Below are 47909 nucleotides of genomic sequence, written 5' to 3' on the forward strand. Positions count from 1 at the left end.
CGGATAACCCGGATCCAACGGCACATACACACCACCGGCCTTATGCACCGCCAACATCGCCACAACCTGCTCCACCGAACGATGCAGACACACACCCACCAACACCTCGGCACCCACACCCACCGACCGCAAATACCGAGCCAACCTGTTCGCCGCCGCATTCAACTCCGAATACGACAACGACACCCCACCATCACCAATCGCAACCGCCCCACCAGCAGAAGCAGCCCTCGCCTCGAACGCCGAGAACGCCACCCCCGAGACCGGCACCACCGGCCCCACACCCACCCGCGACAACCACTGCGCCTCATCGGATGGCACACACACCACCCGCGAATCCCCACCCGGATCCGCCAGCATCGACTCCAACACCACCCGGAACATCCCCGCCAACCGCACCAACCCCGCCCAGCCAAACACCCGTCCATCGGCGACGAGGTCGAGGAATCCGCTGGCCGCGGTGACCTGGAGGGCGAACTCGGTGCCACCCTCACCGGCGACGGCTTCGAAGCCGACCTGCTCCTCGCTGTCGGTGTTGGCACGCCGGAATTCGGTGTAGTCAAAGACGACGTCGATCGGGTGCGTGTCGGCACCCGTCAGCCTGCGCACCGCCGGCAACGGAAAACGCCGATGCGGCCACAACCGCACCTCACCGTCGAACACCGACCGCACCAAATCACCCCACGAACCCCCACCCCGCTCATGACCGAACGGCAACACATTGATGTACATCCCATGCACACGCTCCGCACCCCGCACCTCCGGCCGCGCATCACACACCAACCCCGTGTAAAAACGCCGCTCATCAGTCAACTGACTCATCACCTTCAAATGAGCCGCGTGCAGAACAGCCTTGGGTGACACCTCGAGCGTCGAGGCCAGGGCGCGGATCCGTGGGTCGAGGTCCTGGTAGCTGATCCGGCGCCGCAATACCGTCCCGGGAGTCGCGGACGCCTCGCCCCAGCCCGGGGGCGGAACGAACCTGGCGTACTCGGAAGTGATCTCCCGCCAGTACGCCTCGTCGCCCTCCGAGGCGAGCGCCGCCCGCTCGCCGGCAACGAAGTCGGCGTACCGGACCGCGGTCGGTTCCGGCGCCTCCGGCGCCATGCCCACGCACCGCCGCTCGTAGCAGCTGAGCAGCTCGGCCAGCAGGGTGTTGAGGTCCCAGCCACCTGTTACCAGGTGGCTGACCGCCACGGTGAGCCACCATCCGCCGTCGGTGCCGACGTGAGCGCTGACCCGCAGCAGCGGGGCGGGGTGCTCGGCGTCGAACGGTCGGGCCCGCTCGGCCTCGACGTAGCCGCGCAGGTGCGCCTCGGCCCGCTCCTCGTCCAGACGCAGGATCCGTACGTCGACGGGGGCCTGGGCGTGCACGAGTTGCAGCGGCACCGAGTAGGTGTGCGGGTCGAACGACGTACGCAGGGTTTCGTGCCGGTCGACGATGTCGTGCACCGCCGACGTGAGCGCTTCGGCCGAGAAGGGCTGGCGGCTGTGCACCCGGAAGCAGCGGACGATGTGGTACAGCGACCGCGTCGGGTCCTTCTGGATCTCCACCAGCATGCCGAGTTGCACCTGGGCGATGGGGTACGCGTCGGTGAAGCCGGCGGGCAGGGCTGCCCGGTCGGCGTCGTCGAGCAGCGCGAACGGGGCGACCGGCTGGAACTCCGGTGCAACCTCGGCGGCGTCCTTGGCCGTCAGGTGCGCGGCGAGCGCGGCAACGGTGCGGTGCACGAAGACGTCTCGGACGCCAACGGGGAAGCCGGCTCCCCGGAGGGCGCCGACCAGGGCCACCGCGCGTAGTGAATCGCCGCCGAGGTCGAAGAAGCTGTCCACGACGCTGACCGTGTCGAGGGTCAGCACGCGTGCCCAGATCTCCGCGAACTGCTGCTCGAGTTCGGTGCGGGGAGCCACGTGCACCCGGCCGGATGCTCCGACCGACGCGGCGAGGGCGGCCCGGTCGACCTTGCCGTTGGCGTTCAGCGGGATCGACTTCACCGCCACGAGGTCCGCCGGGATCATGTACTCCGGCAGTCGACTGGCGCATTCCTGCCGCACCCGGGCGGCCAGATCGGCGTCCGGTCCTTCGGGGACGTAGAAGGCGAGCAGCCGCGCCTCTTCCGGATCGATCAGGGCCACCGTCTCGCGGACGCCGGCCACAGCGCCGATCACCGACTCGATCTCGCCCAACTCGATGCGGTAACCACGGACCTTCACCTGGTGATCGACCCGGCCGACGAACTCCACCGCACCATCGGCCAACCGACGAACCAGATCCCCGGTCTTGTACAACCGCGACCCATCCGAGGCGAACGGATCCGGCACAAACCGATCCGCCGTCAACCCCGACTGACCCACATACCCCCGAGCAACCCCCACACCACCAACAAACAACTCACCAACCACACCCACCGGCACCAAATTCATGAACGAATCAAGCACGAACATCCGCATACCCGGCAACGCCCGACCAATCGGCACCACCGGCATCGTCTGCTCCACCCGCACCGGGAAAACACACGTACCCACCGACGCCTCCGTCGGCCAGTACTCATTGATCAGATTCCCCGCACCCTCAATGCCCAACCACCGGTTCGCCAACGCCGCAGGCAAACCCTCACCCGCAACCACCACCACCGGCGCCAAACCCGCCAACCGCTCATCCGACAACTGCCGACCCAGAATCTCCAAATGACCCGGCGTCAACTTCAAGAAACTAAACGGAGCAGCCGCCGACAACGACTCCCCCAACTCCGCCAAATCCAAATCCTGATCCACCATGAACACCCGCTGACCCACCACCAACGGAGCCCACACATTCGGCACCTGCAAATCAAAAGCCACCGACGAAAACACCGCCGACCCACCAGCACCACGACCGGCCAACTCCACCGACGCCCAACGAACATGATTCGCCAAACCCCGATGCGAAACCTGCACACCCTTCGGCCGACCCGTCGAACCCGACGTGAAAATCACATACGCCACATCATCCAGATCCACCACACCCGGCAACACCACCGACTCCACCTGCGGAGCGTGCTCCACCACCAGAACCTCGACGCCAGGCGCGAACCGATCCGCATAACGCGTCGACGTCACCACACAGGACACACCGGCATCGGCCAGCATCGAGGCGATGCGACCGGCCGGATACGACGGATCCAGCGGCACGAACGCCGCCCCCGCCTTCCACACCCCCAGCAGCGCCGCCACCAGATCAACACCCCGATCCAACAACACCCCCACCACCGAACCCCGACCCACACCCCCCGAGGCCAACCACGACCCCACCACCACGGCCCGCGCATCCAGCTCCGCGAAGGTCCCACCGTTGACGGCCTCACCCGACGGCACCGCCGTGACCTGGCGCTCAACAGCCGCCAGCACCGACTCCGACACGGGCTCCACCGCGCCGTCACCATCGGCCAACACCACCGACACCTCACCGGCCGGCAGACACACCACCCGCGCGTCCCCACCCGAATCCGCCACCATCGCCTCCAGCACCACGCGATACATGGCGCCCAGGCGCAGCACGTTGGGGTAGCTGACGACGTGGGGGTCGCTGAGGATGCTGAGCGTGCCGTCCAGCGTGGAGACGTGCAGGTCGAACTCACTGGACGCCTCGTAGACGGCCTCGTCGAAGCCGACCCGCTCGGTGTCGACCTGCGCGAAGTCGAGGTAGTTGAAGAGGATCTCGATGGGTCGGGCGCCGTCGGTGAACCGCTGCACCGACGGCAGCGGGTAGTGCCGGTGCGGCCACAGCTCCAGCTCGGCGTCGAAGGTCTGCCGGATCAGCTCCGCCCAGGTGGCAGCCGGGCCACGGTGCACGATCGGCAACGTGTTCAGGTGCATGCCGTACACCCGGTCCGCGCCGGTCACCTCGGGCCGCCCGTGGCAGACCAGGCCGCTGGTGAAGACGAGTTCGCCGGTGAGCTGGCTCATCACCTTCAGGTGCGCGGCCAGCAGCACGCTCTTCAGCGCGGTGCCGGTGCTGCTGGCCAGGTCTCGGAGCCCGTCGATCAGGTCGTGCAGCGGCACCCGGGTGCCGCACTGGAACTGGGGGTCGGAGTCGGGGGCGCCCCACCCGGCAGGCAACGCGAAGCGCGGGTGCTCGACGACACCTCGCCAGTACGCCTCGTCCTCGGCGGAGGTCAGCGCGGCCAGTTCCGCGGCGACGAAGTCGGCGTAGCGCACCGGCAACGCGTCGACGGGCACCGGAGCACCGGTGTCCCGCAGCCGCCGGTAGTTGTCGAGGATCTCCATGAGCAGGGAGTGGTGGCTCCAGCCTTCGAGGATGCCGTGCGACATGGTCAGGACGAACCACCAGGCGTTGCCCTCGCCGATCGCACCGGCGACGCGTATCTGCGGGACCTCATCCGGCGCGAACGGGTTGGCCCGTTCGGCGGCCATGAAGGCGCTCATCCGGGCCTCGGTGTCCGGGCCACGCAGGTCCAGCTCGGTGACCTCGATCGGCACCTCGGCGTGCACGAGTTGCAGCGGCACCGAGTAGCCGTTCAGGTCGAACGACGTACGCAGGATCTCGTGCCGGTCGACGACCGTCTGCACGGCGCGGCGCAGCGCGTCAAGGACCAGCGGCTGCTCGTCGTGGATCGGGAAGGCCGAGACGTTGTGGTACGTGTGCCGCTCGGTGTCGGTCATCGTCTTGACGAGCATGCCGAGCTGGACCTGAGCGATGGGGTACGCGTCGGCGAGGCCGGCGGGCAGGGCCGCCCGGTCGGCGTCGTCGAGTAGCGCGAACGGGACCACCGGCTGGAACGCCGGCTCGACGGGGGTCTGCTCCGCTTCGAGGTTCGCGGCGAGCGCGGCGACGGTCCGGTGCAGGAAGATGTCGCGCACCGAGGCGGGGATCCCGGCCGTACGCAGTGCGCCGACGAGAGCGATGGCGCTGATCGAGTGACCGCCGAGGTCGAAGAAGCTGTCGTCGACGCTCACCGTCTCCAGGTTCAGCACCTGCGCCCAGATGTCCGCGAGCCGCCGCTCCAGGTGGGTACGCGGGGCCACGTGCACCCGCCCACCACCGGTCACCGAGGCGGCCAGGGCGGCCCGGTCGACCTTGCCATTGGCGTTCAGGGGGATCGACTTCACCGCCACGAGGTCCGCCGGGATCATGTACTCCGGCAGTCGACTGGCGCACTCCTGCCGCACCCGGGCCGCCAGTTCGACGTCCGGGCTGGCCGGCACGTAGAACGCCAGCAGCCGGGACTCGTCGCCGTGCACCAGCGCCACCACCTCACGCACCCCGGCCACCGCGCCGATCACCGACTCGATCTCGCCCAACTCGATGCGGTAACCACGGACCTTCACCTGGTGATCAACCCGGCCGACGAACTCCACCGCACCATCGGCCAACCGACGAACCAGATCCCCGGTCTTGTACAACCGCGACCCATCCGAGGCGAACGGATCCGGCACAAACCGATCCGCCGTCAACCCCGACTGACCCACATACCCCCGAGCAACCCCCACACCACCAACAAACAACTCACCAACCACACCCACCGGCACCAAATTCATGAACGAATCAAGCACGAACATCCGCATACCCGGCAACGCCCGACCAATCGGCACCACCGGCAACGTCTGCTCCACCCGCACCGGGAAAACACACGTACCCACCGACGCCTCCGTCGGCCCGTACTCATTGATCAGATTCCCCGCACCCACAATGCCCAACCACCGGTTCGCCAACGCCGCAGGCAAACCCTCACCCGCAACCACCACCACCGGCGCCAAACCCGCCAACCGCTCATCCGACAACTGCCGACCCAGAATCTCCAAATGACCCGGCGTCAACTTCAAGAAACTAAACGGAGCAGCCGCCGACAACGACTCCCCCAACTCCGCCAAATCCAAATCCTGATCCACCATGAACACCCGCTGACCCACCACCAACGGAGCCCACACATTCGGCACCTGCAAATCAAAAGCCACCGACGAAAACACCGCCGACCCACCAGCACCACGACCGGCCAACTCCACCGACGCCCAACGAACATGATTCGCCAAACCCCGATGCGAAACCTGCACACCCTTCGGCCGACCCGTCGAACCCGACGTGAAAATCACATACGCCACATCATCCAGATCCACCACACCCGGCAACACCACCGACTCCACCTGCGGAGCGTGCTCCACCACCAGAACCTCGACGCCAGGCGCGAACCGATCCGCATAACGCGTCGACGTCACCACACAGGACACACCGGCATCGGCCAGCATCGAGGCGATGCGACCGGCCGGATACGACGGATCCAGCGGCACGAACGCCGCCCCCGCCTTCCACACCCCCAGCAGCGCCGCCACCAGATCAACACCCCGATCCAACAACACCCCCACCACCGAACCCCGACGGACACCCCGCGAGGCCAACCACGACCCCAGCACCACGGCCCGCGCATCCAGCTCCGCGAAGGTCCCACCGTTGACGGCCTCACCCGACGGCACCGCCGTGACCTGGCGCTCAACAGCCGCCAGCACCGACTCCGACACGGGCTCCACCGCGCCGTCACCATCGGCCAACACCACCGACACCTCACCGGCCGGCAGACACACCACCCGCGCGTCCCCACCCGAATCCGCCACCATCGCCTCCAGCACCACGCGATACATGGCGCCCAGGCGGCGCAGGGCGTCGTGGCCGACGTGCCGCTGGCTGGCCTGCAGGGTGAGGAAGCCGAGCCGGCTGAACACGCCGAGCGGGAACTCGGTGGGGCTGTCGTCAATGGACTCGGCGTAGTCGATGTCGTCGGTGTCGATCTGGTGGAAGTCGTGGAAGCTGAACCGCACGTCGAGCATGCGGGCGTCCTCGCCGACCTCCCGCTGCAGGGTGGACAGCGGGTAGCGCCGGTGCGGCCACAGCTCCACCTCGGCGTCGAAGGTCCGCTGGATCAGCTCGTCCCAGGTGGCGGCCGGACCGTCGTAGCCGACCGGAACGGTGTTGAGGTGCATGCCGTACACCCGGTCCGCGCCGGCCGCCTCGGGCCGGATGTTGCAGACCAGGCCGGTGTAGAACCGCTCCGCGCCGGTGAGCTGGCTCATCACCTTGAGGTGCGCAGCCAGCATGATCGACTTGAACGGCACGCCGAGGCGCCGGCCCAGGTCGCGCAGCGCGGATTCGAGGTCCTGCACCGGCACCCAGTGCTCGTGCTTGGCGCCCTCCGGTGCCTCGGGGTCACCCCAGCCGGTGGGCAGGTCGTGACGGGCCCGACCGGTCAGGACACCACGCCAGTACGCCCGGTCGGCGTCACCGGCGACCGACCGCCGTTCGGCAGCGACGGCGTCGGCGAAGCGCACCGACGGGATGGGCCGATGCGACAGCGGCTCTCCGGCCCGGATCTGCTGGTACGCGCGGACCAGCTCCATGATCAGCGAGTGGTAGCTCCACCCGTCCAGGATCGGGTGGCACTCGGTGATGGTGAGCCACCAACTGCCGTCGGCGCAGGTCCTGGCGTGCAGCCGCAGCAGCGACGGGCGATCGAGGTCGAACAGACGGGCCCGCTCGACCGCGATGTGCTCGCGCAGCTCCCGGTCCAGCTCGGCCCGCTCTGCGGCAGGGCTGTGGTCGTGCGTGACGGCCAGCTCGGCGGTGGCGTGCACCAGCTGCATGGGCACCGAATAGCTGGTCAGGTCGAACGAGGTACGCAGCACCTCGTGGCGGCGCACCAGCAGTGCCGCGGCGGCACGCAGCGCGTCCAGGGAGAACTCCCCTTCGCCACGGACCCGGTAGCTGGTCACGTTGTGGTACGGGTTCTGCTCGGTGTCGGACAGCAGCTCGACAAGCATGCCGAGCTGACCCTGGGTGCACGGGTAGGCGTCCACCAGGCCGGCGGGCAGCGCGGCCCGGTCCGCCTCGCCGACCAGCTCGAACGGGGCGACCGCAGGCTCCGGCTCGGCGGCCGGCCGTGCGGTGAGCAGTTCGGCCAGCTCGGCGACGGTACGCCGCTCGAAGATGTCCCGGACCTCGACGTCGAAGGACGCCTCACGCAACGCGCCGGCCAGTGCCACCGCGCGGATGGAGTCGCCGCCGAGATCGAAGAAGCCGTCCTGCACACCGACCCGGTCCAGCCCGAGGGTGGCGGTCCAGATGTCAACGAGCTGCTGCTCCACAGTGGTGCGCGGGGCCACGTACGGGCGGTCGACGGCGGCCACCGAACGGCCCGGGGCGGGCAGCGCGGCCTGGTTGAGCTTGCCGTTGACGGTCAGCGGGATCCGGGGCAGCGGCATGAACGCCACCGGGATCATGTAGTCCGGCAGCGTCCGGCCGAGCGCCGTACGCAGCTGTGAGGGGCGCAGCAGCGTCGAGGTGTCGTCGGCCACCAGATAGGCGGTCAGCCGCTGGTCGCCCGGGTTGTCCTCGCGCAGCACCACGACCGCGTCCCGAACGCCGGGCAGGACGGTCAGGGCCGCCTCGATCTCGCCCAGCTCCACCCGGTAGCCACGGATCTTGACCTGGTGGTCGATGCGTCCGACGAACTCCAGCCGTCCGTCGGCGTACCGGCGGGCGAGGTCGCCGCTGCGGTAGAGCCGCGAACCGGGCGGCCCCCACGGGTCCGGCACGAACCGCTGCGCGGTGAGGTCGGCGCGACCGAGGTAGCCGCGGGCGACACCCGGGCCACCCACGTGGATCTCGCCGGGCACACCGATCGGCACCGATCGACCGTCGGCGTCGAGCAGGTGGACGGTGAGGTCCGACAGCGGTACGCCGATCAGGCTGGCCGTGCCGCCCACCTCGTCGGCGGTGACCCGGTGGTACGTGGTGTGCACGGTGGTCTCGGTGATCCCGTACATGTTGATCAGGTGCGGTGCGTCCACGCCACGGCTGGCCACCCACGGTGCCAAATCGGCGAAGTCCAGTTTCTCGCCGCCGAAGGTCACCACCCGCAGGGCGAGCCGGTCGATCCGGGCGTCGCCGTCGGCCGCGAGCCGGACCAGCGCGCGGAACGCCGTGGGCGTCTGGCAGAGCACCGTGACCCGCTGTGCGATCAGCTCGTCGAGCAGGTCCTGCGGAGATCGGGCCAGCTCGCGGGGCACCACGAGCAGCCGACCGCCGTGCAGCAGGCAGCCCCAGATCTCCCAGACGGAGAAGTCGAAGGCGTACGAGTGCAGCAGGGTCCACACGTCGTCCGGGCCGAACCGGTAGTCGGCGGCGGTGACGGTCAGCAGCCGCAGCACCTGCCGGTGGGCCACCGCGACACCCTTGGGGCGGCCGGTGGAGCCCGAGGTGTAGATGACGTAGCAGAGGTTGTCGACGTCCATGGGCACGGCCGGGTCGGCGACCGGCTGGGCGGCCAGCTCGGCGACGAGGTCCGGGGCGTCCAGCAGGACTACTGTCCCACCGAAGCCGGCGAACCGGTCGCGGTGGACGGTCGTGGTCAGCACGATCTCCGCCCCGGCGTCGTTGATCATGAAGTCGAGGCGCTCGTCCGGCGAGGCCGGGTCGAGGGGCAGGTACGCCGCGCCGGACTTGAGCACGCCGAGCAGGGCCGGCACCAGTTCGGGGGCGTGGTCGAGATGCACACCGACCAGCCGCTCCGGGCCGGCACCGTGGCCACGTAGCCAGTGGGCGAGCCGGTTGGCGTCGGCGTTCAGCTCGGCGTAGCTGCGGGTGGTGTCGCCCGCCGTCACCGCAGGAGCGTGGGGGTGGGTGGCCGCCATCGCCTCGAAGACGCCGTGCACGGTGCCGGTGACCGGGTCTGCGGTGACCGGCCCCCGGGTCACCACGGCCAGCTCGGCGGCACCGAGGATGGCCAGGTCGGACAGTCGGGCCGTCGGGTCGGCCGTCACCTGCTCCAGGAGCCGCACCAGGTGGTCGGCGGCGCGCTCGACGGTGGCCGGGTCGAACAGGGCGGTGGCGTACTCGATCCGGCCGCGCAGCCCGCCGTCGACGCCCTCCATCATGTGCAGCGTGAAGTCCACCTTGGACGTACGCAGGGGCAGCTCGACCGGCTCCACGCGCAGGTCGCCGGGCCAGTCGGTGGTGGGCGGCTCGCTCTGGAGGGTGATCGCTACCTGGTAGAGCGGGGTACGGGACGGATCCCGCTCCGGCTCCAGCTCGTCGGCCAGCAGCGCGAACGGGGCGTCGGTGTGGTCGAACGCGCCCAGCACGGTGTCCCGAGTCTGCGCCAGCAGAGCGGCGAACGAGGGGTCGCCGCTCCACCGTGCCCGCAGCACCAGGTTGTCGATGCCGTACCCGACGAGGTTGTGCAGCTCCGCTCGGCTGCGCGCGGACGACACCGTGCCCACGGCGAGGTCGGTCCGGCCGGTGTAGCGCGACAGCAGCACCTGGTAGGCGCTGAGCAGGGTGACGAAGACGGTGGTGCCGGCGTCGCGGGCGACGGTGCGCAGCGCGGCGGACAGATCGGCGCTCAGGGTGAACGGCACCGACGAACCGCGCCAGTCCCGGTTCCTCGGCCGGGTCCGGTCGGCCGGTAGCTCCACCGGCGTCAGCCCGGCGAGTTGGTCGCGCCAGTAGGCGAGCGACCGGGCCACCGGCTCGGCGCGCGACCGGCCGCGCTGCCAGGCGGCGAAGTCGGCGTACTGCACGGTGGGCGCCGGCAGCCAGGGCTCGACGCCGACCCGGAGGGCGGCGTACAACTCGGCCAGTTCGCCGGTGAGCACCGCGACCGACGGCGCGTCGCAGGCGATGTGGTGCAGCACCAGGGCGAGGACGTGCTCATCGGTGTCCAGTCGGACCAGCACCGCTCGCAACGGCCACTCCCGGGCCAGGTCGAACCCGTTGCGCGCGCTGTCGGCGAGCGCAGCGTCGAGCGCCGCCTCCCGCTCGGCGCGGGGCCTGTCGGTCAGGTCCACCACCGGCAGGTCGCGGTGCGCCGGCGGGTCGATCACCTGGACCGGAGAGGTGCCGGCGAGGGCGTAGCGGGTGCGAAGGATCTCGTGCCGGGCGACCAGGGCGTCGAGTGCACGGCCCAGCGCGTCGGCGTCCAGCGGGCCGTGCAGCCGCAGCGCGGAGGAGACGAGGTATTCCGCGCTGGTGGGGTCCATCCGGTTGAGGAACCACATCTGCTGCTGGCCGTACGACAGCGGCAGCTCCCCCGACCGGTCGACGGTCGGGATCCGGTCCCGGCGGCCGGTACGACGGCCGGCCAGGCGACGCTGGACGAGTTCTTCACGCAGGTTCGGCTCGTTGGCGATGCTGGTCATGCCGGGGACTCCTCGGATCGCGAAAGGTCGTGGGTGAGGTCGGCGGCGTCCAGCGCGTCGATTTCCGCTCGGATCAGGTCTTCGATGGCGATCGCCTGGGCACGCACCGTCGGGTGCTCGAACACCAGCCGGATCGGCAGGTCGAGGTCGAACTCCTCCTGCAGCCCGGCGATCAGCCGGGCGGCGAGCACCGAGTGGCCGCCCAGGAGGAAGAAGTCGGTGGTGGCGCCGATCCGCCCGTCGAGCAGTTCCGCCCAGATCGCGGCGACCCGCTTCTCGACCACGCTCTGCGGCGCGACGAACTCGGTGGGATCGGCGGCGCCGTCGGCGAGTGCCGCGTCGAGCCGGCCGCGCAGCCCGTCCCGGTCGACCTTGCCGTTGGCGTTGAGGGGTATGCGCTCCACGGGTACGAACAGGCTCGGCACCATGAAGTCGGGCAACGGCCGGGCGCAGTACGCGGCCAGGTCGGTGGCCTCGCCGACGTAGAAGGCGACCAGGCGGTCCTGGTGGGCGAGGACCACGCAGTCGCGTACCCGGGGATGTTGGGCGACGACAGCGCTGATCTCGCCGGGTTCGATCCGGTAGCCGCGGACCTTGACCTGGTCGTCCACCCGACCGACGAAGGCCATCGTGCCGTCGGGTCGCCAGTGGCCCAGGTCGCCGCTGCGGTAGAGGCGGGCGCCCGGCGGGCCGAAGGGGTCGGGCACGAAGCGGTCGGCGGTCAGCCCGGGCCGCCCGACGTAGCCGGTGGCCAGGCACTCGCCGCCGATGTACAGCTCGCCGACGGCGCCGACCGGCAGCAGCCGCATCGCGTCGTCCAGGATCCGCACCACGGTGTTCGCCATCGGCCGGCCGATCGACACGATCTCGCTGGTCTGTGGTGCGACGACCGGGTACGCCGACATGATCACGGTGGTCTCGGTCGGACCATAGGAGTTGATCAGGCCGCCGGGGCCAAGCCTGTCGAGCCACTGGTTCGCCACCGACCCGCGCAGCACCCCACCGGCCACCCAGAGCTGACCGGCCAGCCGCTGCGCCTGCGCGGCGTCGACCTGCGCCGCCAGCAACTCCAGGTGCGGGGGCGTCATGATGAAACGGTCGTACGGGCCGGCGGTCAGCAGCAGCGCGCCGAGTTGGGTGAGGTCGAAATCCTGCGGAAGCAGGGTCACCGGCTGGCCGGCCACCAGCGGCCCCCACAGGTTGGAGATCGACAGGTCGAAGGCGATGGTGGAGAACAGCGGAGCCCCTCCGCCGGCCGGGCGGCCTCCCCGGTCGCCGAGCGCCTCGGTCTCGGTGGCGCAGGCCAGGAAGTTCGTCACCGCCGCGTGGGAGAGCAGCACCCCCTTGGGGCGGCCGGTCGATCCGGAGGTGAACAGCACGTACGCCGTCTGCGCCGGGTCGAGATCGCGGGCCGGCGCGGTGTGCGGTTCGGCGCTGACCATCAGCCGGTGGGTGTCCACCTGGAGGGTGGGCACCCCGAACCGGTCGGCGTATCGCGAGTCGGTGATGGCGAGGCCGACGCCGGCGGTGTCGAGCAGGTAGCCGATCCGCTCAGCCGGGTACGACGGATCCAGCGGAAGGCATGCCGCACCCGCCTTCCAGCAGCCGAGAATCGCGGCGACCAGGTCCGGTCCCCGCGCCAGCAGTACGGCGATTGTCGCGCCCGATCCGGTGTCGGAGCGGCGCAGATGGTTGGCGAACTGGTTGGCCCGGTCGTCCAACTCGGCGTAGCTGGTGCGCGCGTCGCCGTGGCGCAACGCCACGGCCTGCGGTGTCGCCGCGCGGCGCGCCTCGAACAGGTCGACCACTGTGGTGGCCGGCCGGGGCACCGTCGGCCCGTTCCACTCGTGCAGCAGGCGCTGCCGCTCCTCGGCCGAGAACGGGTCGAGCTGGTCCAGGCGGGCGTCCGGCTCGTCGGCGGCGGCGCGCAGCAGCCGGACGAAGTGGTCGGCCAGTCGTCGCACGGTCGCGTCGTCGAACAGCGCGGTGGCGTACTCCACGGCGCCGGCGAGGGAACCGTCCGGTTGCGGCCACAGGTGCACGGTCAGGTCGGTCTTGGCCACTGTGGACGCTTGCCGCAGCGCCTCGATCGTGATCGGGTCGTCGGCCACCCGGCCGGTGATCCCGCCCGCCTGGTAGTTCAGCGCCACCTGGTAGAGGGGGGTGCGGGACAGGTCCCGCTCGCCGACCAGGTCGTACACCACGCGGTCGAAGGGCAGGTCCTGGTGGGCCAGGGCAGCGACGGTACGGTCGCGGACTCGCCTGACCGCCTGAGTGAAGCCGGACGCCGGGTCCAGGGTGCAGCGCAGCACCACCGGGTTGAGGAAGATCCCGGCCGCCTGGTCCAGCTCGGTGGGCCGGTGCCCGGAGGTGGGGGTGCCGATCGGCACGTCCCACTGCCCGGTACAGCGGGCGAGTAGCGTGGCGAAGCCGGTGAGCAGGGTCATGAACGGGCTGGCAGCGCAGCGCCGGCCCACCTCGGTCAGGGCGCCCGCGACCTCCGCGTCGACGGTGAAGCCGAGCATCCTGCCCTGCGCGTCCCGCCGGGCCGGACGCGGACGGTCCAGCGGCAACTCCAGCTGGGGCATCCCGGCCAGCGTCTCCCGCCAGTACGCCAGCTCCCGCCCGACGACCTCGTCGGTGAGGTGCCGCTGCTGCCAGACCGCGTAGTCGGCGTACTGCACCCGCAGCTTTGCCAGGTCGGCCGGCCGTCCCTGCGCGGCGGCGTCGCACAGCTCCCGCAGGTCCCGTTCGAGGACGTCGGCGCTGCCGGCGTCGGATGCGATGTGGTGCACGGCCAGCACCAGCAGGTGATCCCGGCCGGCGGCGACGGCGAGCCCGGCCCGCCACAGCGGACCGGTGTGCAGGTCGAAACCCCGGCCGAGCTGGTCGGTGATCAGTTCGGCCAACCCGCCGTGGCTGACGTCGCGCACCTCCAGGTCGACATCTCCCGGCGGTACGACCTGCTGGCGGGCCACGCCGTCGACGACCAGGTAGCGGGTGCGCAACGGCTCGTGCCGTGCCTCGAGCGCGTGCAGGGCCACCCGGACGTGGTCGGGGTGGATGGCGGCGGGCAGCCGTACGTGCACGGGGACGACCCACTCCTTGCTGCGCGGGTCGAGCTGGTCGAGCATCCAGAGCCGGTGCTGGGCGGCGGAGAGCGGCAGCGGCCGGTCACGTCCCACGGGCAGCACCGGTGGAGCCGCCGGGGTGGCCGCCTCCACCAGCCGGGCCTGTGCGGCCACGGTGGTGTGGGTGAGCAGGTCGCGCAGCGTCACCGCGCCGCCCGCCCCGCTGAGCCGGCTCTCCAGCGCCAGCGTCACCAGTGAGGAGCCGCCGAGCTGGTAGAAGTCGTCGTCGACGCCGACCTCGTCGACGCCGAGCAGGTCCCGCCAGATGGCCGCGACAGTCTGTTCGGCGGCGGTCCGCGGCGACCGGAGCGCCGGGCGGTCGAGAGGGTCGATCGCCGGCAGGGCGGACCGGTCGATCTTGCCGCTGGCGGTGAGCGGGAACTCCGCCACCGGCTGGAACACGGCCGGCACGAGCGCCTCGGGCAGTCGACCGACGCAGAACGCGCGCAGGGCCGCCGGGTCTAGTGACCGGCGACCGGCGACGTACGCGGCGAGCTGCCGGCGACCGGCCGGGTCGGTGTGCCCCACCACCACCGCCGACTGGACGTCCGGGTGCGCGGCGAGCACCGCCTCCACCTCGGCCGGCTCAATCCGTACCCCGTTGACCTTGAGTTGGTGATCGGTCCGACCGACGAACTCCAGGCTCCGGTCGGCGCGCCACCGGACCTGGTCGCCGGTGCGGTAGAGGCGCTCGCCGGGCGGCCCGTACTCGTCGGGCACGAACCGTTCGGCGGTCAGGTCCGGCCGGTGCAGATAGCCCCGGCCCAGGTTGGCCCCACCGATGTAGAGCTCGCCGACCACACCCACCGGCACCGGCCGACGGTCGGCGTCGAGGACCTGGACGCGGACGCCGGGCAGCGGGCGCCCGATCGGCACCGGCCCGGCCGGCTGGGCCGGGTCCACCGGGTGGGCGGTCACGTCGATGGCGCACTCGGTGGGGCCGTAGGTGTTCCACACCCGCACCTCGGGCGTGACCATCAGCCGCCGGCACAGGTCGGCGTACAACGGCTCACCCGCCGAGAAGATCAGCCGCAGGCTGGTGCAGTCGGCCCAACCGGGCTGGTCGACCAGCCGACCGAATACCGACGGCACTCCCTGCAGGACGGTGATCCCGTGCCGGACGACCGCCGCGACGAGGGCGGCGGGATCCCGGTGTGCCCCATCCGGGGCGAGCACCACGGTGCCGCCACTGGCCAGCGGGGCGAAGAACTCCCAGCCCGCCGCGTCGAAACTGACCGAGGTCTTCTGCAACACCCGGTCGCCGGGGCCCAGGCCGTGCTCCCGGATCGTCCAGGTCACCCGGTTGCCGATACCGCGATGGGTGATCAGCACTCCCTTGGGTTCGCCGGTGGACCCGGAGGTGTAGATGGCGTACGCTAGCGAGTCCGGGTCGGGTGACGGCACCGCCGGGGTGTCCGGGCAGGCCGCGATCCGCGCCCGGTCGGCGTCCAGGCAGACGACCTGGCCGGGCGTCGCCTCGTCGCGCAACGCGTCGCGGGTGAGCAGCACTCCGGCCCCGCTGTCGGCGAGAAGCCACCGCCGCCGCTCGGCGGGGTGGGTCGGGTCCAGCGGCAGGTACGCGGCACCGGCGCGCCACACTCCCAGCAGCGCGACCACGAGGTCGACGCCGCGGTCCAGGTTGACCGCGACAAGCGATTCCGGGCCGACGCCCAGCTCGGCCAGGTACCGACCGAGTTGATTGGCCCGCCGGTCCAGTCCGGCGTAGTCCAACCGCTCGGACTCGCCGCTTACCGCGATGGCGCTGGGGGTCAGCGCGGCCTGCCGGGCGATCAACTCGGCCAGGGTGCCTGCCCCCTGGGTGGCGGCTGCGGCTGCGGGCGCCGCTGGCGGAACGATACTCATGGTGCTCCTCCGGGGGACCGGGCGCGGGCGTGGGATCGGATCAGTTGGTCAGGCCGTGGTCTGGGACTCCATGCGCTGGCGCAGGCTCAGCGGCCGCATGTCGGTCCAGATCTCGTCGATCCGGGCCAGGCATTCGTCGCGGCTGCCCTCGGTGCCCTCGGCACGCCAGCCGGCGGGCAGGTCCCGGTCGGTCCACCAGACTGAGTACTGCTCCTCGTCGTTGAGCACCACGCGGTAGCTGCGGTTGTCGGTCATTGCCACTCCTTCAGAGAGACCCGGCGAACGCCCCGGTGGCGTCCCCCACGGGTAGGAAGTCGTCAACGCGTACGCCCAGGCGTCGCTGGTCGGCGGTGGCGCGGACGTGCTCGGCGAGCACGAGGTCCAGCACGCCCAAGCCGAACGGGGACACCACCACTGGCACGTCGTCGGCGGGCAGTCGCACCTCGCCGCCGGCCAGCGCGCCGATGGTGGCGTGAATGAAGTCCCGGCCACCGGTGAGCTGCTCGGCCAACTGCAACGAGGTGCCCTCACGGCAGGCGTGATCGGCGTCGTCGACCACGTTGCGCGCGGCCAGCAGCCCTTCGGGGAGCAGGTCGCGCAGGGACAGGTGCAGCACCACCGCGCCGGGCCGGCAGGCGGCCAGGTCGAGGTGGGGCTCGGTGGCGGTGGTGGCGATCGAGACCAGCCGGTGCGCGGCCATCGCCTCCTCGGCGGTCCCGGCCAGCGTCGTCGGCATTCCCGGCAGCAGGGTTCGGGCGGTCTCGGCGAACGCCTCGGCCCGGCGCCGGTCGGTGTCGAATACCGTCAGCGCCGGCGGCGCGGCGAGAGTGCCCGCCACGAACCGCAGCACCTGCTGGTTGATCAGCCCGCAGCCGATCAGGGCCAGGCCGTCGGGGCGGCGGTCCGCGGTGAGCAGGCCGGCCGCGAGCACGGCGCTCGCCGCGGTACGTCGGGCCGAGATGACCGAACCCTCGACCAGGGCCACCGGGTGGCCGGTACGCATCGAGTTCAGCAGGATCGCCGCGCTGGCCCGTTCCAGGCCCATGGCCAGGTTGCCGGGGAAGGAGGAGATCCACTTGATCCCGCTCACCGGTGGGTCGGTGCCGAGGTAGGCGGGCAGGCCGATGATGCGGTCGCGGGGTTGCTGCGGGAAGCGCAGGAAGACCGAGTGCGGCAGGCTCGTGCGGCCCTGCTCGTGCAGCAGGTACGCGTGGCGGATCAGATCCACCACCCGGGCGTCGTCGCCGTCGAGGATGTCCCGCACCACAGCCCGACCGATGATCAGCACGTGGCGTCCTTCCACAGGTGGGTGATCTCCCCGAAATGCTGGGAAACCCATAGATCCGAATAGATGGTGTCGAGGTAGCGGTCGCCGTTGTCGGGCAGGATCAGCACGGCCGTGGCACCAGCCGGGATGTCCGCCATCCGTCGGCGTAGCGCGGCCACGGTGGCGCCGGACGACCCGCCGGCGAGGATGGCCTCCCGGTGCAGCAGCAGCCGGCAACCGACCACGCAGTCCAGGTCGGAGACGTGCATGATCTCGTCGGGTGTGGCATCGGCGGCCAGGGGCGGCACGATCGAGGCGCCGTGCCCGGGGATCAACCGGACCGCCGGCTCGTCGCCGAAGATGGCACTGCCGACCGCGTCCACCGCCACCACCCGCGTGGACAGCCCCTGCTCGCGCAGGTAGCCGACGCAGCCGACCAGCGTCCCGCAGGTGCCGGTGGAACAGAACAGATAGTCGATCTGCCCGTCGAGCGCGGTCACGATCTCGGCCATCGTCTGCCGTTGCGCCGCGGCGTTGAGCGGGTTGGCGTACTGGTCGGGGCGGTAGGCGTACGGGACCTGGTCGCACAGCTCGCGGACGCGGCGCTGCCGGGCCGGCAGGTATTCGCCGGTGACCGGGTCGGGGTGCTCGACCATCTCGATCTCCGCGTGGTACGCGGTCAGGATCGCGAGGTTCTGCCGGGTGGTCTTCGGGTCGACCACGCAGATGAACCGGATCGCGTAATACGCGCAGAACTGCGCGAGGCCGATGGCCAGATTGCCCGAGCTGGACTCGACGACCACCGATTGGCCGGGCACCAGCTCCCCGGATTCGACCTTGGCGCGCAGCATGCTCAGCGCGGTGCGGTCCTTGATGCTGCCGCCGGGATTGAACCGTTCGAGCTTCACGAACAATCGGGAGGGAAACTCCGGAAACAACCGGACCAGCTGTACCAGCGGTGTGTTTCCGACCGTCGAGAGGATACCCTCGCGCACCGTTCCTCCCTCCACAAGTGATCTACCAACGCCACGACGTTGTCAATCGGCGCTATACCGGCCCTATACCGGTGCTCGGGCGGTCAGCGCCGGGCCTGGACCCGGCCGGCGACGGGGGTCGCGCCGGCCGGACCCGGCCCGTACGGCGGGCACACCGTCCCGGTGGCACCAGAGGCGCCACGGGGCAACGCCGCGCCGGTCTATGAGGTGCCGAGCGCCAGGAGTTCGCGCAGTTCCGCCTGGTCGACCATCGGCGCCTGGGACACCACCGTCTCCGGCGTCGTGCAGGCAACCCGCAGCATCTGGAGGAAGTGCCCGGCCAGCCGCTGCACGGTCGCCTCGTCGAACAGGTCGGTGTCGTAACCGAACTCCGCCTGGAGCCGGCCGTCCTGGTACTGGGTGAGGGTCGTCGACAGGTCGAACTGGCCCTCGTCGTACGGGATGTCCAGCAGCCGGATCTGGTGCCCGGCGAACGCGTGCCGCTGGCTTGTGTAGTTGTCGCCGTGCTGGTGAGCCAGCAGGGTGACGGTCACCCGCACCGGCGGATCCTGGTTACGTCGGCCCGATCGGAGCAGCGGGAACGGGTAGGCGGCGTGGGCCACGGCGTCGGTCAACTGTCGGCCGGCCGCGGTGATCGCCGTGGCGAACGTGGTGTTCGCGTCGAACGAACCCCGCAACGCGATCGTGTTGATCAACATGCCGACCACCCCGCGCAGCGCCCGTCCCCGGCGCAGCGACGCCGGACAACCGACGGTGAACTCCCCCAGACCGGTGTAGCGGTACATCGTCGCCTGGAACGCGGCGAGCACGACCGCGTACGACGTCACCCCGGCCGCCGCCGCGGTCTCCCGCAGCCGGGCGGCGAGGTCGTCCGGGAGTTCCTGGCTGAACGCGCCGCCACGGAACGAACGCACCGGCGGACGAGGCCGGTCGGTCGGAAGCGTGGCCGCCGTGGCACCGTCGCAGACCCGATCCCAGTACGCGCGCAGCCGCTCGCCGCGCTCGCCGGCCAGCGCCGCCCGCTCTCGGGCCAGGAAGTCGTCGTAGCTGCCGGAGACCAGCGGCAACTCCACCGGCCGCCAGGCCTGCAACGCGCCGTACGCGGCGTCCAACTCCTGCCAGACGATCCGCTGCGAGTGGAAGTCGGTGGCGATGTGGTGGATGACCACCGCCAGCACGCAGTCGGTACGCCGCCGCAGCAGCGCCACCCGCATCGGACCGTCCCGCTCGAGCCGGAGCGGCCGGTCGCCGAACTCCTGGCAGCGGCGCAACAGCCCGTCGTCGTCCAGGTCGGGAACATCGTGGACCTCGACCTCGCACCCGAGGTCGGGATCGACGACCCGCACCGGCCCCTGCTCGGTCTGCACGAACCGGGACCGGAGCAGGTCGTGGCGCGATCGCACCGCCGCCACCGCCCGGCGTACCACGTCCGGGTCGAGCAGGGGTTCGACGTGCAGCCCGTGGACCACGTTGCTGGCCGGGCTGTCCGGGGCCAGCCGGTGGACCAGCCACAGCGCCCGCTGCCCTACCGACAACTCCCGGACGTTTTCGGTCACACCTCAGACCGGGCGGAGAGGACGAAGTCGCTGAGATCCTGGACCTTGGCGAAGCTGCCGACCATCTCGTCCGGCACCTCGATGTCAAAGTGGGTCTCCACGGCGGCGAGCAGGTCGACGAGCTTGAGGCTGTCCAGACCGAGCTCGACGAAGGTGTCGCCGACGTTGATCTCCCGGTCGACGTTTTCGGTCATCAGCTTGCGGGTGAGCGATACGACGTCGAGGGACACCTGGTTCACGGTCAGCGTCATGGTGCTTGTCCTTTCGAAGGAAGGGGTCGTGATCGGAGTGGTCAGGGCATCCGGATGAGCTGACCGGCGTAGGCCAGTCCCGCCCCGAAGCCCAGCAGCATCACGCGGTCGCCGGGGGTGGTCTGACCGCTCTCGTACAGACGGCTGAGCGCCAGCGGCACCGACGCGGCTGAGGTGTTGCCGGTGTCGATGATGTCCTTGGCGACCTTCTCGTCCGGGATCTGGAGGATCTCGGCCAACTGGTCGACGATGCGGAGGTTCGCCTGGTGCGGCACGAACCAGTCGATGTCCGAGAGCTCGACACCGGCCAGGGCGCACACCTTGCGGGCCACCCTCGGCACGTTCTTGGTCGACCACCGGTAGACCAGGGGGCCGTCCATCTTGGCGAACTCGCGGCCGTTGGCGTCCCACTTGGTGCCGAGGATGTCGGACCGCGCGCCGTCGCTGCCCCACACTGTCGGGCTGATGCCGTCGACCTCCGCGGGAGAGACCACCGCGGCACCCGCACCGTCACCGAAGATGACGTACGTCGCCGGGTCCTCCGGGTCGATGAACCTGCTCAGTTGTTCCGCTCCGACGACCAGCACGTTGCGGGCGCTGCCCATCCGGATCTCGTTGGCCGCGATGCCGATCGAGTAGGCGAAGCCGGCGCAGGCAGCGTTCAGGTCGAACGCGCCGGTGGCGGTGATGCCGATACGGCTGGCCACCTCGGGCGCCCCGCCCGGGATGCGGTCCTTCTTCGTCGCCGAGGCGAGGATGACCAGGTCCACGTCGGCCGGGTCGACGTTCGCCATGGCCAACGCCTTCCCGCCTGCCTCGGCGGCCATCATTGTCACGGATTCCTCCGGCCCGGACCGGTAGCGCGACCGGATGCCGGTCCGCTCCTCGATCCACTCCGGAGTCACCCCGGCTTCCTCGGCGATCTCCTCGTTGGTGATCAGCCTGCTCGGCCGGTACGCCCCCAGCCCGGTGATTGCCGCACCTGTCATCTGTGCCATCGCCTCCTCCGCACCACGCCTGGTCGGCGTCCTGGTGGCACCGTCCGGAGGCAGTGTTCGGCGGAGCTCTCATAACTTCTCTACATCGCGCCCGGTATGGAAAAGAGATAGCCCGGCACCGGACCGTTCGGCGGACGTGTGTCGCCGCTGGCGGGCACGCCCATTCCGAGGGAGCGCGCATGGAGGAGTTCCGAACAAAGGTCGCGGTCGTCACCGGAGCCGGTTCGGGCATCGGCCGGGCACTGGCGGTCGAACTGGCCGCCCAGGGCGCCCGGTTGGCCCTCTCCGACGCGGCAGAGGAGGGCCTGGCGCAGACCGCGGCGAGCTGCGCCGAGCGGGGAGCCGAGGTCCGCACCTACCGGTTGGACGTCACCGACCGGCTGGCGGTGCAGGCCCACGCCAAGGAGGTACGCGCCGACTTCGGCGGCGCCGACCTGGTGATCAACAATGCCGGGGTGACTCTGCTGGCCTCGATCACCGAGGCCGAGTGGGACGACATGCGGTGGGTGCTGGACGTCGACTTCTGGGGCGTGGTGCACGGCACCCGGGCTTTTCTGCCGCTACTCGTCGCCTCGCAGGGCCACCTGGTGAACATCTCCAGCATGTACGGGTTGACCGCGGCACCTGCGCAGAGCGCGTACAACGCGGCCAAGTTCGCCGTCCGGGGTTTCACCGAGGCGGTGTTGCAGGAGATGCGGGTCGGTGACGTGCCGGTGAAGGTCAGCTGCGTCTACCCGGGCAAGGTGCGGACCGAAATCTTCAGCAACGCCCGGGCCGCGAAGGGGCTCGGCTACGGCGGGATCCGGGAGCGCTTCGCCCGCGAGGCGACGACCTCGGCCGAGCAGGCCGCACGGCTCATCCTGCGCGGGGTCCGGCGCAACCGGGTGAAGATCATCGTCGGGGCGGACGCGCGACGGGTCGACCTGCTCACCCGGCTGCTCGGCACGGCCTATCCCCGGATCACGGCGCGTCGGGCCCGGACGCAGGCGAGCCAGGTCCGCCTGGAGGCCATGCGGACCCGGCTCGCGGCGCAGCGGGTCAGAACGTCAGACCACCGTCAACTGTGACGACCTGCCCGGTCAGGTAGGAGGCCCGCTCCGACAGCAAAAACGCCACCACCGGGGCGATCTCCTCCGCCTGGCCCAGCCGGCCGAGGGCGGTCCGCTGCTGGACGCCCACGGCCAGGCCGGCCGGCAGGTCGTTCAGCATGTCGGTCTCGATGAAGCCCGGGGCCACGGCGTTGACCCGGATCCCGTACGAGCCGACCTCCTTCGACAGCGCCTTCGTGAAGCCGATGATGCCGGCCTTCGAGGCCGAGTAGTTGGTCTGGCCCGGGCTGCCGGTGATGCCGGCCACCGAGGACACCGTGACGATGGCGCCACCACGACGCCGCATCATCCGGCGGATCGCCGCCCGGCACACGTTGTGGACACCCCCGAGGTTGACGTCGATCACCGACTGCCAGTCCTCGTCGGCCATCATCGCCAACGGCCGGTCACGGATGATCCCGGCGACGGTCACCAGTGCCGCGATCTCGCCCAGGTCCTGCTCCGCCCCCGTGACGAAGTCGCGCACCTGCGCGGCATCGGCGACGTCCACCTGCCGGGCCAGCACCCGGACACCGGTCTCCAGCGCCTCTGCGGCCACCTTCTCGGCGGCCACCCGGTTGCTCTGATAACAGAAAGCCACGTCGTACCCGTCTGCGGCGAGCTGCCGGACCACGGCCCGACCGATCCCTCGGGATCCGCCACTGACGAGGGCGACCGGTCGTCGAATGTCACTCATGTCGACTCCTTGACGTCGGAGACCCCGGCCGGGACGGCGGGGCGAAGCGCAGCGGCCGGGCGTACCGCGCCGACCAGACGACCGACCTGCATGACCACCTCGGTACCGACCACGCTCTCGCCCCGCACGAAACCCGTGTCGGCGATCAGCCGGATCAGCTCGACCCGGTGCTCGACCGTCTCACCGGGCAGCACCGGCCGGCCGAAGCGGATCCCCTCGAATGCACCCGCGATCGGCACTCCGTCGGTCAGTACGGTGGCCATCGGCCGGTCGTGCCTGATCAGCACCAATGCCGCCTGGCCCCACGACTCCAACAGCAGCACAGCAGGCAGCGGCCGGGTCCCGGTCACCGTGTAACTGCCCACCAGCCGACTCCGGGGTACCAGTTCGCTGACTCCGTCCACCAGGAGCATCGGCGGTCGGTGCGGGATGAGCCGTCGAATGTCGTCGCGGTCGAGCATCAAGGTTTTCCTTCCTGATAACGCAACACCACCTCGGCGGCCGGTACACCGGACACGGCGACCGTGCCCCGGCGTAGCCCGCCCTCGCGCCGGACGGTGATGACCAGCTCGTCGTCGAGATCGATCGTTCGGAGGAACCGGCAGGACACCAGCTCGGCGAGGATCTCCGACGGCGTCGCCGCGAGGACGGCGCGGTGCACGTACTCGACGATGTAGACACCTGGCAGCAGGGGGAAGCCGGGATAGTGCCCGACGAAGACCAGGTCGTCCCGGTCGGGTCGAACTCGACCGATGATCTCGTCCCCGCTGGCGTGGTCGAGGTCGATCCGCGCGTTGGTCGCGCACTCGGGCGGGATCAGGATGGTCACGCCCTGACCGTGCTGGCACCGGCTATATCTTCTCCATAGGCGCGGGAGCACGGCGGAAACGCCGGGGGGTCCGCAGGCGCGGCTATGCCGGCAACGCCGATCGGGCGGTCACCACGCGGTGGTCCACCGGGTCGGCCTTCTCCCGCGCGAAGACCCGCACCAGGTCGTGGAAGCGGTGTCGCTGCCGCCGCCCACCGTCCGAGCCCGCGATCTCCAGCAGCCGTGCGTCGACCAGGCTCTCGGCCACCTCCTCCCCCACCCGGGGCGTCACGCCGAGCACCCGGGCGGCGGCGCCGATCGGGAAGTCCGCAGTGTTCAGCAGTGCCAGCCGGCGCAGCGCGACCTGGCTCTCGACCTCCAGCTCCTGGTAGCTGCCCTCGATGCGGGCCCGCACGTCCAGCGTCCCCAGCCGTAGTTCGTTGAGACGGAACCGTTCGTCGGCCAGCCGCTGCGCGAGGTAGCGCAGCGACCAGTGCGGCCGAGCGATGAGTCGCGCCGCAGCCACCCGGATGCCGATCGAGAGCCGCCCACACAGCTGCACGATCCGGTGTGCGGCACCGAGCTCGGCGGCCACCCGCGGCGAGCCGACGATCGTGGCGAACAGCTCCAGCGCCTGCGCCGGGTCGAGGATGCCCACCTCGACGCGGGTGACACCGGGCAACTCGGAGAGGCGGCCACGACAGGTCAGGATCACCCGACAGGACGGGTCACCGGGCAACAGCGGGCGGACCTGCGAATAGCTGGCAGAGTTGTCGAGTACCACCAGGACCCGCCGGCCGGCCAACTGGCTGCGGTAGAGGCACTCGCGTTCGTCGAGGCGCCTCGGGATGGCCTCCTCGGCATTGCCGAGGCTCCGGAGGAACCAGCCCAGCACGTCGCCCGGGTCGATGGCGTTGCCCCGGGTGCCGCCGAGGTCGGCGTAGAGCTGCCCGTCCGGGAAGTCGCTGCTGGACAGGTGCGCGGCCCGCAGCGCCAGCGCCGACTTGCCGACGCCGGCCATCCCGGTCAGCAACGTCCGTTGCGGAGCGGACGGCGACGTCTCGGCGAGCAGCCCGGCCAGCGCCCGCAGCTCCTGCTTCCGGCCGCAGAAGTCCTGCGCCCCGGGCGGCAGCATCGCCGGTCGGACGTCGCGCCAGCCCGGTCCCTGCCGCGGTGCGACAGCGGCGTCGGGCGTCCCGGGGCCGGCCAGCACCGTCTGGTACGCCTCGGCGAGGGCCAGGCCCGGATCGGCACCCAACTCGTCGGCGAGGACCCGCCGGCCCTGGTGGTAGACGGCCAGTGCGTCGGCCTGGCGGTCGCATCGCAGCAGCGCCGTGATCAGATGGCTGCGCAGCAACTCGTGCAGCGGCTGCGCGGCGACCAGATCGCTCAGCTCCACCACCAGGTCGGCCTGTCGGCCCAGCATCAGGTCGGCCGTGATGCGATCCTCCAGGGCCGCCATCCGCACCTCGGCCATCCGGGGCGACTCCGCCTCGATGAGGTGGTCGGTGACGTTGCTGAGCGTCGCTCCGCTCCACAACGCGAGCGCCTCGTGCAGGTCCCGCGCGGCCTCCTCGTGCCGGCCGGAGCGCAGTGCGTCCCGACCCAGTCCGGCCAGCCGTTCGAACTCCTCGATGTCGAGTCGGCTGTCGCGCATCCGCAGCAGGTACCCGGACCACTGCCGGACGATCTCCACCTCGTCGCCGAGATACTTCCGCAGCCGGGAGACGTAGTTGTAGAGCTGGGCGGCGAATGTCGCCGGCGGCTTCTCGTCCCACAGCAGCTGGCAGAGACGCGTGTCGGAGACTGTTCGCCCTCGGGCGAGCAACAGGACGGCCAGGACGGTGCGCTGCTTGGCGCCGTCCAGCGGGACCTCGCCGCCGTCGCGCCAGGCGCTCACCGGCCCCAGTACGCGAAACTCCACAGTCGCTCCGATCGGGTCAGCCCAACAAACAGTCGGAGAGTCGACCACCGCCGCGCATCGACACATCTGTGCCCGCCACCCAAGTTCCGTCGTCCGCACCCGCGTGTTGTCGCCACCCCACCGACACCGGCTCCCTCCGGGCGGTCATCACCGACAGTCGTCCGGACCGCACCGGACAGTGCGCGAACTGCGGCGACCAGCCGGACCGACAAGAATTTGGGTGGATCCCACGCATGAGATACCCGTCGTCGCTTGGCACCCTCAACTCGATGAACACCACAGACGTCGACGGCCCACCCAGCCTCGCTCCGGCCGAGTCGCCCCGACTCCGCCGGGGCTGGTGGGCGCGGGGCCTGGCGCTGCACGAGCGGGTGACCGCCGGCGGCGGCACCGACCCGGTGGACAGCGAGCGGTTCGGGCACGCACGGTCGCGGCTGGATCTGTGGCGGGCCGACCGTGGGCCGGAGCTGGACGTCCGGCTGGGCGAGCTGGGCGTCGACGAGGACCGGTTGCTCACCTTCCTCGCCGAGGACGACGAGCACCTCGCCGCGCGAGTCGACCCACCGCCCTGGGCGGTCCTGATCGAGTCCGCGGTGCACGCCGCCGCACCGCCTCCGTCGGTGCCGGTCCCAGCGGACTGGAGGGCGGCGTTCGCCCTACCGTTGCGCCCGTTGGTCGACGAGGCGAGGGCTCGCTTCCGCCGGGGCTCCGGCCCGGTGGCCGACGCCCAGGTCGACCTGGGCGCGCTGGACGCCGCGTTGGGGGCCACCCTGGAACGGCGTCTGGCCGCGCTGGCCGCCCGTACCTTCGTCGAGGAGCTGCACCGCCGCAGGATCGCCGGCCTCCTCCAGGGTGCCGACAGTCGCGCCCGATTCATCGGCTTCGTCCGCCAGCTTGCCACCCCGGCAGGGCTGGCTGCGCTGTTCACCGATCTTCCGGTCCTGGCCAGGCTGCTCGGGCAGGCCACCGCGCACGCCACCGACGCGATGCTGGAGCTGCTCGCCCGGTACACCGCTGACCGGGATTGCCTGGTCGACAACCTCCTGGGCGGCGTGGACCCCGGCCCACTGGTGGCCGTCGACGACAGGCGGGGTGACCCGCACCGGGCCGGCCGGACCACCACCGTGGCCCGGTTCGCCGACGGCCGGCGGTTGGTCTACAAGCCCCGGGATCTCACCTACGACGACCGGCTGGCGGCCTTTGTCGGCTGGATGAACCGGATGGTGCCCAGCGTCGGCATGCGGGCGGCCGCCTGCCTGGTCCGTCCGGAGTACGGCTGGACCGAGTTCGTGACCGCGGCACCGCTGGCCGACCCGGACGGCGCGGACCGCTTCTATCGACGACAGGGTGCGCTGCTGGCGCTCGCCCACGCGCTCAACACCACCGATCTGCACTACGAGAACGTGATCGCCAGCGGCGAGGACCCCGTGGCCATCGACGCCGAGACGTTGTTCAGCCCCAGTTGGCGACCGGCATCCGAGAGCGGCGATCCAGCCGCCGACCTGCTCGCCGCCTCGGTGCACCGAACCGCGTTGCTGCCGCTGATCGTCGTCGGTGAGCAGGGCATCATGGACCTGTCCGGCGCCGGCGGCGACGAGGGCCGGCAGAGCCCGGTCAGTCGGATCGACTGGGCGGACCCGGGCACAGACCAGATGCGCCTGGTACGTCGCGCGTCCACCTTCGACGGTGCCTCGAACCGGCCCCGGCTCGGCGACCGGGTGATCGATCCGGAGGACCACGAGGCGGCGATGCTGGCGGGTTTCCGGCTCGGCTACGAAGCAATCGAGGCCCATCGCGGGGACTTCGCCCAGCTGATCAAGGCGTCGTCGGCCATGACGGTGCGACTCGTCGTGCGGCCCACCTGGGCCTACCGGACGCTGCTCGACGAGGCCACCCATCCGAGCCTGCTGCGCGACGGTCTGGACCGGGACCGGTTCCTCGGGCGGCTCTGCGGCCGGACCACACTGCCCGGCGACCCAATGTTCGCCCGCCACGAGATCGCGGCCCTGTGGCGCGGCGACGTGCCGTACTTCCACGCCCGGGCCGACAGCCCCCAGCTGGCAGCCGACGGGGAGCCGACCGCGGTGCCGCTGTACCGCAGCGGCGTCGACGCGGCACTGGACCGGATCGCCGGGCTCGGCGAGGCCGACCGGCAGGACCAGGAATGGGTCATCATGGCCAGCCTGGCCACCCGCCGGCCGGTCGGCGCCCATGGCGACACGGCGCCAATGGAAGGTGCGTCGCACGGAACCGCCGCCCCACCCGAACGGCTGGTCTCGGCAGCCTGCGCGATCGCCGACCAGATCGTGGCCCGGGGCGCACCAGGCCGGGACCGCGTGAACTGGCTCGGCCTGGAGCTGGTCGACAACCGGCAGTGGCTGCTGCTCCCGATGGGCGCCGGCCTGGCCAACGGGTACCTCGGCGTGGCGCTCTTCCTCGGCCAGCTCGCTCACATCAGCGGCGTGGCCCGCTACGGCGACGTGGCCCGCCGGGCGGTCGCCGCGACCCCGGGGCTACTGCGCCTACTCGCGGATCGCCCGGAGCTGGTCACGGCGATCGGCTGTGGCGGGCTGCACGGCCTCGGCGGACTGGCCTACGGGCTGGCTCGGCTGGCCGTGCTGCTCGACGACCCGGAGATCGGTCGGTGGGTCGACACGGCTGTCGAACTCGCCGAGGTCGCCGTCGCAGGCCCCGCCACCGACGACTGGGCCACCGGCAGGGCCGGCTGCCTGGCCGCGATGACATCGATCCACGCCGAGCTGGGTCTCGATCGGGCGGCGGCGCTGGCCCGGACCTGCGCCGACCAGCTGGCCGGTGCGACCGCGTTCGATCACCCCGCCAGTCCGGCTGGCTTCGCCGATGGCACGGCCGGCATCGCGTACGCCCTGCAACGGTTCGTCGACGTCGGCGGCGGCTCACCGCAGCATGCGGACGCGGCAGACAAAGCCCTGCGGCACGCCCGGCAGACCCCGACCAGCTCGTCCGGGTGGTGTACCGGCACCGCCGGCCTGGCACTCGCCCTCGCCGGTCGACACGACGCGGGCACCTCGCCCACCACAGACCCGGACGCGCTGGCTCACCTCGTCCGGCGCTTGGCCGATCGGCCGCTGTCCCGCGACCTGAGTATCTGCCACGGCGAGTCCGGTATCGGTGAGGCGCTGACCGTGCTGGCCGCGGGGCCGGCTGACCCTGCGGCCGCCGCCGCGCTACGGCAGCGGACCACCCTGCTCCTCAACTCCCTGCAATGGCAGACGCGCTACTGCGGCACACCCGACGGAGTGCTCACACCGGGACTGCTGACCGGCCTCGCCGGCATCGGCTACGGACTGCTGCGCTCCGCCCTGGCCGCACGGATTCCGTCCGCGTTGCTCCTGGAACCCACCCCACAGCCAACCGGACCCGACTGGCTGTCGCTCACCAACCCGTTCACCACGAGGAGAGAAGAACAATGATGTCTCAACAGCTCACCGCCGACGTCACCCACGTCGATACCGCCCACGTCGAGACCGCCCACTTTGAGGACCCGAACCCCGCCGGGGAGCCAAAGGTCAGCCCGATGGTGGCCTTCGGCCTGCGTACGGCGGCCCTGGCCGGTCTGGCCATCCCGGTGGGCCTCCTGGTGGGACACCTGGTCGCTGGCGACGCCGGAACCGTCGACGCCGCCGCCCCGCTCACCACCTGCTGCCCCACCTTCGCTCTGTGACCCTGGGCGGAAACCACCCGGTCAGCGCGGCGATCAGTCCGGTCGGACGATAATCCCGCCAGGCTCGGTGCGCCTGCTGTCTGACCCTGGTCATCGATGAAGTGCCTCGCTATCGTTGCCGCCGTGCAACGATCACGCGTCCTGGTCGGCCGAGATGCGGAATTCGGTGTGCTGATCGGCATGATCGAGGCTGCCCGCGTCGGGCGCGGGGGCGCGGTCTTCATCGTCGGAGAGGCTGGCGTCGGCAAGTCGCGGCTTGCCGCGGCGGCCGCCGAGTCCGCCTACACCGCCGAAATGAGTCTGCTACGGGGGCGGGCCAGCGCACTCGGCACCGGAGTGCCGCTGCGCCCGCTCACCGAGGCGGTGCTCTCCCTGCTCCGATCGTCCACTGTGGACATCGCGGCGCTCGGCCCGTACGGGCCGATCCTCGGCCGGTTGGTGCCCGACTGGGGCACCCCTCTCGCCGACCAGGAGACCGGATCGGTGGTGATCCTGGCCGAGGCGGTGCTCCGGCTGACCGGTCTCGCCGGCCAGGACCGCGGGTGCCTGATGGTCCTGGACGATCTCCAGGACGCCGACGCCGAGACGCTCATGGTGGTCGAATACCTGATCGACAACCTCGACCAGCAGCCCACCCTGCTGATCGGCGTCCTCCGGGCGGACGACTCCCCCGCGCTGGAGGTCGCTCGGGCAGCAGCCCGCCGCGGCCGGTGCACCGTGATCGAGTTGGGCGGTCTCGGGCCCGAGGACCTGCGCGCCATGGCTGGGGCATGCCTCGGCGTGGCGGCGGATGAGCTGCCCACGGCCGCGGCCGAGCTGCTCTGGGGCGGCAGCGGCGGCAACCCGTTCCTCATCGAGGAGATCCTCGCGGCGATGGTGGAGAACGGATTGCTCCGGCACGGTCCACAGGGGTGGCTCGTCACTCCAGAGGCGCCCACCACGCTGCCCACCGCCTTCGCCAGAAGCATGGCGCACCGGATCGAGAAGCTGAGCCCGCAGGCCCGGGAGCTGCTGTCCTGCGGCGCCCTGATCGGGCAACGCTTCTCGGTGGCCGTGGTGCAGTCGGCGACAGGGCTCAGCGACCGCGACCTGTTCAACCATCTGCACGGCGACATCGTCGCCCAGCTGGTGGCACCGGACGACCAGTTGACAGACTGGTACACCTTCCGGCACCGCGTCACCCGCGAGTCGCTGCTCGCCCTGGTCGAGCCGGCCACCCGGCGGGAGTTGGCCCACACCGTCGCCGAGACCGTCGCGAAGGTCCACCCGGAGTTGCCCGGTGAGTGGTGCCAGATCTCCGCCACCCTGCGCGTCGAGACCGGCGACGCCCTGTTGGCCGGTCGGCTCTTTGCCGAAGCTGGCCGGAGGGCCCTCGCGCAGGGTGCCGCCACCTCGGCCGTCGCCCTCCTCGACAGGGCTTGGGAGCTCCAGGCCGACGGGCCGGCCGAGGCCCGCGCCGACACCCTGGAGACGCTCCTGCAGGCCCTCGGCGAGGCTGGCCTGGTACGGCGGGCACTGGAGCTGGTCAACAGTCCGGACCAGGTGGCCGGTCTCCCCGCTCGACGGCAGGCCAGGCTGCACACCCGGCTGGCCTGGACCGCGGTGTTGGCCGGGGAGCTGACCGACGCGCTCGCCCAGGTGGAGATTGCCCGTGAGCTGCTCGGCCCGGACCCCGCGGCGGAGGACGAAGCCCCGATCGACGTCGTCGCCGCACACCTGGCCCTGGACACGCCAGGGCGGGACCAGATGGAGGTCGCCGAGACCCTGGCCCGCCGGGCCGCCACGGTCGGCGCCGCCGTGCCGCTGCCGGTGGTGGCCTGTCAGGCCTGGCAGTTGCTCGGTGCGCTCGTCCGGCATCGCGACCCGGCCGAGGCTACCCGCTGCCTGGAGCAGGCACGGTCCATCGCCGCCGAGTACGGCCTGCCGATCTGGGAGGTCCACGCGCTGATCCGGCTCGGCAACGACGACGCGTTGCTACACGGCACACTGGACCGGCTGGAACAAGCCCGGGAACGAGCGCTGCGAGCCGGGGCGGTGACTGCCCGCCAGCAGGCCGAGGCGAGCATCGCGCTGCACCTGATCATGCGCGGCGAGTACCCGGCCGCACAGAACCTGATCGACCAGGTCCTCACCGCGACGACCCGCCTGAAGCTGATGGAGACCACCCAGTACGTGCTGCTGCTCAGCGCGGTGCTCGCCGCCCACCAGGGCCGGCGGGTGGAGATGCAGGACGCGCTCGCCGAGTTCCGGCGCTGGGGCGGTGACGAAAGCCTGCACACACAGCGGGTCCACGGGCTGGCCGGCACGTTCTGCGCGCTGCTGGAGGAAAACCGCCCGCGGGCGCTGGACGAGCTGTCCCTGGCGGTACGGGCGGAGGAGACGAACCCGACCGTGTTCCACCTCGGTGGACGGCTCGGCCTCCAGTTGCTGTTGCGGGCGATGGCCGGCGAGGTCAGCTTTTCGGCGTACGAGGCGATCGTCGGCACACCGGCGAGCCAGCTCCGGTGGGACCGACAGTTCGCTCTCTTCGCCCGGGCGGTCCTGCTTGGCCGCGCGGGTCAGCACGACGCCGCGACCGCCACCCTGGCCGAGGCCATGGAGGTCGGCGCGCTGTACGCGATGGGGCGACACCTCGCCCTGCGGCTGGTCGCCGAGTCGGCGCTCGCCGATGGCTGGGGCACCCCCGTGGAGTGGCTGCGTGCCGCCGAGAACTACTTCCACCAGGCGAAGGTCACGCCGGTCGCCGGGGCGTGTCGCACGCTGCTGCGCCAAGCTGGCGCGCGGGTCACCCAACGTCGGCGCGGTGCCGCAGAGATCCCACCCGAGCTGCGGGCGGCGGGCGTGACGGTACGGGAGTGGGAGGTGCTGCAGCTGCTCACCGGCCGACTGAGCAATCGCGAAATAGCCGAGCGACTACACCTGTCACCGCGCACGGTGGAGCGGCACGTCTCCAGCCTCATCACCAAGACCGGCGAGCCAAACCGGATCGCATTGAGCGATATCGCGACCGACTTCGACAGTGGCTGACCGGTCCATGAGCTTCCTGGCGCTGGCCACGTCGGCAGCCGTTGACGCCGACCTGCCGTCACATCGAGGTTGAATCGCCGCAACGGTCCTTCGGCGTCCGTAGGCGTTCATGATTGCCTGCACCGATCGTCACCCAGTTAGTCGCCCGCCAACGGACAGCGGACCGGTGGCGCCGCCGACGGCGTGGTCTACCCGGCCGGGGACCGGCTCGTGTGGCTGTTGCCACTGCTGGAGCGCACCCCGAGCGACGTCAGTGCGGAGCTGTCTGACGTGCCGCGGACCCTCCCAGCCGCTTCGCGACCGAGCACGTCGCCTCTGGCACGCCTCAACGGGGCCGGCGCTCCAGTCGAGCAGTCCGCGGGAGTCGTAGACGGTGTCAGTAGGTGTACGCCCACCGTACGGGGCTTAATTCTGGACCTGGCGGGCGCGCAGGAGCCCGTCGTAGAGGGTGACGGAGGTGGCGTAGGTGTTGGTGCCGTAGGGCATTAACGTTTTGGTGGTGACGGTGGTCGACGCGGTGTTGCGGACCTGGTAGGTGTATTCGGTGCTGGGTCCGTTGGGATAGCTGCTTCTCGGCCTACCGGGCAGCCACGCCTTGGTGAGTCGTCCTGTTCGTCACTCCTCTGCTGTTCGGTCTGGGCTGGGGCTCCTCACGACAACGCGTGTCGCGTCAACGTCGCAAGTAGTCGTTCGAGCGTTTTGCGGTCGCTGTCGGTCAGGTTCCGAAGGATGGCCGCCTCGTTTGCCAGGTGCTCCTCGATGAGTTGGTCGGTCAGCGTCAGTCCGGCCGGGGTCAGGCCCACCACTCTGCCGCGGGCGTCGACCTCGGAGACCGAGCGCGAGACGAGGCCTCGGGCGATGAGCCGGTCTACCCGCTTGGTAACCGCACCGGTGGTGACGAGCATCCGTTCACTCAACTGACCCGCCGTGAGCATGTATGGCTCGCCCTCCCGGCGCAGCGCCGCAAGCATGTCGAACTCGCCGTTACCCAGGCCCGCGGCCGCGAACGGCGGCCGCAGGGACGCGTCGAGCGCCTCGGCCAGGTGCTGGATCCGGCCGATGATCAACAATGGGGTGGGATCGAGGTCGGGTCGTTCGCGATGCCACTGACTGACGATGTCGGCAACCCGGTCTTTGTTCACGCTTGCATCATAGCTTCCATGGAAGATAGATTCATCTTCCATGGAAGGAAATCGTTCTCACGCGCCCGTCCCCATGGTCGTGGCCTACGTCGACCCGTCCTGTCCGTTCGCCTGGATCACCTCGCGGTGGCTCATGGAAGTCGCGCGCATGCGACCCATCACTCTGCGGTTCGAGGTGATGAGCCTCGCGGTCGTCAACGAGCGTCGCGACCTGGAGCCCTGGTACCGCGCGTTCAACGATCGGGCCTGGGGCCCGGCGCGGGTGTGCACGGCAGCCGTCGCGCACCATGGGCCAGCCGCCCTCGCGCGCCTGTACCCGGCGCTCGGTCGTCGGATCCACGACGAGGGCAACAAGGACTTCGACGCCGTCATCCCGGCGGCACTGGACGAGGCGGGCCTCCCCGCCGGCTTGGCCGACGTCGCTCGTCGAAGCGACGTCGACGAGCGGATGCGGGCGAGCACCGCCCGCGCGCAGCAGCTCGTGGGTGAGGACCTCGGCACCCCGACGATCGTGGTGGACGACGTGGCCTTCTTCGGCCCCGTGCTCTCCTCGATCCCACGCGGGGACGACGCCCTCCGCGTCTTCGACGGCGCCCGCCTGCTCGCCGGCTGTCCGGCCTTCTCGGAACTAAAGCGCGTTCGGACCGATGAGCTCAGCTTTACCTAGCCCCTCTGGACATATTCAGTTAACAAACCTAGTAATTAACCTCCCGTCGATACACATCGATCGAGCACCCCTCGGGAGGACCGGATCGCGCGCAGATTCCGAACACCATTCCTGGCGGCCCTCGCGACCCTGGTCTCCGCCGCCGCGGCGACCCCGACCTTCGCCTATCCAGCCCTGGCCGCCGGCCCGACGGCCGCGTTCACCAAGACCTCCGACTGGGGCTCCGGCTGGGAGGGCCGCTACACCATCACCAACGGCGGGTCGAGCACCATCACCGGCTGGCAGGTTGCCTTCACCCTGCCGACGGGCACCACTCTCGGGTCGTACTGGGACGCCACGGTCAGCAGCGCCGGGCAGAGGCACACCTTCACCAACCGCTCGTGGAACGGCACCCTGGCCCCGGCGCGTCGGCGTCGTTCGGTTTCTTGGCCACCGGTTCCGGCTCGCCCGCAGACTGCACGCTCAACGGCGCGACGCGCGCCGGTGGCGCACCCCCCACCACGACACCCCCCACCACGACACCGCCGACTACCCCGCCGCCCACCACGACACCGGCGCCCACCAGTCCGCCGTCCACCGGGCTGCCGAAGCACGCCCTGATCGGCTACCTGCACACCAGTTTTGCCAATGGGGCCGGGTACCTGCGGATGGCCGACGTGCCCGACGACTGGGACATCGTCAACCTCGCCTTCGGCGAACCCACCTCCGTCACCTCCGGCGACATCCGCTTCCAACTCTGCCCGGTTGCCGAGTGCCCCACCGTGGAGACCGAGGCCCAGTTCACCGCTGCTACGTGTTGGCTGGAGTGATCTGCTGCGGCGTGTGCGGCCGGATCATGGACTCCCACTGGGTCCACGGCCGACCCGGCTACCGATGCCGACACGGACACACGAGCACCCGCACCAGGACCTTCGCCCAACCGAAGATCCTCTACATCCGGGAAGACCACCTGCTCGACCGCATCCGACACGACCGCGGGCTACACCGTCGCCATCCCGCACTGCGCAGCCCCGACCCAGAAAAGCTTGCCGCCTACTTACGCACCACAACATGATCATTGTGTGTGACCACCACGCGTGGACCATCGAAGCCGAAACCGCGATCTACCCGCTCACCGCGGCGGGGAGCTTCCTCGCCACGACAGCAAAAATCCCCGCCCAACGGGACGGGGATCACGCAAAACACGAACAACCATCACAGTTCGTGTGGAAATAACGTGTCCGAGGGGGGACTTGAACCCCCACACCCTATACGGGTACTAGCACCTCAAGCTAGCGCGTCTGCCATTCCGCCACCCGGACCTACACGTTCAGCCTACCTTGCCGACCAGATGATCTTTCATCCGGTGGTCAGCACAGCGGGCCGCACGGGGAGTTACTGTACACGCCACTCGTGGATCATGCACATCGCCTTCCGGCGCCTCTCCCCTGGAGCTTCCGCCGCTGCTCAAGCCGCCTCAAAACGGCCGCACCGACACACCGTCGGGGCGTGTCCGGGTAGCGTCCGGCGGCCCTGTGACGGCAGCATTGCCACGTGTCCCATCCCTCCCCCCTGGCAGCCGCCCAGCACCGAGCCCTCGCCCTGCGCGCCGCGGGCGACCTCAGCGCCGCCCGGCAACTGCTCGCGGAGGTCGTCGAAGCCGCTCCCCCGCCGTACGGTGACGACCATCCCGAGGTGCTGCACACCGCGCACCTGCTGGCACGGCTGCACCGGGAGGGGGACGACCCGCTCGCCGCCCGCCGGGTGTTGGAGGAGGCGTTCGCGGCGGGTGAGCGGCGCTGGCAGCACTCCGACCCGCTGATGCTCGCCCTCGCCTTCGAACTCGCCGAGGTGGCCGAGGAGCTCGGCAACCGGCACGAGGCCCGCCGCAACTACACCCGCGTCGCCACCGCCGGGCCCGCCGCGCTCGGGGAGAACCACCCGGCGGTACGCGCAGCCCGCGACTACCTCGGCCCACCCCCGCCGTCCCCGGGCGAGCAGCACCCTGCGCCGACGCCCGATGCTGCCCCGGCCGCCCCGGTGACCGAGCCGGGCGCCCGGTCGGCGCTGTCCGGCCCGACCCTGTCGCTGGCGACCCTCGCCGCGATGCGGCCCTCCGCCGACGGCCCGCCGCCCGCCGTCTCCCCCTGGGCGCCGCAACCGCCGGCCGCATCCCAACAAACCCCTCCGGCGGTACGCGCACCCGCCACACCCCCGTCGCCCGGCCACGCCACCCCGGCACCGGTGCCAGCCCCTCGGGCGATGCCCGTTCAGCCGGCATCTCCGTCGACGCCGGCCGAGCAGCGGTCAGCAGACCGAGCGCCGTCCGGGCCGACCGTCGCACCACGCCAACGATTGGGCGGTCACGCGACCCCGCCGGTGGTCGACGTGCCACCCGCGACGTCGACCCCAACCGCCCCGGCGTCGACCGCTCCGCCGGCGACACCGGCGGTGCCGGCACCTCGCTGGGACAACCCCACCATCCAGGTACGGCAGATCGAGCCGCTGCTCGCTGAGGAAGCCGCCCGAGCCGCCGCCCGGCCAACCACGTCGAGCGAATCGCACACCGTGTCCGGCACCGAGGCGACATCATCGGGCAGCCCCTCCCCTACCGTCGGCCAACCAGGGTCGGCGTACCCGGTGAGCGGGCCACCGGCCCAGCCCATCAGCGCACCGCCGGTGACCCCGTCCCCGATCTCCGCGCCCCCCAGCCAGCCGTACCCGGTCTCGGGACCGCCGGCCCACCCATACCCTGTCTCCGCACCACCCGGCTACAGCCCACCCGTGTCCGGACCCCCGGGGCACACCTACCCGGTCTCCGCACCACCCGGCTACGGCCCACCCGTATCCGCTCCACCCGGGCACACCTACCCCGTGTCCGCGCCGCCCGGCTTTGGGCCGCCCGTCTCGGGGCCGCCCTACGGGCCGCCCGTCTCCGCGCCTCCGGTGAGCGCACCACCCGTACCGCCCTGGGGGTTGACCGCACCGCCCTGGAGCAGCAGCGCCCCACCGCAGCCCCTGCCGACTCCAGGTGCCGACTCCCCCACCCAGACCGCTACGGCTGCGCAGACAGTCACCACCGGGCAGGCCCCGGTGGCTGGGCAGGCCATGATGGACGCGGGCGGTACCGGCGCGGATGTCGACTCTGGCCTGGGCATCCTCGACGCCCCGGTGGTGCCGACTCAGCGGGCTCCTGGCGCGCTGTCCGACCAGACCGTGGTGTTGCCGTCCGTTCCGGCGCAGCGTGTCCCGGCCGGGGTCGACACCAGTCCGGGCTGGCCCGCCGCCGCCCAGGCGAATCCCACCGCCGCGCATACGCACCTCACGGCCGCCCAACCGCATCCCACCGCCGCGCCAACTCACCGAGAAGGCACCCAGGCGAACCCGGGCATCGCTGAGGCAGGCCCCATCGCTGCGCAGCCGAGCCCCGCTGCGCAGCCGGCCTGGCTCCCGTCCGTCGGCGCTGACCCGGCGCTGGCACCGCCAGCCGCGCCGCCGCCGGTCCAGCAGTACCACCACCAGCCACCCCAGGGGTCGTACCCGGCACAGGACCAGCACCAGCACCAGGCGCCGTACCCGGGTCAGCAGTACCACCCGGTGCCGGACGCGTACCGGCCGGCGTACGCCGATGACAGTGGGTCGACGGGCCGCAACCGGGCGGCGCTGGTCGGCGCGGTCGTGGCGGCCGGGGTGGCCGTCGTGGCGGTGGCGGGCCTGGGTGTGGTGATGCTGACCCGCGACGACCCGCCTCCGACCGGGACCGCGCCGACGGCGGCGGCACCGACGGCGGCTGGGCTTCCGCCGGGCGATCTCAAGCTGCGGGACGATTCGACCACTATCACGTTGACCTGGACGGACCCGACCGGCGGCGCGGTGCCGTTCATGGTCGCCGCGGGTCGGGCCGGGCAGGCCCTGGGCGTGATGGCCACCGTGGATCCGGGCCGGACGAGCTACACGGTCAACGGGTTGAACTCCCGAGTGGATCACTGTTTCACCGTGTTGGCGGTCTACTCCACTGACAGCTTTGCGACTTCCGGACAGGTGTGCACCGCGCGGGAGCGTGGAGCCACGTCGAGCGGGGAGCCCTCCGGCCGGGCGTCGCCGCGCTGAGTCGCGCCGAAACCGCGCCGAGTCGAGCGGGAACCGGGCTGAGCTGGACGTCCACAACGCACACTCTCGGTATCCACAGGGGTGACGGTGCGGGTTCCCCCGCCACCACCAGCGCCATATGATGGCACCCGGCTCAGGGGAGGGGTTGCCGGAAGGCGCGCCACCTGCCACGACTCAGGGGAGGCAGCCGGCTGTGGCCAGCATCGACGACGCCGTACAGGCCGAGGCCCCCCGCTCCCGGTCCCGGCTGCGCGGCGGGCTGGTGACCGTCGGCACGGTGGCCGCGCTGTTGGCAGCCATGGGGCTGACCGTCCTCGGGTTGGGCGCGGCGGACAACGCGGTGGCCAACTACGACGCGAGTTCCTGGCTGTGGAGCGCAGCGCGCAGCGAGCTGGCCCGGGTCAACGGCGTCACCGCCCGGGTGGACACTCGCACGGAGATCCCCGGTGCCCGGCAGCATCCGATGCAGATCACCCAGACCGACCGGCTGCTGATCCTGCGGGACCTTCAGAGCGGGCAGGTCAGTTCCCTGGATCTGGCCACCCTCCAGCTCAGCGCGACCACCCGGACCACCCCCGGCCTGGGCGTCAGTGTGGCCCTGCACGAGGACGCGGCGTTCGTCGTCGACGCCGTGCAGGGCATCGTCCGCCAACTCGACCCGCGATCGTTGACCCCGGTCGGCGAGCCGGTGCGCTATCCGCCCGGCATCACGGGCGGCACCTTCGACGGTAAGGGTCGGCTCTGGATCGCGGTGCCCAGCCAGGGCACGGTCTCGGCGATCACCGCGGCCAAGCTGCCGTCCGCGCCGGCGACAGCCAGTGCCGGGCTCAGCCCGCAGCGGGTCGAGTCGTACGACGTCGCCGACGCCAGCCACGAGTTGGTGGTCTCCACCCTCGACGACGGGGTGGCGGTGCTCGACCGGACGGCAGGGAAGCTGGTGCGGGTGCAGCGCGGTGAGGTGCACCCGACGGCGCTGACGCTGTCCGGCCCGGCGGCCCTGCCCTCGCGTACCAGCGGCCCACGGGTGCCGGTCACGGTGACCGCCGACCGGCGGGTGCTGCTGGTGGGTGACGGTGGGCAGGAGAGCGCGTTCACCGTGCCGGGTGAGGGGGACCGGCTCAGCCCGGCGGTGGCCTGGGCGAACCGGGTCTACTGCGCCGACGAGGCCACCGGCACCATCTACTCCTTCGACGCGGCGGGTCAGCTGGTCGAGACCATCCGAGGGCGGGCCAACGGGCCGCTGGAGCTGGAGGTCCGGGAGAACCACCTGTTCATCAACTCGCCCGACTCGGCGACCGCCCGGGTGGTGGACGACAAGCACCAGGTGCGCGAGGTCAACAAGTACGCCAACGACGTGCTCGGCGGTGACCCGCCGCCGGTTCCCCCGCCGCCGCCTCCGCCGAAGAAGCCGCGGGTGGGCAAGCCGAGCGCGCCGCGCAGCGTCACCGCCGCCGCCGGCAACGCCCAGGCGCGGGTGAGTTGGCGCCCGGCCGCCGCCAACGGCGCTGAGATCATCAAGTACGTGGTGCAGGGCGCCGGGCAGCGCCTGGAGGTGGGCGCGAACCAGCGGGCGGTGGAGGTCAAGGGTCTGACCAACGGCGAGACGTACCGGTTCGCTGTGCACGCCGTCAACGCCAAGGGCGACGGCCCGCCGCGCAACAGCAACCCGGTGACGCCGACGGCGGCGGTGCCCGACCCACCCGCGAGCGTCACGGCGCAGGAACGGCCGGACGGCACGGTGCTCGTCAAGTGGCCGGCGGCGAACGGGCAGGGCAACACCATCGCGAGGTACGCGGTGACGGCCAGTTCGGCGGGGACGAACGCGCCGGCCGGTGAGTCGACCAAGACGGAGCTGGTGGTGCCCGCCGGTGAGCTGGAGTTCGGCACCCAGTACGCGTTCACGGTGGTGGCGGTCAACAGCAAGGGCGCCGGGTCGGCGGCGTCGCCGGTCAGCAACACAGTGGTGCCGTTCGCGGCGCCCGGTCGGCCGCTCGACCTGCGCGCCGGCACGGTCGCCAACCAGCCGGGCGCGGTGACGGTGCAGTGGGCGCCGGCCGAGGCCAACGGTCGGCCGGTGACGAAGTACCTGGTGGACGTCGGCGGGCGGGTCAGCGAGGTGACCGACACCCGCACGACCGTCACCGGGCTGGGCAACGGCCAGAACGTCACGGTGAAGGTGAAGGCGGTCAACGAGGCGGGGCCCGGCCCGGAGGCCACCGCCACCGCCCGCACGGTGGCCGAGCCACGGGTCACTGTGACCGGGTCGTCATCGACGGCCACCGGGGCGACCGTCACGTTCACAGTGGACGCCGGTGGCGGTCAGGCCACCTGCACGCTGACCACGACGGGCGAACCGGCGAAGACCGGGGCGTGCTCCAGCATCACGATGACGGGCCTGACGCCGGGCACCAGCTACACGTTCACGGTGACGGCGAGCAACGCCGCCGGCAAGGGCACCGCCACGAAGGCGCAGGCCACCCAGGCGCTGTACGGGATCGCGACCTGCCGCAACGGCGCATCCGGGCCCGAGTCGACCTACTGCGACAGCGACCGGGAAGGCCGCAACGGCAACGAGGTCTTCAAGGTCACCCGGCAGGACAACGACCAGCAGGCCGGCTGGGCCAAGCCCGGCACCCGGCTCCAGGCGTACTGCAAGAAGTCGGGCGAAGAGGTCTACGCCTACATCTACAACAACGAGAAGCGCAGCACCTGGTGGGTGCAGGTCAACTACAAGGGGAAGAACTACATCCCGTGGGCCTGGCTCAACCTGGAGGGCGGCGATGACATCAAGGTCCTGCCCACCTGCTGAACCACCAGGCGAGGAGCACCACCGACCGTGAACACCCACGAGCCGCTCACCCAGCCGGAGGTGCAGGGCTTCGCCGCCCTGGCCGCCCGGCTGGCCGAGAACGTCAACGCTGTGGTGCTCGGCAAACCGCAGGTGGTGCGGCTGGCGCTGACCGCGCTCTTCGCCCAGGGTCACGTACTGCTGGAGGACGTGCCCGGGGTCGGTAAGACGACCCTGGCACGGGCCATCGCCGCCACGGTCAAGGGTGAGTGGCGGCGCATCCAGTTCACGCCCGACCTGCTCCCCTCGGACGTGTCCGGCGTGACGATCTTCAACCAGGCGACCCGGGACTTCGAGTTCCATCCGGGTCCGGTCTTCGCCAACATCGTCATCGCCGACGAGATCAACCGGGCGTCGCCGAAGACCCAGTCGGCGCTGCTGGAGGTGATGGAGGAACGGACCGTCACTGTGGACGGCGTCCGGCACCCGGTGCCGTCGCCGTTCCTGGTGGTCGCCACCCAGAACCCGGTGGAGATGGACGGCACCTACCGGCTGCCCGAGGCGCAGTTGGACCGTTTCCTGGTGAAGCTCTCCGTCGGCTACCCGGACGAGGCCGTCGAGGTCGAGGTGCTGCGCGGCGCGACGGTGCGGTCCCCCGAGGCGCTCGCCCCCGTCACCGACACCGCCACCGTCGGCGAGATGGTCCGGATGGCCCGCCGGGTGCACATCGCCGAGCCGCTCTACGCGTACGCGGTCCGGTTGGCCGCTGCCACCCGCACCCACCCGCAGGTGCGCGTCGGCGTCAGCCCCCGGGGCGTTATCGCGTTGACCCGCGCGGCGTGCGCGTACGCGCTGATCGATGGGCGGGGCTGGATCATGCCGGAGGACCTGAAGGCGCTCGCCGAGGCGGTCTTCGCCCACCGGCTGCTGCTCACCCCGGACGCCCAGGTGCGCGGGATGACCCCCGCGGAGGTGCTGCGCCAGGCCGTCGCCTCGGTGCCGGTGCCGCTGCCGTCGGGGCAACCCGCTCCGGTGCAGGGCTGACCGGCAGCAGCGCGATGGGAATCACCGCCCGTGGGGTCGGGCTGCTCGTCGCCGCCGTGGTGCTGCTGGGGGCGGGTTTCCGGTTCGCGTACCCCGAGTTGACGTTGCTCGGCGCGGCGGCCGGCGCGGCCGTCGGCTACGCCGCACTGGTCGCGGCCTGGCGGCCCCGGCTGACGGTGACCCGTCGTGCGGACCCGGACCGGGTGGCGCGTGGCGAGCCGGCGAGCATGGCGTTGACAGTGCGCAACACCGGGCGGCTGCGCTCGGCGAACCTGCTGGCCGAGGACCGGTGCGGCCAGCGGACCGTGCCGGTGCCGGTGCTGCGCCTGCGACCCGGCCGGGACACCGAGGTCCGCTACGACGTGCCGACCGACCGTCGTGGGGTGGTGCCGGTCGGGCCGCTGCGGGTGACCCGCCGGGATCCGCTGGGGTTGGTGGCGCTGGCCCGCCCGTACGGTGCGGCGGTGCCGGTCTGGGTACACCCCCGGATACATCCGCTGACGGCCGTGCCCAGGGGCGCGGGCCGCAGCCTCGACGGTCGGGTGGACGGTGTCCCGCACGGGTCGATCACGTTCGACTCGCTGCGGGAGTACGTGGTCGGCGACGAGCTGCGCCGGGTGCACTGGCGCACCAGCGCCCGGGTGGGTGAGCTGATGGTGCGGGAGAACGTGGATACCAGCCTGCCGCGCCTGGTCGTCCTGCTGGACAACCGTGCCGTCGCGCACCCGCAGCGGGTCGGCGGGGTGGCGGAGTCGTTCGAGTCGGCCTGCGAGGCGGCGGCGTCGGTCGTCACCGCCGCGCACCGCGCGGACCTGCCGGTGCTGCTGCTCATGGTCGCCGCCGAGCCCGCCGAGGTCACGACACGTGACGGCGAGGCCGGCGGCGCGCTCGGGCCACTGGACCGGCTCGCCGCCGCCGACCTGTCCGACGACGGTGACGCGGTGCGGGCGGCCACCACCCGACTGCGGCAGGACCGGCTCGGCGACACGCTGATCTTCCTGACCGGGCCCGGTGGCCGCGACGAGCTGGGGCACGTCGGGGCGCTGCGCGGGGCGTACCCGTCGGTGGTGGTCGCGGTGTTCGGCGCGGCCGAGCCGACGCCGCCGGGCACCGCGGGTCTCGTGGTCGTCGACGCGGCCGACGGCGCGCAGTTCGCCGCCGAGTGGGACGGGGTACGCCGGTGGTGACGCTCGCCGTGCGGGTGCTGCGGGCGGCGGTCCTGCCGCTGGCCCTGATCGGGCTGACGGCGCTCGCCGGCGTGGTGCTCGGCCGGGTGTACGCGGGCAACCTGCTGACCTGGCTGGTGATCGGCGCGGCGGCGGGTTCGGTGCTGGTCAGCGTGGCCGCCCGGCGGCTGCCGTCCTGGTTGGTGGCACCGGTCTCGGTGGCCGCGATGGCCGGCTGGACACTGTGGTCGCTGCGACTGGCCGCCACCCGCGCCGAGTTGCCGGGCGGCCTGCTGGAGGTCAGCGCGGACGCCGCCCGCAACGGCATCCCCCGGCTGCTCACCGCGATGATCCCGGTGGAGCCCACCCCGGACACCGTGCTGGTGCCGGTCGTCGCGGCCTGGCTGGCCGGGCTGACCGGCGCGGAGGTGGCGCTGCGCACCGGCCGGGTGCTGCTGGGTTACCTGCCGGCGGCGGGGCTCTACGCCGCCGCCCTCTACGTGGTCGGCCCGAACGCCGAACCGGCGGTGGGGTCGACAGTGGTGTTCGTCGCGGTCGCGGCCCTCGGCCTGGCCACACCCACCCGCACTGCGGCGGGCGGCGGCGATCCGAGCGCCGGACTGACCCCCGGGGTACGCGCGGCGGTGCGACTGCGGCTGGCCACCAGCGCGGCGCTCGGGGTGGCACTGGTGGTCGGGCTGGTGGCGTTGCTCGGCCCGATCGTCGCCGGGCAGGTCGACGGCCGGCCGGTGGACCCGCGCCGGTACGTGGAGCCGCCGCAGGTGCAGACGCTCGACGAGAACCCGCTGATCCGCATCTCCGGCTGGGCGCTGCACCCGGAGCAGAAACTCCTCGACGTGAGCACGGAACGCCCCGACGCACCGCCCGCTGGCCCCCCGCCGGAGGCCGATCCCGCGGCGGACACCGCGCGCAGTGTGCGGATCCGGTTGGCGGTGCTCAGCGACTACGACGGGGTGACCTGGCGCGTCGGCGCGACGTACCGCAACGCCGGGCGGATCCTGCCGGCCGCTGCCGTGGCCCGCGACAGCACAGTGCGGACGGTCCGGCAGCAGATCAGCGTGGCCGAGTTGAGCGGCCGGCTGCTGCCCGCCGTGGCGACACCTCGGGAGGTCAGTGGCGCGCGGGTGGCGTACGACCCGGCGAGCGGGACGCTGATCCGACCGGAGGGGCTGACGCCGGGGCTGCGGTACGCGGTGACCTCCGCCGAGGAACGCCCCGACCAGAATCTGTTGGCCAGCGCGAACGTGCCCGCCGGCGAGGAGGTGGCCCGGGTGCTGCGGGTCGCCGACGGGGTGCCCGACCCGATGCGCCGGCTGGCCACTCAACTCGCCGAGGAGAACGGCGCCCCGTTCGCGCGGGCGTCGGCGATCGAGCAGTTCCTGGCCGAGCACTACCGGGTGGTGGCGGATGCCCCGAGCGGGCACGCGTACCCGAACCTGGGTTTCTTCCTGTTCGGGCCCCGCAACGGCGGCGGGCAGGAGGGCACCTCGGAGCAGTTCGCGGCGGCCTTCGCGGTCCTCGGCCGGCTCTCCGGGCTGCCCACGCGGGTGGTGGTGGGCTTCCGGACCAGCGGGCAGGGTCCGGTGCTGGCCGGTGACGCGTACGCCTGGCCGGAGGTGCTCTTCGACGGGCTGGGCTGGGTGCCGTTCGACCCGTTGCCCCGCCCCGACAACGAGCCGCGACCGGTGGAGGAGGACTTCCGCCCGACGCCGGAGGACCCGCCGCCGTCGGAGGCGCCGGCACCGACCGCTGAGCCCAGCGCCTCACCGGAACCGGCGGCCGCCGCCGACGCCCCGCCCGGCAACGACGGGGTCTCCACGCCGGTGCTGGTCGCCGGCGGCAGCGGCGGCCTGCTGCTGGTGGTGGGGGCGCTCCTGCTCACTCTGCTGGCGATGCGCCGCTCGCTGACCCGCAGCCGGCTCGTGCGGGGCGACCCCGGCCAGCGCATCGCCGGCGCCTGGCGGGAGGTCACCGACGCGCTCCGGCTGGCCGGCAGACCGGTCGGCGACGACCTGGCCGCCACCGAGGTCGCCGGCCACGCCCGCCAAACCCTCGCCGACGCCCGTCTCGCGCGGAGCGGAGGTGACGCGGTCGGTGACCCGGGCGCTGTCGCGCCCAGCGGCGACACGGCGGCGGCAGACCCGTCCGGCCCGGCCGTCGACGAGTTGGCCGCCCTGCTCAACCAGGTGGGCTTTGCCCCCGGCGCCGCAACACCCGACCAGGCGGCTCGCGCCGCCGAGGTGGCCACCGCCTACGTGACCACCCTGCGCTCCGCTCGCCCCTGGTGGCGTCGCCTGCTCTGGTCCGTGCACCCCACTCCCCTGCGCCGCGCCCGCCGCTCCCCGCGCTGATCAAGAGCTTTGCGTCGGCAGCGGGCCTTCTTCTGACGCAAACTTCTTGATCACCGGCGGCAGGGCCGGAGGCGGCGGCGACCGGGCCGGCGCAGGACGTCTCTTCGCCTCGGCGTTGGACCTGGCCCGGCTCCACAGCAGCGAGCCGGCGCTGATCAGCTCCAGCGCCCACCTTCTGGCTGTCGGACGCGTTCCCACGCGGTAGCGGGTCAGGTGGTCAGCCGGCGGATGAGTTTGCGCATGCCGGCCTGCCAGCCGTCCGGGTCCTCGGCGCGACGGCGCGCGTAGTCGGCGACCTCGGGGTGCGGCAGGATCAGGAAACGTTCCTCGGCCAGCCCGGCGACGGCCGCGTCGGCGACCTGGTCCGGGGTGAGCACCGCACCGGACGCGGCGACCACCCGGGCGCCCAGGTGAGCGTCGGCGAGCCCGTCGGCGAGCATCGGGGTGTCCACCCCCTGTGGGCAGAGTGCGCTGACCCGGATGCCCCGGTCCCGGTAGGTGATGGCCAGCCACTCGGCGAACCCCACCGAGGCGTGCTTCGTCGCGGTGTACGGGGCGTCGCCCACAGCGGTCAGCACACCCGCCGCGGAGCAGGTGTGCAGCAGGTGCCCGCCGCCCCGGGTGAGCATTCCGGGCAGCACCGCGCGGGCCGAGTAGACGTGGGCGAGCACGTTGACCCGCCAGGCGCGGTCCCAACCGGCGTCGTCGACCTCCACTCCCCCGCCGGTGGTCACGCCCGCGTTGGCGCAGAACAGGTCGATCCGGCCGTACCGTTGCTCGGTGTCGGCGACCAGCGCGCGGACCTGCTCCTCGTCGGTGACGTCGAGGGCGCGGGCGTGCGCGACCGGGCCGATGCCCTCGGCCACCGCGCGGGCGGCGTCGGCGTCCAGGTCGGCGACCACCACGGCGGCGGCCCCCTCGGCGGCGAATCGGCGCGACAGCGCCGCGCCGATGCCGCCGGCCCCGCCGGTGACCACCACGATCCGGTCGGTGAGGTTCACGCGGCGACCTCCATCGGGGCGGCGCCCAACTGGGCGATGAGGCTGAGCAGCGCGCTCGCGCCGCCGGCGGTGACCTCGGGGGTGGGCAGCAGCGCCATGATCGGCACGTCCACCCCGTTGTCGGCGTAGCGGCGTACCTCGGCGCGGCACCGCTCCGGTGAACCGTGCAGCACCAGCGCGTCGACCACCTCGTCGGGTACTGCCGCGTTGGCTCCGCGCCGGTCACCGGCGGCCCAGGCCGCCCACATGGGCGCGAGCGTCTCGTCGCGGCCGAGCCAACGGTGGAACTCGGCGTACGCCCCGACGGTGAGGTAGCTGGTGATGAGCCGACGGCCCAGCGCCCGGGCGTACGCGGTGTCCTCGGTGGGGCAGACGAAGATCCGGGCGGCGACCTCGAAGCCGGTGCGGCGCTCGCCCAGCTCGGCGAGGGCGCGCGGCACGTCGTCGGCGCTGAGCCAGTTGAGGATGACCCCGTCGGCTTCCGCGCCGGCCAGCCGGAGCATTCCCGGGCGCAGCGCGGCGAGCAGGATCGGTGGTGGCGTCGCCGGTGGTGCTTCCAGCGTGAACCGGCGGATGGTGAACGTGTCGTAGGCCTCGTCGACGGTTTCGCCGGCCAGCGCGGCGCGCAGGAAGCGCAGCACGTCGCGGGTGCGGCGGAACGGCTCGTCGAACGGCACGGCGTTCCAGTCCCGGACGAGCACGGGTGAGGACGCGCCGATGCCGAGCGAGAACCGGCCCGGCGCGGCCTCGGCCAGCGCTGCCGCGCTCATCGCCAGGAGACCGGGGCCTCGGGTGAAGACCGGTGTGATCGCGGTGCCGAGCCGCAGCCCTGGCTGCCAGGCCGCGGCGAGCGCCAGCGGGGTGAACGCGTCGGTCCCGGCGACCTCGGACGACCAGACGTCGGTGAACCCGGCCCGGTCGAGGGCCGCGTAGGCCGCGTCGTGCTGCGCCAGCGCGATCCCGCTCAGCGGCACCGTCATGCCCCATCGATTCGTCACCGGTCGATCGTGCCCGTTGACGCGGGTCCGAGCAAGATCCCCGGGTTGGGCAGAATCGCCGGTTTCCGACCGTGCCTGGCGGTGGAAAGTGCTACCACTTCGAGGTGGACCGGACCGACGGCGCAGGCCGCTGACCATGGGTTTCAGGGC

At 71.6% G+C, this 47909-nt stretch carries 26 protein-coding genes, 1 tRNA gene and 1 pseudogene; 12 read left to right on the forward strand and 16 right to left on the reverse strand.

The features are described from left to right. From AB0B48_RS05840 to AB0B48_RS05875, 8 genes are all read right to left on the reverse strand, one after another. Window positions 1-11184: amino acid adenylation domain-containing protein (locus AB0B48_RS05840; RefSeq protein WP_357196471.1), on the reverse strand; the 11184-nt coding region annotated here is incomplete at its 3' end. Continuing rightward, on the reverse strand, window positions 11181-16178 hold the full coding sequence (locus AB0B48_RS05845; RefSeq protein ID WP_357196474.1) for an amino acid adenylation domain-containing protein: 4998 nt from the start codon (window positions 16176-16178) through the stop codon (window positions 11181-11183). The genes AB0B48_RS05840 and AB0B48_RS05845, both read right to left, overlap by 4 nt. A 48-nt stretch (window positions 16179-16226) precedes the next feature. Continuing rightward, window positions 16227-16433 (reverse strand): MbtH family NRPS accessory protein, encoded by a 207-nt coding sequence (locus AB0B48_RS05850; protein ID WP_357196477.1) that lies wholly within the window; start codon window positions 16431-16433, stop codon window positions 16227-16229. Window positions 16434-16443: 10 nt separating this feature from the next. Next, window positions 16444-17466 (reverse strand): 2,3-diaminopropionate biosynthesis protein SbnB, encoded by a 1023-nt coding sequence (sbnB, locus tag AB0B48_RS05855; RefSeq protein ID WP_357196480.1) that lies wholly within the window; start codon window positions 17464-17466, stop codon window positions 16444-16446. Then, on the reverse strand, window positions 17460-18428 hold the full coding sequence (sbnA, locus tag AB0B48_RS05860; protein ID WP_357196534.1) for a 2,3-diaminopropionate biosynthesis protein SbnA: 969 nt from the start codon (window positions 18426-18428) through the stop codon (window positions 17460-17462). The genes sbnB and sbnA overlap by 7 nt, the downstream gene beginning before the upstream one ends. A 212-nt stretch (window positions 18429-18640) precedes the next feature. Continuing rightward, on the reverse strand, window positions 18641-19996 hold the full coding sequence (locus AB0B48_RS05865) for a condensation domain-containing protein (protein WP_357196483.1): 1356 nt from the start codon (window positions 19994-19996) through the stop codon (window positions 18641-18643). Further along, the gene (locus AB0B48_RS05870) at window positions 19993-20247 is read right to left on the reverse strand and encodes an acyl carrier protein (protein WP_357196486.1); all 255 of its coding nucleotides are present in this window, start codon (window positions 20245-20247) and stop codon (window positions 19993-19995) included. Before AB0B48_RS05870 ends, AB0B48_RS05865 begins: the two co-directional genes overlap by 4 nt. Before the next feature lie 41 nt (window positions 20248-20288). Next, window positions 20289-21236, reverse strand: a complete 948-nt coding sequence (locus tag AB0B48_RS05875) for a beta-ketoacyl-ACP synthase III (RefSeq protein ID WP_208741030.1) — start codon at window positions 21234-21236, stop codon at window positions 20289-20291. A gap of 188 nt (window positions 21237-21424) precedes the next feature. Between AB0B48_RS05875 and AB0B48_RS05880 the strand changes: the two genes are divergently transcribed. Beyond that, window positions 21425-22312, forward strand: coding sequence for an SDR family NAD(P)-dependent oxidoreductase (locus tag AB0B48_RS05880; RefSeq protein WP_357196489.1), 888 nt, complete (start codon window positions 21425-21427; stop codon window positions 22310-22312). Here the strand turns inward: AB0B48_RS05880 and fabG are convergent. The 4 genes from fabG to AB0B48_RS05900 all read right to left on the reverse strand — a co-directional run bounded on the left by fabG (window position 22284) and on the right by AB0B48_RS05900 (window position 25762). Next, window positions 22284-23030 (reverse strand): 3-oxoacyl-ACP reductase FabG, encoded by a 747-nt coding sequence (gene fabG, locus AB0B48_RS05885; protein WP_357196492.1) that lies wholly within the window; start codon window positions 23028-23030, stop codon window positions 22284-22286. The genes AB0B48_RS05880 and fabG overlap by 29 nt on opposite strands. Further along, a complete protein-coding gene (locus AB0B48_RS05890) occupies window positions 23027-23491 on the reverse strand; it encodes a hypothetical protein (RefSeq protein ID WP_357196495.1) in 465 nt (154 codons plus the stop codon). The genes fabG and AB0B48_RS05890 overlap by 4 nt, the downstream gene beginning before the upstream one ends. Next, complete coding sequence (locus AB0B48_RS05895; protein WP_357196498.1) at window positions 23491-23859, reverse strand: hypothetical protein; 369 nt, start codon at window positions 23857-23859, stop codon at window positions 23491-23493. Before AB0B48_RS05895 ends, AB0B48_RS05890 begins: the two co-directional genes overlap by 1 nt. Window positions 23860-23941: 82 nt before the next feature. Then, window positions 23942-25762, reverse strand: a complete 1821-nt coding sequence (locus tag AB0B48_RS05900; RefSeq protein WP_357196501.1) for a BTAD domain-containing putative transcriptional regulator — start codon at window positions 25760-25762, stop codon at window positions 23942-23944. A 269-nt stretch (window positions 25763-26031) separates the two neighbouring features. Here AB0B48_RS05900 and AB0B48_RS05905 point away from each other — a divergent pair, with 269 nt between their 5' ends. The 3 genes from AB0B48_RS05905 to AB0B48_RS05915 all read left to right on the forward strand — a co-directional run bounded on the left by AB0B48_RS05905 (window position 26032) and on the right by AB0B48_RS05915 (window position 32492). After that, entirely contained in the window at window positions 26032-29214 is a 3183-nt protein-coding gene (locus tag AB0B48_RS05905; protein WP_357196504.1) for a type 2 lanthipeptide synthetase LanM family protein, read from the forward strand. After that, window positions 29211-29465 carry a hypothetical protein gene (locus tag AB0B48_RS05910; RefSeq protein WP_357196507.1) on the forward strand — a complete coding sequence of 85 codons (255 nt, stop codon included), beginning with the start codon at window positions 29211-29213 and terminating at the stop codon, window positions 29463-29465. Before AB0B48_RS05905 ends, AB0B48_RS05910 begins: the two co-directional genes overlap by 4 nt. 123 nt (window positions 29466-29588) lie before the next feature. Next, a complete protein-coding gene (locus AB0B48_RS05915) occupies window positions 29589-32492 on the forward strand; it encodes an AAA family ATPase (protein ID WP_357196510.1) in 2904 nt (967 codons plus the stop codon). Between the two features lie 650 nt (window positions 32493-33142). Here the strand turns inward: AB0B48_RS05915 and AB0B48_RS05920 are convergent. Then, complete coding sequence (locus AB0B48_RS05920; RefSeq protein ID WP_357196512.1) at window positions 33143-33634, reverse strand: MarR family transcriptional regulator; 492 nt, start codon at window positions 33632-33634, stop codon at window positions 33143-33145. A 148-nt stretch (window positions 33635-33782) separates the two neighbouring features. Between AB0B48_RS05920 and AB0B48_RS05925 the strand changes: the two genes are divergently transcribed. The 3 genes and pseudogenes from AB0B48_RS05925 (at window position 33783) to AB0B48_RS05935 (ending at window position 35355) form a co-directional block, all read left to right on the forward strand. Beyond that, window positions 33783-34301 (forward strand): disulfide bond formation protein DsbA, encoded by a 519-nt coding sequence (locus AB0B48_RS05925; protein ID WP_357196515.1) that lies wholly within the window; start codon window positions 33783-33785, stop codon window positions 34299-34301. 111 nt (window positions 34302-34412) lie between these two features. Continuing rightward, window positions 34413-35092: pseudogene (locus AB0B48_RS05930) on the forward strand (cellulose binding domain-containing protein); the annotation flags it as partial. 44 nt (window positions 35093-35136) lie between these two features. After that, window positions 35137-35355: a hypothetical protein gene (locus AB0B48_RS05935; protein WP_357196538.1), complete on the forward strand. Its 219-nt coding sequence runs from the start codon at window positions 35137-35139 to the stop codon at window positions 35353-35355. Window positions 35356-35518: 163 nt separating this feature from the next. Here the strand turns inward: AB0B48_RS05935 and AB0B48_RS05940 are convergent. Beyond that, window positions 35519-35602 (reverse strand) — tRNA-Leu (locus AB0B48_RS05940). A gap of 232 nt (window positions 35603-35834) precedes the next feature. Between AB0B48_RS05940 and AB0B48_RS05945 the strand changes: the two genes are divergently transcribed. The 5 genes from AB0B48_RS05945 (at window position 35835) to AB0B48_RS05965 (ending at window position 45760) form a co-directional block, all read left to right on the forward strand. Then, window positions 35835-38390 carry a tetratricopeptide repeat protein gene (locus tag AB0B48_RS05945; protein WP_357196518.1) on the forward strand — a complete coding sequence of 852 codons (2556 nt, stop codon included), beginning with the start codon at window positions 35835-35837 and terminating at the stop codon, window positions 38388-38390. 193 nt (window positions 38391-38583) lie between these two features. Further along, on the forward strand, window positions 38584-41199 hold the full coding sequence (locus AB0B48_RS05950) for a fibronectin type III domain-containing protein (protein WP_357196521.1): 2616 nt from the start codon (window positions 38584-38586) through the stop codon (window positions 41197-41199). Between the two features lie 27 nt (window positions 41200-41226). Further along, window positions 41227-42222: a MoxR family ATPase gene (locus AB0B48_RS05955; protein WP_124777372.1), complete on the forward strand. Its 996-nt coding sequence runs from the start codon at window positions 41227-41229 to the stop codon at window positions 42220-42222. Window positions 42223-42236: 14 nt separating this feature from the next. Next, window positions 42237-43409: a DUF58 domain-containing protein gene (locus AB0B48_RS05960; RefSeq protein ID WP_357196525.1), complete on the forward strand. Its 1173-nt coding sequence runs from the start codon at window positions 42237-42239 to the stop codon at window positions 43407-43409. Next, window positions 43403-45760 carry a transglutaminaseTgpA domain-containing protein gene (locus tag AB0B48_RS05965; protein WP_357196528.1) on the forward strand — a complete coding sequence of 786 codons (2358 nt, stop codon included), beginning with the start codon at window positions 43403-43405 and terminating at the stop codon, window positions 45758-45760. The genes AB0B48_RS05960 and AB0B48_RS05965 overlap by 7 nt, the downstream gene beginning before the upstream one ends. A gap of 209 nt (window positions 45761-45969) precedes the next feature. Here the strand turns inward: AB0B48_RS05965 and AB0B48_RS05970 are convergent, their stop codons facing one another. Together AB0B48_RS05970 and AB0B48_RS05975 are read right to left on the reverse strand one after the other, a co-directional pair. Further along, window positions 45970-46761 (reverse strand): SDR family oxidoreductase, encoded by a 792-nt coding sequence (locus AB0B48_RS05970; protein WP_357196531.1) that lies wholly within the window; start codon window positions 46759-46761, stop codon window positions 45970-45972. Further along, entirely contained in the window at window positions 46758-47741 is a 984-nt protein-coding gene (locus AB0B48_RS05975) for an LLM class F420-dependent oxidoreductase (protein WP_357196541.1), read from the reverse strand. The genes AB0B48_RS05970 and AB0B48_RS05975 overlap by 4 nt, the downstream gene beginning before the upstream one ends. Between the last annotated feature and the right edge of the window lie 168 nt (window positions 47742-47909).

This window comes from Micromonospora sp. NPDC049089 (assembly GCF_040648775.1).
Taxonomy (GTDB): Bacteria; Actinomycetota; Actinomycetes; order Mycobacteriales; family Micromonosporaceae; genus Micromonospora.

Coding starts and splice junctions, on each gene's coding strand:
- AB0B48_RS05845 (WP_357196474.1), bottom strand. CDS start 16,178: ATGAGTATCGTTCCGCCAGCGGCGCCCGCAGCCGCAGCCGCCACCCAG.
- AB0B48_RS05935 (WP_357196538.1), top strand. CDS start 35,137: ATGGACTCCCACTGGGTCCACGGCCGACCCGGCTACCGATGCCGACAC.
- AB0B48_RS05850 (WP_357196477.1), bottom strand. CDS start 16,433: ATGACCGACAACCGCAGCTACCGCGTGGTGCTCAACGACGAGGAGCAG.
- AB0B48_RS05960 (WP_357196525.1), top strand. CDS start 42,237: ATGGGAATCACCGCCCGTGGGGTCGGGCTGCTCGTCGCCGCCGTGGTG.
- AB0B48_RS05975 (WP_357196541.1), bottom strand. CDS start 47,741: ATGACGGTGCCGCTGAGCGGGATCGCGCTGGCGCAGCACGACGCGGCC.
- fabG (WP_357196492.1), bottom strand. CDS start 23,030: ATGAGTGACATTCGACGACCGGTCGCCCTCGTCAGTGGCGGATCCCGA.
- AB0B48_RS05880 (WP_357196489.1), top strand. CDS start 21,425: ATGGAGGAGTTCCGAACAAAGGTCGCGGTCGTCACCGGAGCCGGTTCG.
- AB0B48_RS05905 (WP_357196504.1), top strand. CDS start 26,032: ATGAACACCACAGACGTCGACGGCCCACCCAGCCTCGCTCCGGCCGAG.
- AB0B48_RS05875 (WP_208741030.1), bottom strand. CDS start 21,236: ATGACAGGTGCGGCAATCACCGGGCTGGGGGCGTACCGGCCGAGCAGG.
- AB0B48_RS05925 (WP_357196515.1), top strand. CDS start 33,783: ATGCGACCCATCACTCTGCGGTTCGAGGTGATGAGCCTCGCGGTCGTC.
- AB0B48_RS05890 (WP_357196495.1), bottom strand. CDS start 23,491: ATGCTCGACCGCGACGACATTCGACGGCTCATCCCGCACCGACCGCCG.
- AB0B48_RS05910 (WP_357196507.1), top strand. CDS start 29,211: ATGATGTCTCAACAGCTCACCGCCGACGTCACCCACGTCGATACCGCC.
- AB0B48_RS05870 (WP_357196486.1), bottom strand. CDS start 20,247: ATGACGCTGACCGTGAACCAGGTGTCCCTCGACGTCGTATCGCTCACC.